At 47.1% G+C, this 57,671-nt stretch carries 53 protein-coding genes (1 of these 53 cut by a window edge); 47 read left to right on the forward strand and 6 right to left on the reverse strand.

Annotated features, from left to right (window positions below; translation table 11 throughout):
* Nucleotides 1-600, forward strand: partial view of a hypothetical protein gene (locus tag MHB85_RS06095; RefSeq protein WP_017690195.1) — the 3' portion only. The gene continues 105 nt to the left of window position 1, outside the view; the window shows 600 of its 705 coding nt (coding positions 106-705); the start codon falls outside the window, past its left edge; it ends in the stop codon at nt 598-600.
* 121 nt (nt 601-721) lie between these two features.
* The gene (locus MHB85_RS06100; RefSeq protein WP_341072615.1) at nt 722-1,723 is read left to right on the forward strand and encodes a helix-turn-helix transcriptional regulator; all 1,002 of its coding nucleotides are present in this window, start codon (nt 722-724) and stop codon (nt 1,721-1,723) included.
* 57 nt (nt 1,724-1,780) lie between these two features.
* Here MHB85_RS06100 and MHB85_RS06105 read toward each other — a convergent pair whose 3' ends face one another.
* A complete protein-coding gene (locus tag MHB85_RS06105; RefSeq protein ID WP_017690193.1) occupies nt 1,781-2,452 on the reverse strand; it encodes a 3'-5' exonuclease in 672 nt (223 codons plus the stop codon).
* 434 nt (nt 2,453-2,886) lie between these two features.
* Here MHB85_RS06105 and MHB85_RS06110 point away from each other — a divergent pair, with 434 nt between their 5' ends.
* On the forward strand, nt 2,887-4,833 hold the full coding sequence (locus tag MHB85_RS06110) for an FAD-dependent oxidoreductase (RefSeq protein WP_244660964.1): 1,947 nt from the start codon (nt 2,887-2,889) through the stop codon (nt 4,831-4,833).
* 367 nt (nt 4,834-5,200) lie between these two features.
* Complete coding sequence (locus MHB85_RS06115; protein WP_192132979.1) at nt 5,201-6,985, forward strand: proline--tRNA ligase; 1,785 nt, start codon at nt 5,201-5,203, stop codon at nt 6,983-6,985.
* 600 nt (nt 6,986-7,585) lie between these two features.
* On the opposite strand, the gene MHB85_RS06120 is transcribed toward MHB85_RS06115, so the two are convergent.
* From MHB85_RS06120 to MHB85_RS06130, 3 genes are all read right to left on the reverse strand, one after another.
* On the reverse strand, nt 7,586-9,385 hold the full coding sequence (locus MHB85_RS06120; RefSeq protein WP_192132981.1) for a 5'-nucleotidase C-terminal domain-containing protein: 1,800 nt from the start codon (nt 9,383-9,385) through the stop codon (nt 7,586-7,588).
* Between the two features lie 171 nt (nt 9,386-9,556).
* Nucleotides 9,557-9,973: an ImmA/IrrE family metallo-endopeptidase gene (locus MHB85_RS06125; protein ID WP_017690190.1), complete on the reverse strand. Its 417-nt coding sequence runs from the start codon at nt 9,971-9,973 to the stop codon at nt 9,557-9,559.
* Between the two features lie 42 nt (nt 9,974-10,015).
* Nucleotides 10,016-10,459, reverse strand: a complete 444-nt coding sequence (locus tag MHB85_RS06130) for a helix-turn-helix domain-containing protein (protein WP_105600746.1) — start codon at nt 10,457-10,459, stop codon at nt 10,016-10,018.
* Nucleotides 10,460-11,347: 888 nt separating this feature from the next.
* Here MHB85_RS06130 and MHB85_RS06135 point away from each other — a divergent pair.
* The 7 genes from MHB85_RS06135 to MHB85_RS06165 all read left to right on the forward strand — a co-directional run bounded on the left by MHB85_RS06135 (nt 11,348) and on the right by MHB85_RS06165 (nt 17,332).
* Nucleotides 11,348-11,830 (forward strand): ArpU family phage packaging/lysis transcriptional regulator, encoded by a 483-nt coding sequence (locus MHB85_RS06135; protein WP_192132983.1) that lies wholly within the window; start codon nt 11,348-11,350, stop codon nt 11,828-11,830.
* Nucleotides 11,831-11,872: 42 nt separating this feature from the next.
* Nucleotides 11,873-13,597 (forward strand): GAF domain-containing sensor histidine kinase, encoded by a 1,725-nt coding sequence (locus MHB85_RS06140; protein WP_341072616.1) that lies wholly within the window; start codon nt 11,873-11,875, stop codon nt 13,595-13,597.
* A gap of 18 nt (nt 13,598-13,615) precedes the next feature.
* Complete coding sequence (locus MHB85_RS06145) at nt 13,616-14,350, forward strand: response regulator transcription factor (RefSeq protein ID WP_341072617.1); 735 nt, start codon at nt 13,616-13,618, stop codon at nt 14,348-14,350.
* A 187-nt stretch (nt 14,351-14,537) separates the two neighbouring features.
* Entirely contained in the window at nt 14,538-15,113 is a 576-nt protein-coding gene (locus MHB85_RS06150) for an NADPH-dependent FMN reductase (protein ID WP_341072618.1), read from the forward strand.
* Nucleotides 15,114-15,160: 47 nt separating this feature from the next.
* Nucleotides 15,161-15,619, forward strand: coding sequence for a VOC family protein (locus MHB85_RS06155; RefSeq protein WP_341072619.1), 459 nt, complete (start codon nt 15,161-15,163; stop codon nt 15,617-15,619).
* Nucleotides 15,616-16,251, forward strand: coding sequence for a VOC family protein (locus MHB85_RS06160; RefSeq protein WP_341072620.1), 636 nt, complete (start codon nt 15,616-15,618; stop codon nt 16,249-16,251). Before MHB85_RS06155 ends, MHB85_RS06160 begins: the two co-directional genes overlap by 4 nt.
* Nucleotides 16,252-16,372: 121 nt before the next feature.
* On the forward strand, nt 16,373-17,332 hold the full coding sequence (locus MHB85_RS06165) for a hypothetical protein (RefSeq protein ID WP_210109545.1): 960 nt from the start codon (nt 16,373-16,375) through the stop codon (nt 17,330-17,332).
* Nucleotides 17,333-17,427: 95 nt separating this feature from the next.
* Here the strand turns inward: MHB85_RS06165 and MHB85_RS06170 are convergent, their stop codons facing one another.
* Nucleotides 17,428-17,910, reverse strand: coding sequence for a hypothetical protein (locus MHB85_RS06170; protein WP_341072621.1), 483 nt, complete (start codon nt 17,908-17,910; stop codon nt 17,428-17,430).
* A 344-nt stretch (nt 17,911-18,254) separates the two neighbouring features.
* Here MHB85_RS06170 and MHB85_RS06175 point away from each other — a divergent pair, with 344 nt between their 5' ends.
* Complete coding sequence (locus tag MHB85_RS06175; RefSeq protein ID WP_341072622.1) at nt 18,255-20,105, forward strand: DUF4127 family protein; 1,851 nt, start codon at nt 18,255-18,257, stop codon at nt 20,103-20,105.
* A gap of 4 nt (nt 20,106-20,109) precedes the next feature.
* On the opposite strand, the gene MHB85_RS06180 is transcribed toward MHB85_RS06175, so the two are convergent.
* Complete coding sequence (locus MHB85_RS06180) at nt 20,110-20,454, reverse strand: YfjL-like protein (RefSeq protein ID WP_192132991.1); 345 nt, start codon at nt 20,452-20,454, stop codon at nt 20,110-20,112.
* Between the two features lie 444 nt (nt 20,455-20,898).
* Between MHB85_RS06180 and MHB85_RS06185 the strand changes: the two genes are divergently transcribed.
* From MHB85_RS06185 to MHB85_RS06355, 35 genes are all read left to right on the forward strand, one after another.
* Complete coding sequence (locus MHB85_RS06185; RefSeq protein ID WP_341072623.1) at nt 20,899-21,816, forward strand: hypothetical protein; 918 nt, start codon at nt 20,899-20,901, stop codon at nt 21,814-21,816.
* 179 nt (nt 21,817-21,995) lie between these two features.
* The gene (locus MHB85_RS06190) at nt 21,996-22,196 is read left to right on the forward strand and encodes a hypothetical protein (protein WP_192132995.1); all 201 of its coding nucleotides are present in this window, start codon (nt 21,996-21,998) and stop codon (nt 22,194-22,196) included.
* Nucleotides 22,196-23,659, forward strand: coding sequence for a phage tail sheath subtilisin-like domain-containing protein (locus tag MHB85_RS06195; RefSeq protein ID WP_192132998.1), 1,464 nt, complete (start codon nt 22,196-22,198; stop codon nt 23,657-23,659). Before MHB85_RS06190 ends, MHB85_RS06195 begins: the two co-directional genes overlap by 1 nt.
* Nucleotides 23,660-23,708: 49 nt before the next feature.
* On the forward strand, nt 23,709-24,116 hold the full coding sequence (locus tag MHB85_RS06200; protein WP_036611426.1) for a phage tail tube protein: 408 nt from the start codon (nt 23,709-23,711) through the stop codon (nt 24,114-24,116).
* 256 nt (nt 24,117-24,372) lie between these two features.
* Nucleotides 24,373-24,807, forward strand: a complete 435-nt coding sequence (locus tag MHB85_RS06205) for a phage tail assembly chaperone (protein WP_192133000.1) — start codon at nt 24,373-24,375, stop codon at nt 24,805-24,807.
* A 182-nt stretch (nt 24,808-24,989) separates the two neighbouring features.
* The gene (locus tag MHB85_RS06210) at nt 24,990-26,663 is read left to right on the forward strand and encodes a hypothetical protein (RefSeq protein ID WP_341072625.1); all 1,674 of its coding nucleotides are present in this window, start codon (nt 24,990-24,992) and stop codon (nt 26,661-26,663) included.
* A gap of 54 nt (nt 26,664-26,717) precedes the next feature.
* Entirely contained in the window at nt 26,718-27,350 is a 633-nt protein-coding gene (locus MHB85_RS06215; protein ID WP_341074202.1) for a LysM peptidoglycan-binding domain-containing protein, read from the forward strand.
* Nucleotides 27,347-28,336: an XkdQ/YqbQ family protein gene (locus tag MHB85_RS06220; protein WP_341072626.1), complete on the forward strand. Its 990-nt coding sequence runs from the start codon at nt 27,347-27,349 to the stop codon at nt 28,334-28,336. The genes MHB85_RS06215 and MHB85_RS06220 overlap by 4 nt, the downstream gene beginning before the upstream one ends.
* Nucleotides 28,329-28,739, forward strand: a complete 411-nt coding sequence (locus MHB85_RS06225) for a hypothetical protein (protein WP_341072628.1) — start codon at nt 28,329-28,331, stop codon at nt 28,737-28,739. The genes MHB85_RS06220 and MHB85_RS06225 overlap by 8 nt, the downstream gene beginning before the upstream one ends.
* Nucleotides 28,732-29,187: a DUF2634 domain-containing protein gene (locus MHB85_RS06230; RefSeq protein WP_341072629.1), complete on the forward strand. Its 456-nt coding sequence runs from the start codon at nt 28,732-28,734 to the stop codon at nt 29,185-29,187. Before MHB85_RS06225 ends, MHB85_RS06230 begins: the two co-directional genes overlap by 8 nt.
* Nucleotides 29,188-29,191: 4 nt before the next feature.
* On the forward strand, nt 29,192-30,331 hold the full coding sequence (locus tag MHB85_RS06235; protein ID WP_341072630.1) for a baseplate J/gp47 family protein: 1,140 nt from the start codon (nt 29,192-29,194) through the stop codon (nt 30,329-30,331).
* Between the two features lie 137 nt (nt 30,332-30,468).
* On the forward strand, nt 30,469-31,059 hold the full coding sequence (locus tag MHB85_RS06240; protein ID WP_192133011.1) for a YmfQ family protein: 591 nt from the start codon (nt 30,469-30,471) through the stop codon (nt 31,057-31,059).
* Nucleotides 31,059-32,120 carry a phage tail protein gene (locus MHB85_RS06245; protein WP_341072632.1) on the forward strand — a complete coding sequence of 354 codons (1,062 nt, stop codon included), beginning with the start codon at nt 31,059-31,061 and terminating at the stop codon, nt 32,118-32,120. The genes MHB85_RS06240 and MHB85_RS06245 overlap by 1 nt, the downstream gene beginning before the upstream one ends.
* A 44-nt stretch (nt 32,121-32,164) precedes the next feature.
* Complete coding sequence (locus tag MHB85_RS06250; RefSeq protein WP_341072633.1) at nt 32,165-32,473, forward strand: hypothetical protein; 309 nt, start codon at nt 32,165-32,167, stop codon at nt 32,471-32,473.
* Nucleotides 32,474-32,568: 95 nt separating this feature from the next.
* Nucleotides 32,569-33,003 carry a phage tail terminator family protein gene (locus tag MHB85_RS06255; RefSeq protein ID WP_341072634.1) on the forward strand — a complete coding sequence of 145 codons (435 nt, stop codon included), beginning with the start codon at nt 32,569-32,571 and terminating at the stop codon, nt 33,001-33,003.
* A gap of 97 nt (nt 33,004-33,100) precedes the next feature.
* The gene (locus MHB85_RS06260; RefSeq protein ID WP_341072635.1) at nt 33,101-33,337 is read left to right on the forward strand and encodes a hypothetical protein; all 237 of its coding nucleotides are present in this window, start codon (nt 33,101-33,103) and stop codon (nt 33,335-33,337) included.
* Nucleotides 33,337-34,653: a phage tail sheath family protein gene (locus MHB85_RS06265; RefSeq protein ID WP_341072636.1), complete on the forward strand. Its 1,317-nt coding sequence runs from the start codon at nt 33,337-33,339 to the stop codon at nt 34,651-34,653. Before MHB85_RS06260 ends, MHB85_RS06265 begins: the two co-directional genes overlap by 1 nt.
* Before the next feature lies 1 nt (nt 34,654).
* The gene (locus tag MHB85_RS06270; RefSeq protein ID WP_017690162.1) at nt 34,655-35,113 is read left to right on the forward strand and encodes a phage tail tube protein; all 459 of its coding nucleotides are present in this window, start codon (nt 34,655-34,657) and stop codon (nt 35,111-35,113) included.
* 171 nt (nt 35,114-35,284) lie between these two features.
* The gene (locus MHB85_RS06275) at nt 35,285-35,707 is read left to right on the forward strand and encodes a phage tail assembly chaperone (protein ID WP_341072638.1); all 423 of its coding nucleotides are present in this window, start codon (nt 35,285-35,287) and stop codon (nt 35,705-35,707) included.
* Between the two features lie 201 nt (nt 35,708-35,908).
* Entirely contained in the window at nt 35,909-37,987 is a 2,079-nt protein-coding gene (locus tag MHB85_RS06280) for a hypothetical protein (protein ID WP_341072640.1), read from the forward strand.
* The gene (locus MHB85_RS06285; RefSeq protein ID WP_341072642.1) at nt 37,988-38,683 is read left to right on the forward strand and encodes a LysM peptidoglycan-binding domain-containing protein; all 696 of its coding nucleotides are present in this window, start codon (nt 37,988-37,990) and stop codon (nt 38,681-38,683) included. It begins immediately after the preceding gene.
* A gap of 13 nt (nt 38,684-38,696) precedes the next feature.
* The gene (locus MHB85_RS06290) at nt 38,697-39,707 is read left to right on the forward strand and encodes an XkdQ/YqbQ family protein (protein WP_341072643.1); all 1,011 of its coding nucleotides are present in this window, start codon (nt 38,697-38,699) and stop codon (nt 39,705-39,707) included.
* 9 nt (nt 39,708-39,716) lie between these two features.
* Nucleotides 39,717-39,971, forward strand: coding sequence for a DUF2577 family protein (locus tag MHB85_RS06295; RefSeq protein WP_091016190.1), 255 nt, complete (start codon nt 39,717-39,719; stop codon nt 39,969-39,971).
* On the forward strand, nt 39,968-40,381 hold the full coding sequence (locus MHB85_RS06300; protein WP_341072645.1) for a DUF2634 domain-containing protein: 414 nt from the start codon (nt 39,968-39,970) through the stop codon (nt 40,379-40,381). The genes MHB85_RS06295 and MHB85_RS06300 overlap by 4 nt, the downstream gene beginning before the upstream one ends.
* On the forward strand, nt 40,374-41,432 hold the full coding sequence (locus MHB85_RS06305) for a baseplate J/gp47 family protein (protein ID WP_341072646.1): 1,059 nt from the start codon (nt 40,374-40,376) through the stop codon (nt 41,430-41,432). The genes MHB85_RS06300 and MHB85_RS06305 overlap by 8 nt, the downstream gene beginning before the upstream one ends.
* Nucleotides 41,429-41,974 carry a putative phage tail protein gene (locus tag MHB85_RS06310; RefSeq protein WP_341072647.1) on the forward strand — a complete coding sequence of 182 codons (546 nt, stop codon included), beginning with the start codon at nt 41,429-41,431 and terminating at the stop codon, nt 41,972-41,974. The genes MHB85_RS06305 and MHB85_RS06310 overlap by 4 nt, the downstream gene beginning before the upstream one ends.
* Nucleotides 41,975-44,980, forward strand: a complete 3,006-nt coding sequence (locus MHB85_RS06315; protein ID WP_192133036.1) for a pyocin knob domain-containing protein — start codon at nt 41,975-41,977, stop codon at nt 44,978-44,980. It abuts the gene before it with no gap.
* Nucleotides 44,981-45,090: 110 nt separating this feature from the next.
* The gene (locus MHB85_RS06320; protein WP_192133038.1) at nt 45,091-45,588 is read left to right on the forward strand and encodes a phage holin family protein; all 498 of its coding nucleotides are present in this window, start codon (nt 45,091-45,093) and stop codon (nt 45,586-45,588) included.
* A gap of 133 nt (nt 45,589-45,721) precedes the next feature.
* The gene (locus tag MHB85_RS06325; protein WP_192133040.1) at nt 45,722-46,669 is read left to right on the forward strand and encodes a glycoside hydrolase family 25 protein; all 948 of its coding nucleotides are present in this window, start codon (nt 45,722-45,724) and stop codon (nt 46,667-46,669) included.
* 940 nt (nt 46,670-47,609) lie between these two features.
* The gene (locus MHB85_RS06330) at nt 47,610-49,259 is read left to right on the forward strand and encodes an ABC transporter substrate-binding protein (protein ID WP_192133042.1); all 1,650 of its coding nucleotides are present in this window, start codon (nt 47,610-47,612) and stop codon (nt 49,257-49,259) included.
* Between the two features lie 174 nt (nt 49,260-49,433).
* Nucleotides 49,434-50,438 carry an ABC transporter permease gene (locus MHB85_RS06335; RefSeq protein ID WP_076209595.1) on the forward strand — a complete coding sequence of 335 codons (1,005 nt, stop codon included), beginning with the start codon at nt 49,434-49,436 and terminating at the stop codon, nt 50,436-50,438.
* 257 nt (nt 50,439-50,695) lie between these two features.
* Nucleotides 50,696-51,595 carry a nickel transporter permease gene (gene nikC / locus MHB85_RS06340; RefSeq protein WP_192133044.1) on the forward strand — a complete coding sequence of 300 codons (900 nt, stop codon included), beginning with the start codon at nt 50,696-50,698 and terminating at the stop codon, nt 51,593-51,595.
* A 723-nt stretch (nt 51,596-52,318) separates the two neighbouring features.
* Nucleotides 52,319-54,199, forward strand: coding sequence for a molecular chaperone HtpG (htpG, locus tag MHB85_RS06345; RefSeq protein ID WP_192133046.1), 1,881 nt, complete (start codon nt 52,319-52,321; stop codon nt 54,197-54,199).
* Between the two features lie 753 nt (nt 54,200-54,952).
* The gene (locus tag MHB85_RS06350; protein WP_076209597.1) at nt 54,953-56,368 is read left to right on the forward strand and encodes a deoxyguanosinetriphosphate triphosphohydrolase family protein; all 1,416 of its coding nucleotides are present in this window, start codon (nt 54,953-54,955) and stop codon (nt 56,366-56,368) included.
* A gap of 21 nt (nt 56,369-56,389) precedes the next feature.
* On the forward strand, nt 56,390-57,415 hold the full coding sequence (locus MHB85_RS06355; RefSeq protein WP_179198478.1) for an MsnO8 family LLM class oxidoreductase: 1,026 nt from the start codon (nt 56,390-56,392) through the stop codon (nt 57,413-57,415).
* Nucleotides 57,416-57,671 lie beyond the last annotated feature (256 nt).

The following is a 57,671-nucleotide window of genomic DNA, read 5'->3' on the forward strand; positions in this document are numbered from 1 at the left end:
GCCAAAAGACTTAGGAAAATAGCACCCAAAATTGTATCAAGAGATTTGGAACTTTTGCTCAAACCGGAATATGGAGTACAGCTAAAAGGCATCTATGGATGTCGTTCCAAGGAAACGGATATTGGCTGGTTATTGAGGCTTGGGGATATGTACAAGGGAGAAAGTAAACAAATTTTGCTTGAATTCGTCATGGGACCCCGTGTATCAGGAAAAGCTGCCGTATGTTCAGCCTACTGGAGCACAAGGAAGTTGAAGCAAAGTCAACGTGTGTTGTTACGAAGAGAACAGTTGTATATTCAGTACACCAGTCATCTGGGCATGTTGCGACAGCCGGAAGATCCCAAGGTGGAGAAGACGATCAAATTAAGTGAAACCGTGCCCCTGATCAAACAAGCCCTGCGCGCCTACGAAAGAGGCCGGGTTCAGGAGGGAAGTAATATGTTGCGTCGCCATGCTGATGCGTTGTTAATTGAAGCTGCGCGGAAGCAAGATTTGGACTATTACGCGGAAGCCGAGATCGTTGAAAAACTACGTTATCACTATGAGATAACGTTTACAACGGGATATCATGATCGTGAAAAAAAGATATTAGGAGAATAGGGTTGATTTCAGATGGTGACGGTATAGAGAGAGTCTACATATTTGAAGGTGAAGTTTAGGAGAAGGTCGAATGTATGTATCAATATCATATTAAACAATGGATGGAGTTGTATCAAATTTATTGAAACAACATCGTGGAGGGTCCGGCAAAATGACAGACCGACTAATCCGATTAATGCGCATTATCACACTGGTGCAGGCCAAGCCGGGTATACTGGCACGTGAGCTCGCCCAGCGATGCGAGACGACGGAAAGGACGATATACCGCGACATGGAGGCCCTCAGTGCAATGCATATCCCGATCGCCAATATGGGACACGGACAAGGGTACATGTTTATCAGCCAATTTGCCATGTATCCGCTAAATTGGTCTGATGAAGAAGCCCAAGCTTTCATGCATCTTGCTGAAGTTATGGAGAATATTCGTCCTTTGCTAAAACCTGCTTTTGAGAGCGCTTATGAGAAAGTGGTTGCTGCGAGTCAGAAAAACAAAACAGAACGAGTGGAATGGTCGGAGCAAATTAGTGGATTGTTCAAAGCGGGATTGCCAGCATGGCAAAATGAAAACAACGATTCGCAGAATCAATCCCTGATTACCCTGCTTCAGTCTGGCATTTCACAGAACACCATTGAAGGGGAGTATCTGTCTCAAGGTAAAAAAGGGATCGTACGCATAGATCCTTACTGTCTTATCCCTCGTGAATACAGATTTGAGCTGTTAGGGTATTGTCACCTGTCGGAGAAACTTCGAATATTTCAGGTGAGCCGGCTGCAAAGGATACGGATATTGCCACGCACGTTTCGCAAAGAGGATTATCTGATGCAATCGCACTTCCGCATTCCTTGGGCATACGAGGGAAGTGCGGAGTGGACTGCGTTCAAAATTCGATTTGCACCCCATGCTGTGGAGCGTGTGATGCAGGAGCAATTTTTTATGCGACCCATCCTAACCATTGAACCGGAAGGTAGCCTGTTATTTGAAGCCATATTAAGTGATGTTGACGAATTTCTCGTATGGATATCTAAATATGGACCTGATGCGGAAATTCTCGAACCTGAGATCTGCCGCATCAAGATGAAAGAACGCCTAAACTATTGGCAACAAATGTACAATAAAAATTGAGATTAGAATGCCACCTATCCTAAGGCAAAACACGATTAAGTACTGTGCTGTAGACGGTTACTCTTTGGTTTTGAAAAGGCTTGCCAGATTGCCAAAAGGGGATTCTTTCTCTTCATCTTCTGTGGAGCTGGAATAGACAACCTTGGATGTAATGCCCTCATCATCGGCTGCACAGTTGTTTTCGAGAGTGAATCGGTCAAATTGATGCATAAACACCTTGGCTGTATTAATGGCATCATCCAAAGCACGGTGCTGGGTACCATCAAATTCAATTCCGCAGATTTCAAGAGCCTGAGCGAGACCGAGTTGACGGAACTTGCCTTCTTTGCGAACGGTACGGGACCATTGCTGCTGAAGATCGTTATGATTGGTGATCCAGGCCACATCAAGTTGATGGGTGCGACAATGAGAGATCAGTTTGCTGCGGTCATCGGGTCCCCAGGAACACATGTAATAGGGGTCACTTCCCATCCAGGCGATGAATTGATTCAGTGCTGCCGGAAAAAGGGGGGCTGCATCAATATCTTTCTGTGTGATACCTGTAAATTGAATTGTGTCAGTGGACAGAACAGACTTATTGGAAGGACGAACATACGTATGGAACGTATCCGTTACAACCAATCCATCCGCACTCTCCGTAACTTTGACGGCACCGATATCAATAATTTCAGAAGAATAGCGAGTATTGCGGCTTACCGTGAATTCAAGATCATATATGATATATGGCATAGGACAAGCTCCTTTATCGATTAATACCTGTGATAGATTTCTATTTCTCTATATTACAGGGAACGTGCTGCCATGTCAGCCATCGCCAGAGAATTCATTGTAGTCAGGATGAAGGAACAGTCTGAGTGTTTAATGATCTTTCTGATGCATTTCCGTTTTTGGTAAGTCTTTACTTCGCAAAAAGTGGTCGTTATAATGAGGAAAGTTAGGGACTTCCCTATATTTTGTTTGTATGTATGGCAACATAAAAGTAGAATTTTCCGTCTTATTATCAAAACTTCCTAACACCGTTTGAAGTGTTGGGGAGTTTTTTATTGTTTATAGCATACTCATGTAGAAAAGGAGAAAAAGTTAGTCGGTTGTTGCTATAACATAGGAAAACTACTCACGAGTTAGTATTATTGAATTTAAAGTACATATGGAGGTTTGTGTCTTTGATTAGTAGAAAATTGAAAATAACAGCAATTACAGCTAGTGTGTTTATTGTTTTAATGAGCGCTGCATATGGTGCATTTTATATTTGGAACAAGAATTATAAATTTAATAATAATTATGTATGGCAGCCTTTGGAGGAAGTGCAATCTACACTAAACCTGAAAGATTCCTATAACGTTATTGTAGCTGGAACGGATCCGGAAGGTATTACTGCAGCCTTATCAGCTGCTCGTAATGGGATGCGTGTATTGCTGGTGGAAGCAAGAGATCGCAACATGTTGGGAGGATTGTTGACCGAGGGAGGCCTTAATACGCTGGATCTAAATTATTCCCCTGAACAACCGCAGTTATTGAGTAGTTTGCGGCAGCCTGACTTTTTGAATAAAGGCATTTTCCAGGAATGGTTTGACCAGATCGAGGGTAGTTCATTTGATACCAATACAGCGGCTAACATTTTCTATCGGATGGTTCGTTCTGAACCTAATATTGACCTGTTGATGAATGCTAAGGAATTAGTTCCCCTTACTGAACCATCTACGGGAGATCACACGACAATAACGGGTATGAGCATTACTAAAGAAGATGGAACAACTGTTCAGGTCTCAACCCGCTCCATCATTGATGCAACGCAAGATGCGGATATTGCAGCCGCTGCAGGAGTTCCATATTCCATAGGTAGACAAGATATTGGAGACGGTAAATCCAAAATGGTCTCTACGCTTGTATTCAAGCTAAGCGGTGTTACTGATGAGGTATGGCAAAAGTTTAGGGAAAGAGAGGGAACCGGGGTTGATAAGATGAGTGCTTGGGGGTACGGTGATGCTAGAAAATATGAATCCTCCAATCCACAACATATTAAGATTCGAAGTCTGAATATCGGAAGACAAAATGATGATACAATCTTGATTAATACGATGCAGATCTTTGGGGTAGATCCGTTAGATCCGATATCTGTGAAAAAAGGTCTGGAAATCGGGCGTAAAGAAGCCCCACTAATTGTTGATTTTCTGAAGAAAAATTATGATGAATTTGCAGGGCTACAATATGCTGGAACAGCAGACGAGCTTTACGTGAGGGAGTCACGTCATATCTATGGCGAGTACCGATTAACATTAGCTGATGTCATGGAAAATCGTGATCATTGGGATGCCATTGGATACGGCTCATACGATATTGATATTCAGAGCACGAGTGTTGGAAATCCCGGCACGATTATGTTGAGTCCGATTCAATATGGTGTACCCTTTCGCTCGCTTGTACCGCTAATGGTTGATGGTTTGCTCGTCGTTGGACGTGCAGCAAGTTTTGATACAATCCCACACGGTAGTGCAAGAGTTGTCCCACTGGGAATGGCAGAGGGAGAAGCAGCAGGAGCGGCGGTCAAGCTGGCATATATCCATAAGGAGTCCTTCCGCGAACTCTCAGCTTCTGAAGAGCGAGCATCTGAACTACGTAAGATGCTGGAGAATCAGGGTATGGATCTGAAAGTTCATCGTTTCGAGCAGCCTGATTATATGGAACATAAGGATTACAAGGGATTGCTGGCTGCAGCGAGTATGTACATGACTTCAGGCAATTATAATAACGATGGTTGGGAACTGGATAAAGGAATGAATCCAGAACGATTTTTAAGTAAATTGAAGAGAATGCAAGCGATGTTTCCAGAAGCCTACACAGGCAGTGCCGACCAAGCTCTAGCAAATATGGAGAATGCCGTGACCCTACCTTTATCGTTGGATCAGGCTGCGTATATGTTATGTCTGGCAATGGGATCTTCAGAAACGGAAACTTCACTTGAACAGGCACTTGCTCAATTACAAACGCAAAACTTTATAAGTGCCGACACGCTTGCTGGCATTGCTGACAAGAACAATCTTACAAATGGGGATGCGTTTATGCTCATTCGTGATGTAGTGGAGTATTATTCTGGAGTTGTATTCGACTAATTGGTTGACAATTACTTGTAAATGAACTAATGTGGTCAAAAATGATAACAGCGTTATAACGAGGACATGATTGTGCAAGCCAGCTTCAACAGAGAGGGAACAGTGTGGTGCAAGGTTCCTGTAGCTGCTTCATAGATTCCTACCTCGCGAGCTGCGGAAGGAATGCCCATACAGGGTTGCAACTTCCGCCGGCAGGGCCCGTTATGCCCCGTAGGACTGCATGTTACAGATCGCATAGGTTGCGAACGGATTAATTTGCAGTTAAATAAGGGTGGTACCACGACACATTCGTCCCTTGACGGATGTGTCTTTTTGCTGTTTATGCGCCGTATTTGATAAGTAAAAGGAAGATTAGGAGTGTGTTATGATGCGTCAAAGTGAAATGCTTGTCCCAACATTACGTGAAGCGCCAGCGGAGGCAGATGCAGCGGGACATCGCTGGTTACTGCGTTCCGGTATGATTCGCCAACTGGCTGCGGGAATTTACAGTTATCTGCCCCTCGGACGGCGTATATTGTTAAATGTTGAACGGATTGTTCGAGAAGAGATGGATCGTGCCGGGTGTCAGGAGGTGTTGCTGCCGATTATGCAGCCTGCGGAGTTGTGGGAAGAATCCGGAAGATACACACAGTATGGTCCCGAATTGATGCGTCTGAAGGATCGTCATGCACGAGAATTTGCTCTTGGACCAACACATGAAGAAGTTGTAACTGCGTTAGCGCGGGATGAGGTGAGTTCGTATCGTAAGCTGCCATTCACGCTGTACCAGATCGGAACCAAGTTCCGGGATGAACGGCGTCCTCGATTTGGATTGCTGCGCGGTCGTGAATTTATCATGAAAGATGCGTACTCTTTTGCTTCCGATTGGGAAGAGCTTGATCGTACCTATCAGGCGATGAACACAGCTTATAGTCGCATTTTGGAGCGTTGTGGTCTGGACTATATCCGTGTTGAGGCGGATGCAGGAACGATTGGCGGTCAAGGGGAAACACACGAGTTCATGGCTCTTGCTGATGTGGGTGAGGACACGATTGTAACTTGCAAACATTGCGGATATGCTGCGAATCTGGAAAAAGCAGATTATCAGACTTCTGGAGATATGGAGAAAAAAGAAGGAAGTTCGGATGTTCCAGCCGACTATGCGAGTGCAGACTCCGCGCTTCAAACGGATGAATATTCAGGAGCGGAAAACATGGTACGTATCTCGACACCTGGCGTTCGTACGATCGCAGAGTTAACCACTTTTGTGGGCAAAGGTGCTGAACATATGATCAAAACGCTGCTTTATGTGGCGGATGGTCAGCTCGTCGCTGCGCTTGTGCGTGGAGATCATGAACTGAATGATATCGCATTGAAGCAGGTGTTGGGGGCAGAGGAACTGATCCTTGCAGACGATGCAACCATTGCGGCACATCCAAATCTGAAGGTAGGATTCCTGGGTCCGATTGGACTAAATCTGCCGATGGTGGTGGACGCTGACGTGGCAGTGATGAAGAGTGCAATTACAGGAGCCAATGAAGTGGATGTGCATGTTTCCGGTGTACGCCCAGGCATTGATTTTGCATTGGAGCGAGTAGAACGAATCCGCTTTGCTGCGGAAGGGGATGCTTGTTCAACATGTGGATCACCACTTGTGTTTACCAAAGGCATCGAGGTTGGCCATATTTTCAAGTTGGGGACGAAATATAGTGATGCCATGGGCGCTTCATTCCTGGATCGTAATGGTCGCCAGTGTGCGCCTGTCATGGGGTGTTACGGCATTGGTGTATCCCGCCTGATGGCCGCTATAGCTGAACAGTATGCAGGAGATGATGGCATAAAATGGCCTGCCGCTGTTGCACCTTATGATGTGCATCTGATTACAGTAAGTTGGAAGGATGAGCAGCAGCGTCATCTCACCCTCGAACTGGAAAAACAATTGATCGATGGCGGATTCACTGTATTGGTTGATGATCGGGATGAACGTCCAGGTGTGAAATTCAAGGATGCGGAGCTGATCGGATTGCCTGTGCAGATCGTTATTGGCCGAGGAGCAGCAGAAGGACAGGTCGAACTGGGATCACATGCACTTGCAGCATCAGGTGAATTGAAACGAATCGGGTTGACTGCACAGGAAGCTGTGCTTTATGTGAAGGAACAGCTCACTTTCTAAATTCAGGGGATTCGTTAATTATATGAGTTCATATAATAGTACCGAATATGATGCGGTAGCTGATTTTGATTGCTGAAATTCCAATATGAGCATGAAAAAGAGGGCTATAGGCATGCAATTTGGTAGGATTTTATGAGTGATATCATACGAAATAACTATATTTGGACATATGTCTTCAGTATACAAGTGATTTTATGATTAAGGATTTGAAGATGATCATACGCAGGTGGATCTATGTGCAAGTATGCAATGTTGAGAAGATAGAGATGTCGAAATAAAAGTACAATAACCGCATGAACACGGTCATTCCGGAGAGTTTTTATATAGTTCGGTGTGGAAGGCACATGATGAAGTTGGTCCGTAAAGGCCGGGCTGGGGTTTATTTTTGCCTCAGATGATTGTCAGGATCAGCAGGATATGTCCACAGTAAATGTTCAATTATCTGATGTGGATTGATGTTTAAGAACGGAGATACAAAAGGGTGTCCCCTCAACCAGTAATCTGGCTTTGGGGACACCCTTTTGGTTATGACAAGATTAATCCGTTATGTTGTTGCACCTTATAAGTGATCATGCCTATATGCACTTTGCTTTGCTGAGCTTAAGAAGCTGCAGGCAATTTCAATTGTTGACCTGGATAAATCCAGTGTGGATTTTTGATATTGTTCAGCTTTTGCAATGCCTGCCAAGTTGTGCCGTATTGTTTGGAGATGGAGTACAGGGAATCTCCGGATTTAACAACATGCAGTTTGGCTGGAGCTGGTTTACTTGGTGTTGGTTTAGACGGTTTTTCCGGTTTAGGTGTTTCTGGTTTTGGCTTAGTTGGAGCCGGTGTTTCTGTTGCCGGAGTTTCCGGCTCTACTGCAGGTTTCTTCGCTTCACTGATCCGACCATCTGTTTTGATGTCTACAGCGCCAAGCTTCTGCATGTAATTAATCAATGCTTCGTCCAGCGCGCCATACATACCCGTAATTGGATATTTGGCAAACATGGTGTATTCGTCACCACCAACAGCTGTGAAATCATTGGTTGCGAGTGTATACGTTGCTTCCGGATCAAGAACTTTATCGCCAACGGTTACGGAATGTACACGGCTACCTTCTGCAGCGGAAGTGTCGATTTTGAACTTGATACCAGATACTTGCGGGAATCCACCGCTTGGTTCCGGGTAGGAAGCTACACCGACTTCAAGGGCTGCCAGAATATCGGACCCTTTCACTTCTAGGGTTACCACTTGATTACCAAAAGGAAGCACTGTGATAACATCACCTTTGGTTACGATCCCTTTTTCGATGGAAGCACGGATACCACCACCGTTAGTCAGGGCGATATCGGCTTTGCTGACATCACGAATGGCATCTGCAAGCAGGTCACCCAGGTTAGTTTCACCTGCACGTACTTGTTCACGTTTACCATCCAGCAGAATAGCTGTATTTGCTACTTCTTCTTTCAAGATAGGTTCTTGTTCTTTTTGGATTGAGTTCACGAGAGTTGTAACTTTCTCATTTGGTTTGATGTCTTTTGCTTCGGTTTCATCAATTAATGTTGCTTGTTTCTTCGTTACTTTACCACTGTCTACCCACAGATCGATGACACCGACGTAGTTAGTGTATTCTCCTGCGCTTGCAATCAATGTTCCGTTATCGGATACAAGGCCATCTTGCAGTACAGTGTGGCTGTGACCATCGATGAATACATCGATGCCAGGGACTTCTTTAACAACTTTAAAGCTAGTATCCGTGCTGGATGCGTCTTGTCCAAGGTGTCCCAGGACAACAACAACATCGACTTTGCTGCGAATTTCGTTTACCAGAACTTTGGCTTCCGCAGATGGATCAGTAATATCAAGACCTTCTACGTTTTTGGGATTCGTTTTGTACAACGTTTCCGGTGTTGTCAAAGCGATGATACCAATTTTCACGCCATCTACTTCTTTAATGAGGTAAGGATCGAAGAGACGTGTTCCGTCTTTTTTCTTCACATTGGCACTCAGCATGGGGAAGTTCATCATGTCTGCCAGTTCGATCAGACGATCCGAACCATAGTTGAATTCGTGGTTACCCGGTACGATGGCTTGGTATCCCATTTCATTCATGACTTTCACGATGCTCTCACCATTCACAAGAGTGGCAAAAGTTGTACCATGTACAGCATCTCCAGCATCAAGCAAGAGTGTGTTCGGGTTTTCGCTACGATATTTGTCAGCGATTCCAGCTACTTTGGCAAAACCCATAGCAGGTGAAGATTCAACTGCACGGGCATGCGTATCATTCGTATGTAGAATGGTAATGTGTTTGCCTGTTCCCGGAGTGGTATCCGTTGCAGCCGCGGCAATACCTACACTGCCAAACAGCAAACAGACCGTTAGCAGAAGTGATACGTAATTCTTCCAGATTTTCATATGAATCCGAAACCTCCCATAATAATAATCTACTTGAGCGTTTACACAGCTCAAATAGTATTTTAACAGACTATTATTAGGAAATCTCGCGAATTACGTAAAAATAAGTAACCTGAAAGTGACATGTAATCTGCTGTTGGAAAATATAATCTTTGGAAAGAACGTATGTTCTTAAAGAGTGTAAAAAAAATGCTGCGCTTCACGCGGCAGTCCGGTACGTAAACAAAATTTCTCCAAAGATTCATCCGGTTCAGGCATCACTCCGGAGGTCAGCAATTGAATGGCAAAACGGTTAGCCTGTCTTTCCAGCTTGCCTGGAGCAAAATAGGAATGTTCCTCCAGAAAGAATCGATTAATCCCTTTATGAAGCCGGTCATGACCAAGCTCATGGGCGCACACGAACCGTTGCCATTCCGGCGGCAAATCATTGTGTATGACGATAAACCTGCGCCGGAGCTTGCGAAAGTACAGTCCCTTAGTGGACTTCCCCAAATTGGTGAAACGAATCTGTATTCCAACCGCGCGGGCAATGCTGAACGGGCAGTTGGTCCGGTGTTTTCGAATCAGCTTTGTTACGATGTCATCCATATGATCTCACCTGCTGCCTCATTAAATTCAGTGGGTCATGCCTCATGGGCGATTGTCCGGTTCGTCTGTCTTTTTGCGTTTGTTCATCTGTTTGGCTTCCCAGAACAGACCTGTCAGTACATCCTTGATTCGTTTCTTGTCCTCTTCATCGAGTGGAATGCCGTCAAACATCAGATCATCATCGTCCTCCAACATCTTTTTGAAATCACGACGGTCTTTGTATGTAGCCCATTCCGGTACGTCCTGAAGTTCAGCAGTACTTCCTGGTTCAATATAACCAGCCTGCTTCATCATCTCTGTATAAGGCACTGAGAGTGCATCTGAAATCTTGCGGATGGTCGCTGGTTTCGGCACACCCCGGACCCCATTTTCAATACGTGAAATCTGTGAGTTGCTTATTCCGGCTGCTTCGGCGAGCTGATTGATGCTGTATCCCTGTTGCTCGCGCAGTTGTTTCATATAAGGACCAAAAGCGTGCTCCACCATGTATGCCAACTCCTTTGATTCGTACAAGTGCTTGAAATTAATATTAAGAAGGAAAGTTGAATGCGACAACCCTAAACCTTTGCGGGTGCGCCGTTCCGGATTCGGATCGTTCTTTTGATCACTGTTATCCCCGGATTTCCTATTTCCCTTTCCTAAAGGGTGAAATCCGTTGATAAAGGCGAACGCTTTGCTTCTTCAGAATCGATTCCGTCTCCTTCACTACGTATGCGCGTGATATGTACCTTAGCGGCATCAAGGAGTTCAAGGGGAGCTTCTTAATATCAAAAATCAAATGACTTATACGGAAGTTCATTAATTAAACAGTACTATAACGTATATATACCATTAGGTAAAGGGATATGAAACAATTATGCCAAAAGGCATAGGAAATGAGAGCGAAGGTTTTATTTTATCGTCAAAACGAACCAAAATGAAGGTTTACTCCGATCTCCAGAAAGTGGTATCCTCAAATAGAAATACGAACACTATACGAACAAAATGTAACGTTTAGATAGGGTAGACTTGTTGGGATGACCTTCTGAATAATGAAATTCCCCGGATTATAGCGGTTTGGAGTTATTCCAAAAGGCAACAGGAGAAATTTAAAAAATGTCGTTATTATTTCAGAGATCTGGATAACTCTAATAAAGATGAGAGCATGAGGGTTTAACTTTTATAGAATGAATTTTAAGGTACGCAAGAACGAAGAGGGCAGAAAAAAGCTGGAGAAGCGAAGTGTTCGCCTTTATCACTGGATTTCCACTTTGGAAAATATAATCAAAGAAATCCGGGGATAACAGCGATCGGAAGGTTATTCTGTCATCAGAGTGAATATGCGAAGCTACTAGACTTTCATTCTATACCTAATGTTAAAGGAGGAAGATAAATATGGAATTGATGCTGCCCGAATTGGACCGACGTAAAACGCAAACAGCTGTTGAGGCTGCGCTGGAAAAATACCGCATTTATAAGACCATTGCATTTGAAGAACGAGAGGTTATGGTGACGGCAAGTTATGCCGAGCGTTTCCACGGTGCAACCAATGTGACGGGGGATTCCACGGCGAGAACGGCAATTCACAATGTGGACGTGCAGCGCGCACGTCAGGCATATTGCGATACGATTGATTTTGTGGTGTCCCGTCTAAGTGAAAAGGAACGTGTTCTCGTCTGTGAACGATATCTGAAAGACGATGATGTGTTTGACTATAAAGTGTATAACCATGTGTTTGATCCGCCTGTCAGCAAGGATACGTATACGAAGATTCGTACACGTGCTTTCTACAAAATGGCGCTAGCTTTGTCAGATCGAGGTCTGATTAATATGGAGCCTTTGTCTGTGTCCCGCAAAGAGCGACAGAAGCTGGGCTGAGTGAGCGATTGAAGAAGTTGATCCTTTAATATCCAAGGTGGATTGGTTACAATAGTTGAACAAACCACAGTTGGCACAGCCAAAGGAGAGAAGTCTGCCATGTCGGAAGAAGTCGGAATGCAGGAAATGGTCACGTTGAAGACAATCGCGGAAACACTCAATACGTCCAATGATCTGAACTTAATGCTGGATACCGTGGTCGGCAAATTACTGGAGTTGACCGGATTAACGGCAGGCTGGATGTTTCTGATTAATGAACGTGGAGACTATGCCTGTGTTTCGGATTACAATCTGCCTCCGGCATTACTGCGTAAAGATAAGGAGCCCATGCGAACGGGTACCTGCTGGTGTGTGAACCGCTTTAAGGACGGTCAACTCAATCATGCGGTCAACATCATTAACTGTAAACGGTTAGAGGATGCGGTGGAATTCCAATGGGGAGATACCCATGATATTACCCACCATGCAACCGTCCCGTTAAGGTCAGGTGAGAAGATGCTCGGCCTGCTCAACGTGGCTGCGCCAGCCAAGGAACATTTCAGCGACAGTGAACTGGCGCTGTTACAGGGCGTGGCGTACCAGATTGGTAGTGCGGTAGAGCGGATGAGATTGTATCGCGCGGAGCAGCGACGAGCTGATCTGTATGCCAAGCTGGGGGAGTTCAGCACAGCTTTGGGTCTTGTAGTGAACGAATGCAGCAATTCGGATGCTTTTTCTTTAAAAGTTGTACAGCTGCTTGGGCAGCATTATGATTGGCCTTTTGCTACTATTATTCAGCAGAAAAACGGAATGTTCGTTTTGCAGGCAGCCTGTGCAGATGATAAGGTTCGAACGTTATCAAGTACTCCGTTATCTTCAGAAGTGACCAGCCACATTAACCATGTAATCAATAGTCACCGTGCTACATCTCTATCTGCAATAGAGATTGCTGAGATATTTACCCTGTGCAAGCCTGACCAGGCTATGAATTCCATTGCCGTGGGAATTGCTGCTCCCCTTCCGTACCATACGCCAGGGGAAACGGGAATTCTGGTGATCGGAATAGGAACAGCAGGTCCTGCGCAGGCAGACCGTGAAGTGCTGGAGGCTTTGGCCGAGCATATTGCTGCCTCATGGGAGAGTCTGAAGCTGGTGGAGAATCGCCGCGAACTGGCACGACTGGAAGAGAGAAACCGGTTGGCTCGCGATCTGCATGATTCGGTTAATCAGATTTTATTTTCACTATCGTTAACGGCTAAAGGCGCGGAAAGTATGTTAACCGGCTCCGAGCAGCTGCACCCGGCAGCGGAAGCGATGAAGGATATTCGGGCTTTGTCTCAGGAGGCTCTCAAGGAAATGCGCGCATTGATTATGCAGCTCCGTCCCGCGGGACTGGAAGCAGGGTTGCTCCATGCGCTACAGGAATACGGCACCAGCCAGGGGCTTCAAGTGGTGATGAATCGGACGGGAATGCGGTCTTTACCGCGTAATATAGAAGAAGCATTGTGGCGAATCGGACAGGAAGCGCTGAATAATGTACGGAAACACGCTGATGTTCCTTCTGCTGAGGTCACCCTCAAGTTAAGTAATCATGAAGTGGTGTTCACCGTCACAGATCAGGGAAAAGGTGGTGCGAACAGGCCAAAAGCGTCGTCTGGAAGCTCCCTGGGCCTGTCCATTATGAAGGAACGGGCTCAATCGCTCGGAGGCAGCTTAGAAATAGTGAGTTCTTCCCGTAAGGGAACAACAGTAACGGCAGTCATTCCACTTCCGTTCGAATCTGTATAAAGTCAGGGGGAAGAAGAGATGCCGATTACGATTTTGCTCGCAGATGATCATGCGATGGTGAGACGAGGTTTGCACGTTTTTTTGACCACACAGCAAGACATGAAGGTTGTGGGCGAAGCATCGAACGGGCAGGAAGCACTATCGCAGGCGGAAGCGTTAAAACCTGACGTGGTATTAATGGATCTGCATATGCCGATTATGGACGGAATCGAAACAGCCAGACGACTGCGCACATTAATGCCAGCAACGCGAATTATTGTACTCACATCGTTTTCCGATCAGGATCATGTGGTTCCTGCTGTGCGTGCAGGGGTGAAGGGGTATCTGCTCAAAGATATTGAACCGGAGGATCTGGCTGTGGCCATTCGCAATGTGCATGCAGGTCAGGTAGAATTGCATCCCGCCGCAGCAGGTCAATTGATGCATGTGATGGCTTCATCCGATTGGTCTATAAATGAACAGCAACCACAGTATATACCGACAGATCGGTCAGCAGATAGTCAATTCCAAGAGCTTAAGCAGACGAAGAATTCCACTGAAGCATCCCTAGGTGGTCTGGATATGCTCACTCGCCGTGAACAAGAGGTTCTGGGGCTGATTGCTCAAGGGCTGAGCAACAAGGAAATTGCGGTTCAATTGGTCATTACCGAAAAAACGGTTAAAACCCATGTTAGTCATCTGCTCGACAAACTGGGTCTGGCGGATCGGACGCAAGCGGCTCTTCACGCCGTAAGAAACGGCTGGGTCGTCTGACCATTTCCGACATATCTTCATACTTAAGTCGTATAAACTCAACCTAAAGGTTGAGTTTTTTGGTATTTCAAGTTAAGTCTATCTGCTGACGATTTGGATGCAAAAGAAAGGTAAGATAAGAGTAGAAATAACAGATCGGTTGAAACATGAGAGTTTGAATTATTAAAAACCAAGGAGAGTGACATGAATGAATATTGTTATTTTGGCAGGAAGCAATCGGAACAATGCAACCAGTACACGTCTGGGAGAGTATGCTGTGGAGATTATTCGAGGTCAGGGACATCAGGCCAGCCTGTTTGATCTGTATCAGACACCACTTCCATTCTACGCGCCAGATGAAAAACAAGCGGATCATGAACATCTGGCAGACCTGAGTACACGTATGCTCGCGGCTGATGCAATCATCTTGTCAACACCAGAGTATCACGGCAGTATTAGCGGTGTGCTCAAAAATGCACTGGATCACCTGAGTCAGGCTCATTTCAGCGGTAAGCCGGTCCTGTCCATCAGCTCCTCTGGTGGAGCGGTGGGGGTAAGTTCCCTTTTACAACTGCAGGCAATTGTTCGCAATCTGCATGGAATTAATGCCCAAGAGTGGATATCCATTGGTGGTGCGCAGCGTAGACGATTCGAAGCGACCTTTGACGGATACGAAGAGTACGAAGGCAGTCAGGATATAGAGGACCGGGTGCAACGGGTCATTGGATCGTTTTTAAATCTGGCCCAGACGTTAACGAATGCGCGGAATTCAACCATGAGTTGAGAACAAACGAAGATGAAAAATCGGAAAAGGAAAAGAGGTTGAGCATTATGATTACAGGCATATTTGAAACACATCTAAACGTGACGGATCTGGAGAGATCCCATCATTTCTATGAAACGGTCCTGGGTTTACCCCATGCCTATGGGCAGAAAGAACGCGGAAACTCCTTCTACTGGATTGGTGGAAAAGGCAACGCCATGCTGGGATTGTGGCAAAAGGATCCTTCCGAGGTGAAACGTCAACACTTTGCTTTTCATGTATCTCTGGAGGATATGAAACATGCGGTGGCTCACTTGGAGAACAAAGGGATCAAGACACAGAACTTCCTGAATGATGATATCGGTGAACTGTACGTCTTCGGCTGGATGCCTGCGGTATCTGTATATTTTAACGATCCGGATGGTCATTTGCTTGAATTCATCGCCATGCTCCCGGATGAAGCGAAGCCTGAACTTGGCATGGTGCCGTGGAGTCAGTGGGAGGAGACGCAGGAGAAGACCGTATGATGATTGAAGAATTAAAGTTATATACAACACGGCTGGAGGACCTCAAGCATTTTTATCGTGATACGTTGGGAATGGAGGTGTCCAATGCGACAGATCAGGCTTTCAACCTGGAGGTTGGAGGGACAAAGATGATTTTCAAATCGTGTGAAACAGATCGTGAGCCCTTTTATCATGTGGCCTGGTCGATTCCGACGAATCGGTTCAAGCAAGCGAAGCAGTGGGCTGCATCACGTGTTGTTTTAAGCAGAGAAGGAGATCGGGAAGAGATGTACTCTACTAACTGGAACTCTCATTCTCTCTATTTCGAAGATCCGGCAGGCAATATTATCGAGCTGATTGCTCATCATCGTACTCAAAACGAGAGTGACCATGACTTCTCGACGCAAGATATATTACAGGTGTGTGAGATTGGCCTAGTGACGGAGGATGTTCTGTCTACGGTGAATGAGCTTCAGCGGATTGGACTCACGCGCTGGGGTGAGGTTAGTGATACCTTTGCTCCTGTAGGAGATGTACATGGTTTATTTATTGTGGTGAAGAAGGATCGGACGTGGTTTTTCTCTACGCAAAAAGCAGAGATTTATCCGCTGGAAGTATCCATCCGTGGGGTGGGCAAGCTTCGAATTGGCTAAACTTTGCATTCCGGGGCAAAACGGGCATATGTGGAGCAATTCCATCATGTTATAGAAGTAAACGCTTTAATTATTCATTCCAGGGTAGTTTCTCTGATGGGTTTACATATGATGAAGGGTGGTGGCAAGCTTGGATCGACGTTTGTTGGAAGATGGACTTGCGATTATCGTTTCCAGTCGGGAACGTACAGGAGATCTGTGGCACGCCCATTATGGGGCGGGTGCAATTGCGGCATATTTTTGGGTACGGGAAAATCGTCTCACTGCCCTTGCCGCCGGCAGTGTTACGGCCGAAGCAAAAGCCATGCTTCGCCAGCATGGAATCAGCCCTGGTCAGACCTCTCCGATTGGTGAGATGATGCCCAGGGAAGATGCCGAGGCGCGTATTACGGACGCATTGGATCGAACGATTGGAGAACTGCACTGGGTTGGACACCAGGCCATCTACGGGGCAATCAGTCTGAAAGCTATTCGCGAACTGGATGGATGGGGCACTGCGGAGGATATTGGTCGGCTGGTTGAACTGATCGATTCATTCGATCGAACCATCCCGGGAAGATCTTGGATGAACACAACGATGAAAGAAATTCGCAGTCTGAAGCCGGAAAAAAGCGATGGTTTCCCTGATATTGAAGATCCAGTTCAGTTGTCACGTCTGATTCTGGATGAGCTTGTTGCTTTCCAGACTATCTATCACGCGGAAGCGCATCATGATCTGATCGGTCATATGCTGACCTATGGACATGCGCTTAACATATTATATGAACTGGGTTATCCGGCATTATTCCACAAAGGCATCCCACCTTTCCTTACCATGGTGAAGGCACTGCGCTTAAGCCGAGATGTGGATATTGAACAGGCGATGCCGACATTGCAATCACCCGTAGATCTGCTGCCATTAGCACGAGCGGAACGATCAGTGGCGCTTCCTCATGAACTGGAATACTGGCTCACCGACAGACGTTCCCGTGACTGGAACGGAGGTCATGTGTTCAAATTCCCGTTCAGCTTCTATCATCATGCCAAGAACGGGGAGCCCGTACCAGAAACATGGGAGAACTTTCGTTATATCATCGCGTGAGATAAAACATACATTTCAGAAGGGGTGTCCGTCATGACGGACACCCCTTCTAGACATTATTCTGGTCTACCGAATTGTGGGCATCCTGTACCTGTTTAACGGGGCCAAATTTCAAGGATAAACAGGATCAGCATGACTCTGGACACCAGCATGTATGGTGATTTTCGTACGGGCTGACGCGCTGCCCATATTCCCCAGGAGCTCATAAGTGCAATACTCCCCCAGAACATCCATAAGGAGATGCCTTCGGGTGTAAATAGAAAGGACAGCTTGGGCAGTCCCCTGTTGCCAGCCCCAAGAAGAACAGTGGTCATATAGACGAGGACAAGGAAAAACAACTCGAAGAGCAGGGTTTGCAGCCAGAAATAATAGATGTTGAACACTCGTAGCACGATGACTGTGATCAGGATAAACAGGATACCAACGGATAAGAATGTTGCCGCGGTCCATCCAATGAGAGATGTTGTTACAACATCTGTTTCCTGATATAAGATGTACATCGCCAACGCATACATAGCGGGGCCCGCCATATAACTGGTGACAGCAATCCAAAGATAGAAGAAATACCTCTTTTTCATGGTCATATCCATCCTTTATAGTTTGTAGAATTTGAAAGCTACTTATGTCATATAAACATCATCAGGATGGGTTTGGTTGGATTATCGATAGGATTTTCTCGCCAGAAATCGGCATTTAACCGCCATAGAGACGACCACATTCATGCGTAATTCATCCCGTTTACCATCAGCGCAAGTGGGCAAAGGAGGTAAAATGGTATTATCGGATCAGCAGCAAGGAAGACACACCGACAGCTCATACGCTAAAGTACAGCCGGCCATGGGGCTGGTTTTTTAATTCGGTGATTGCATCCTTGCCCTGATCGGGTATTAAAGACTAAACAGATAACAGGAGGCTACGTGATATGAAAACAGTATTGTATGTTCCACTGGATGATCGTCCAGCGAATCTGGATGATGTGATTGTGCAAGGGAAAGCAGCCGGTATCCATATCGTTACACCGAACCTGAGTGATATTAAGAATCGTCTGGACTCGGAGAAAACCGTAGATGGCACAACGCTGCTCGGCACCTCCACGCCTGTGTATGGCAAACCGTCTAAAATTCATGACTTTATTCTGAAACATGCTGCCAAGGTCGACGGATTCATTATCTCATCCGATATGCTCGCCTATGGCGGTCTGATTGGCAGTCGTCAGCTTCGCGAAGATGGAGGAGGCACCTATCCAGAATACGATGAAGAGACCACTCGTTTGCTGGATGTGATCCGCGTGATCAAGCAGAAATACCCACGCAAACCCGTATTTGTAATGGATACCATCATGCGTTTGGCTACAACCTCGTTTGCAGATGGCTTGGCGCTCGACGCATATAATGAGTCCCGTGCGTTGATGCAACAGCCACGTCAGACGCACACCGAGTTTGAGGATATTATTCAAGGATATAACCTGTCCCCCGATGGGGTGGAATATGGGACAACGACCTATTTTGATAAAGAACAGTATTACAACACAAGACAGCATAAATTCAAAACAAATCTGTACATTTTGGATCAACTGGCTCGCACAGGTTATATCGATTTCCTTGCAGTTGGTGTTGACGATGCTAACACCCAGGGTGTTCAGATCAATGAAATCAAATATGTAGAAGCGCGGATCAATGAATGGCTGGGTGGAACCAATGGACAAAATCCGGATCGTGCTATCATTTTGCCGGATGCAGATGGTCTGGGGCACGCTTTGGTCGCTCGCATGGCTAACCAGTTGTTCCGAGGTGGGGCGAGGACACGTTACGGCGTGAAATATTTTGGTCCTCACGGCAATACGATCATTAACACGTATGAGTACATGGATGTACACGAGAATGTGGTTCGTCACGTGGATATTGTGGGCGGTGTGCTTGTGGTGGATTCGGCATATCCTGAACCGGAGGTGGTGACGGATCCGATGACTAGTGTGGATAATGAACAGCTGGTGGCTGTATCAGTCGAGCAAGTTGTTCCATTTGATATGGCTTCCGAACTGGATCGTATGACCAAGGGTCACCCGGGTAATTCCGGGGAGAACACAAGCATCGACATTGAGATTATTGCGATTACGGCTCTGGATCAGGTGCAGGCTGCATTGGAGCAGTTGACGCTGAATAGTGAGCAAGGTCTGCCTTCGGTATTGATTGATTTTGTGGGTAAAGGGCCAGCCAACGTTGATGTTGCTGAAGCGTTGCTAAACAGTCCATATACCGGACGGGTTCTGGGTTACAGTGCTTGGAATACACCAGGTAACAAAATCGGTATTGCTGTAGGCATGGGACAGTCGAGGTACGCGTTGATCACAACAGAGAAGCATGACCATAAGTTGCGCGATGCGATGAACGCGCATGGCTCACTGTTATTTAAGCGTTTCCTGAAGGATTATTACTACAAAGCGGTAGCCATTGCAGAGATCCGCACATATTCCCGAGCCCATGCGCTGTATACCAACGTGGCTACCCTTTCGGATCAAAATATGTTGCTGTTTAACTCGGAGGAAGACTATGCCCATCTGCAAACATTGCTCCGTGATTTGATGCAGACGTATACCACGGCGCTTGCGAATAAAACAGCCTTCCAGTCAGGCAATGTGGCGATTAAGCAGATCTGTAATGACGAATTGTCCTATGCCACATATGGCAGTGCGCTGTTGGAATATGCGAATCCCGATTTCATCTGGGGCCGTGCATTTGAGATCACATTGAATCCGAAGGTTACGCTAAACTAAACTGTTATCTCACCATGGGCTCCTCATGTTTGGGATCATCACTGGTATGACTGTACTGCTTAATTTCGCCATTGTTAAAAATGATATATTGATACTTCGCTTTGAGTTCATCCGCGAATGTTACGGAGGCACCGTAAGGTGCTTCAGAACTTTTTGAAGAGTAAGTCCCTTTTACTTCGATAAGCTGTTCGGGGGAGTAACCTTTCTGTTCGATCAGGTAAGTGGTTACCTGTTGTTCAGCATCATTTTTCTTGAGCGGATTACCAAGCAGTCCGAAATAAGCCCAGCAGGATATCCCGAGTATAAATGATAAGACGACAAGTGAAGTGATCTTGAATGTTTTACTCATTGGCATTCCTCTCTGTTTTAAGTAAGTGGCAACGAATTTGATAATGAAATATTAATATATTTGGATAAATTTATCAATTATTTGTTCTTAATTTTAATGCTTACTTAGGTATCCTTTTAAGGATGATTCAAGTATCGTCTTTTTTCCACCCGAACGACTCCCTTAATCGCACCGAAGTCGTACGGAACACCATCCGCGCTAGGGATGAAAGGGTGTAAGATTGTATTATCGGATCAATAACAAGGGACGCACCGAAAGCACATACGCTAATGTACAGACCGGCCAGGTGGCCGGTCTTTTTGATGCGGTGAATGTAGCCCCTGTAATGGTTCGATAGCATACAGACTCTGAGTTAAAAGGGGGAGTCTACTGCTGCTGCACTGTCGCTGCATCGTGTGGGCAGATCTCAAACTTGCAGCCAAAGGGGGCGAAATGAATGTGTCTATGAGAAATGAAATTAGCACTGCCGTGAGTACTAGTAAAGTGAGTACGCTCATTAAAAAAACGCTGAAACAGAAGCTCGCGGTACTTGTTCCAGATTGGGATGGTCGTGTGCTGGATGTACCTGCGTCAGGCGAAGTGTTGGCGGGCCCTTGTGCAGTGGTTGCGTTTGCTGAAGAAGTGCCGAAGTCTACCTGGGCGGGATATCGACGGATCATTAAAATTTCACCATACGTTCGTCCGGAAGATGGCGGCGCTGAACAAGTGGAAGCTTGGTCAGCCCATCTAATCAATGGATTGCACCAGGTAAGACTGATTGACGAAGCAGGTGGAGCCTTCACCTGCATCTATCTGGGTTCTTCAGATAGTGATCGGGTGGATGCAGGGTCTGGTATGCTTACGCGCAGTCTGCGATTCGGAGTGTATGTTCCCGAAGACTCGGGAACTGCTCTCGTTGAAACAGAGGACGCATGTTTAGCTGCGCTTCAAGGCTGGACACAGCAGGAGCTTGGCTCGAACTGGTCGGTATATGGGGATGTATGGCCTGGTGGGTACGAGAAGCCGTCTGTGTTATGGCGATTGGCTGGATGTAGCACGTCTGTGGCGGGGACTTCGGCATTGGAAGTTCGACAACAGTGGATTGGGCATGTGCTCACCGATCATTCGGTGCTAACACGGCAGACCGTTACTCGGTTGGTCCGGCAACTTGCAGTGCAATCTCGTCTTGCCGTCACTGAAACGGGTGGCGAAGAGCAAGAAGGTATCACGCGATATATCACAGTGGATGAAGTCACGGCAGATTTACAGGCAGATGCCTATCTGAATGGTCAGATTCGCCTGACGTTGCAACAGCGAATTCGTCGTCCGGGTACGAATGTACCTTTGATTCGTGAGATTCACCATAGCAAAGGCATGGAGTAAACGTTAGTCGAGAGGAACCCTCTATTAAGAGTGGTTCCAGATTATAGCTTTGAGTAGATTGGTATAGCATCAATAATGTAGCTTCAAATTCATAGGTTCTTAGGATCGAAAATTCATAGGTTAAGCTTAAAGATCAACGATTCACGAAATCAGTAGTCCAACAATGAGGTGAGATGGCCATGGCAAGCTCAGTGAAAAAAAGCAAACAGGCAGCCCCGCGGTATACACGGGCAGAATTGATGAATCATGCAGAAGCCCTCTTTGCCGTTAAGGCAGAGGTGCTGTACGGTGCGCTGTACGAAGCGGCGCAAGAGACGTTTTCCATTGAAGAAACGCAAGAACGAATTAACCAATTTATGAAAGCGAAGGTGAAGGGATAATGGCAGGTGGAACTTGGGAGCAAACAAATCGTCCGGTCCTTCCGGGCTTATATATGAATTTTCAGGCGGCAGCATCCTCGGCCATTCAAGCGGGTACGCGGGGGACGGTCGTTGTGCCAATCAAGGCCAACTGGGGTCCGGTAGGGACTTTTGTTGAGGTAGGAAGCGAAGCGGCGATTGAACGTATTTATGCGGCGAATGTGCTGGATAACGGTACGGCGTATACGTCCTTGAAGCTCGCCCTGTTGGGTGGGCCGAAGAAGTTGCTCGCTTATCGGGTAGCAAGTGCTGCGGCCAAAGCAGCTACGCTATCTTTGAAGGACAGCAGTGATGCCAATGTGCTGCAACTGGATGCGAAGTATCCGGGGGATCGTGCAAATGGATTCTACGTCACCATCCAGCCAGGTGTGATTGATAATACGAAACATGAAGTGCGCCTTTTTGAAGGTAACCGGATGTTGTATGCGCTCCTGACAGCGGATATTACAGCAGCTTCTCTGGCAAAAGAGATTAACGCGGATGAACGAAATGTCTGGGTGACAGCGCAGGCGATTGGCGATGGTGCAGGTGTAGTTGCAACTGTTGCGGGTGCGGCACTCAAAGGCGGCGTAAGTGGTAACGATGACTTGACCAATGCAGAGTACATTGCTGTACAGGGTGAGTTGGAAGGGGAGCAATTCGACGTCTTGGCTTTGGATCAGGCTGCTGATGCACCTCTGCTTGCGAGCTTTGCGGCATGGGTGAAACGTGTGCGTGGTGAAGGCAAGCCGGTGATGGCTGTGTTTGGCGGTTCCGCAGCGGATGATACCTCTGCTACAGCAGCACAAAAAGCAGCAGCACGTTCGCTTGCGCTCAACCATGAAGGTGTAATTAACGTTGGTACAGGCGTGCGTCTTGGAGATGTATTCTACAGCTCGGCGGAAACGTCCGCCTATGTCGCGGGACTGATCGCCGGACAACGTCTGAACCAATCCACCACTTACGCAGCTACACCGTTCGATGATGTGACACGTCGCTGGACGCGTGCAGAACAGGAGCAGGCAGTACAGAATGGTGTATTTATTTTCTTCCATGATGGACGTCAGGTGAAAGCACTTCGCGGTGTAAACACACTAGTAACGCCGGCCGCTGGACAGAATAATGCGTGGAAAAAAATTCGTTCCATTCGTGTGTTGGACGCCATCAACACGGATCTGCAACGCTCCGCGGAAGATACGTATATCGGTAAAGTAAACAATACCGAAGAGGGTCGTCAGGCACTGATTAGTGCCATGAAGGCCTATTTGGCGCTGCTCGCACAGAGCAATGTGATTGAAGCTGACGGTTATGATGTCATTCTCGATCCGGCGTATTATGGCACTGCTCCAGTTCTCAAACCGGAAGCGGATCAGGTATTCCTGCAATGGAATGTGAAGCTGACCGATGTGATGGAGCAGTTGTTTGGTACATTTTACGTGCAATAAGGTTGTGTGGAAGGAAAACGCGATTTTTAAATTTTAAGGAGGAAAAAATATGTTGGATGCATCAAGAGTGATTCTCGGTACCCATGGTCAGCTGCATATCGATGGTGTGTGGCAGACAAACATTAACAAGTTGGAAGCGAGTGTGGAGATTGAAAAGCGTGAGCTGAACCTGGTCGGGAACGACTGGAAGGTGCACAAAAACGGTGCGAAAAAAGGAACAGGCACGATGACGGGCTACAAAGTCACTTCGGATATGATCCAGCGCGGCTTCACCAAATTCGAGATTATTTCCAAGCTGAACGACCCTGAATCGTATGGACATGAGAGTGTATTGCTGAGAGGTTGCATGGTGGACAAAATCCAGCTTGCCAACTGGACAGCGGGTGAGGAAGTACCGGAGGAAACGGGCTTTACGTTCGAAGGATTTGAGTTACTGAATCCAATTGTGGCAAACTAAAAAGGATTTTAATGGAGGCCGAGATGATCTCGGTCTCTTTGTTGTCTACTTAAAGAAAATTTAGTATCTACACGGTAACGGAGAGGACAGAAACAACGTGAAGAAGCGGAGCGTTCGCCTTTATCCCCGGATTTTCCCTTGAAGAGGGGAATCAAAAAAATCTGGGGATAACAGCGATCGGAAGGTTATTCTGTCATCGGAGTGGCTAGTGTAACATTATGATTGCCAAATGTGAACAAGAAGGAGATAACGCCAGATGAGTATGAATGAAAATATGTCCGAAGAACAGATTTTGGATCAGTTGTTTGAAGCAGCAGAACGTTTGCCAGAGGAGAATGTGCGCATTCAGCGTCTGGATCTGCTGTTGACCTTGCGTGGACTGACGTCTTCCAAAGTGGATCACATTCGCGAACGCTGTACCATTCGAAAAACGACCAAAGGCCGCACCGAGGAAAAGGTGGACACCGAAACGTTTAACGCGCTGCTCATTTCTGAAGCAACCGTGAAATTGAAGGTCCGCAGCTTGGAACTGTCTGGCTGGGGAGACACTCGCATTACCGACCGCATGAAGCTGTCTGGTGGCGAACAGGCAGTACGTCGTATGTTGCTGGCTGGTGAATTGGATGCCGTAGGCGATAAAGTGCTGGAGCTGTCCGGCTTTGGTGTGGAGATTGAAGACCTAAAAAACTGATTCACTCCGGCGGGATGACCACGTTCCTGTATCACATGTGGGTGCGTCATCATCTCCGGCCCGGAGAGTTCTGGTCTTTGCCACGCGGGGAGCGCTCGCTGTTAATTGCGTTCTCGGAAGAGGAAATGTCAGCGATAACTTCGCAAATGAATCGATAACGAAATAGGACAGGAGGTGAAAAAATGGCAGAAATGATTGTAGGTTTGTCCAAATCCAACACACAAATGAAGACGACACTTCGTTACCTCGATCAAATCCAGCGATCCACTGACCGATTAAACCGGGTTCGCTATCAGGGACTGATCAAAGTAAACAATGAGCTGAGAATGACTGGGCGCAGACTGGAAAGTATCTATAGTACCGCTGTACGCTTGAGTCGATTGAGAATCACACCAACGATTGGTCTTAATGATCAAGCTACTCCAGTACTCCATGGTTTGATTGGGAAAATGAAACAGATTCGTTCTAAGCTGTTGCACGCTACAGCCAAAGTACAGTTTAAAGTCAGACATCAAATCTCAGGAGTATCCGTTAATGTAAATTCTCAGCCACTGATGGATGCTTTAAATACGAATACGATATCAATTCTTAAGCTTAGTGCCAAACTGGATTCTCTTAATATTGCAGCAGGAGGAAAAGAGGAGAAACCGAAAACTTTTTTGCAGAAGATGAAAGGTATGTTTGATCGTGGGAAATCAATCTCATCTGGTGTGGGGAAAGTCTTTGATGCAAGAAATAGTGGGAAGAAGCTATGGAAAGAAATCACAACACCTGCCACACCGGGGAATAAATTGAAAAAGGCGTTCAAGGTTACAAAACGTGGGGCAAAGTTTGTGAATGATTTCTCGTCCGCAGGGTCCGATTTGATCGGTGGATTCGATGGATTGTGGGGCGATGTAAAAGGTCTCTTTGGTGCAGGTGGAAACGGAAGTGGGGCAGGAGGCAGTGGTGGGTCTGGCATCATAAGCAAGCTTGGTGGCAACCTCGTTAAAGGAGCGGGAAAATTGTTCGCACCACTCCGTATGTATAACAATATTAAAGAACTTGCAAGCGCCCCACCTGAGGATCGTGCTCGTGCGGTGGGTTCGGTTGCTGGTAATGCAGTAGGAACAGCTATTGGTACCGTACTTGGCAGTGTAATTCCAATTCCGGTGGTTGGGAACATGCTGGGCGGTTCAATAGGCGGTTGGCTGGGTGAAAAGGCAGGCGGTTGGCTGGGTGACAAGGTAGGTGGATTCCTAAAAAACAACGCGGAAGACATCTCAAAAGTAGCAAAATTTGCTTCTGAGGGAGCGAGTTACGTGGCGGAGAAAACGACGAATTTGTTCAATGGGGTTGCAGGTTTTTTTGGTTTCGGTTCTAAAAAGGAAGAGCAGACCGCCCCAGCCGCAGCGGTCATAACGTCACCCTCAACACCTGTAGCAACGCAGACACCACCCCCTCCACCGATAGCACCTCAGATGCCGCCTCCATACAGGCCGGCAGTTCTATCGATCACCGGTCCAGAAGCCTACATGAACAATCGATTTGGTTCACCTACGGCTGCGGGTCTTATGGGAACAAGTGTGATGCAATCCCAAGCGGTAGCAATGAATAACGCAGGTCAACCCAATGAGAAAGCTTCGCCGCTCACAGTGCGTATTTCCGAAGATCAGATGAGCAGTCTGTCCGGATACTTGAAGGATTTCAAAACGGAAACGACGAACCAGATTGCTGTGAATATTGCACCGGGTACGGTACAAGTGACCGTTCGGGAGAACGCTATTGATTATGACGCAGTTTCTCACCAGGTGGGGCAACGGATCTCTAACGAGTTCCGCCGTGCGATGCAAAATCGCAAAACGATTATGGCCTAAGCAGAAAGGAGGCCGTGTATGTCTGTACTTAAAGATGAAGTAGGGCCTAACGAAATGTCATTTACGCTGAAGGATGGCGGCACTCCATTTCAATTCCCGGTGAACCCGGAAGAGGTGAGTATCTCCAGGTCCAAAGGGTATGAAACGATTAATATGCTGGAGCATGGCGAGTTTGATTTTGCGCAGGGGGAGAAGGTAAAGGAGATCACCTTCTCTTCTTTTTTTCCAAAACGATATGATCCGTCCTATTGCATGGATGAAAAATATTTTCTGGATCCACGCGTGGCGATGAATGTGTTGAACACTTTTCTCATATCCAAAAAGCCACTGCGTTTCATCATCTCCGAAACCGGAGTAAACGTTCCTGTATTTCTTGTTTCGCTTAATTCGAGCTTTCGCGGCGGGGAGACGGGAGATATTTATTTCGACCTGACCCTGCGAACCTGGCGGGATTCCAAAGTGGAAAAGGTGGGTTCAGGGGCAGCCGCAAGCAAGTCCGGTTCACGTACCGATCTGAAAAAAAGTAGCAAGACGTACACCGTCAAAGCCGGGGATTCTTTGTCCAAAATAGCTAAGCTTGAACTCGGAAATAGTTCCAAATGGAACGAGATTTACAAGCTCAATACGAAAATCATTGGCAGTGATCCAAACCGGATCAAGCCCGGACAAAAGCTGGTGATGCCATGACCTACAAGGTCATTGTCGATGATAAATATGATATTACCAAGTTGGTTGAGACGATTACGCTGAAGGATTCGCTCGACCAGATCGCCTATCAGGCGAACATAAGGCTGGCGGTGTCGGCATCTTCCGGTCTGCCGGCCATTTCACCGGGGATGGCGGTGCGGATCAGTGGGGTTCCTTTTGGCGAAAAGTCGAAGGTACATCTGCTGCATCCAGCGGTCATTTGGGAGGCGGAAAGCTCCAATAGTGGCACCAAGCGTTTGTCCCTCACGGTCTACGACCGCATGATTTATCTTGAAAAATCAGAGGACGAATTCCTGTTTCCCAAGGATCAGACCGCTGTACAGCGGCTTAAAGCGTACGCCAAGGAATGGAAAATTCCTCTGGCTGCTCTGCCGGAGATCAAGACCAAGCTGGGTAAGGCGGTGTATCGGTCGCAGACCATATTTGCGATGATATTTGCCGATCTGAAAGAAACGGCTAAGTCCGGGGGAGATATGTATCATCCGCGGATGACGCCTGGTGGGCTGCAATTGTTTAAGATAGGCAGCAATACAAAGGTACACGCGCTGGATCGGCTAATAGATCTGACGCAGTTGCGGACACTCGAAGGCGCAGTCACGAAAGTAAAGGTGATGGCAGCGTCTGAGTCCAGCGGTAGTGGCAAAGAGGTACCTTCGAAAGTGCTGGCGATTGAGCAGAGTGATACGGAGCAGCTAGGTACGTTGCAAAAACTGATCGAGGATGATCAGGTGAAAACAGCCGCCGCCGCGAAGAAGCTGGCAAAAAGCAAGCTGACGGGGATTCAGGAGACTTTTACGATCTCCGCACCGGATGTAAATACGATTCGCGCCGGGGACGCAGTGCTGTCAAAAGGGCTGAAACTGATCGTCATGTCGGTTAGCCGTGATCTGTCTGCCGGACCTGGAACGATGACGTTGGAACTGGGGACAGCCGAGCTGGTGAAAAGGAGGTATTACCTTGAATAAAGATGATCCATATGGGCATTTTGCTGATGTCATGCGGGGGGCGATGAGTACACATTCTCGTCAGGCTGTAAGCGGGCTGGGCGCGGTACTGGGTACGATGACCTCATCCGGTGTGAAGCTGGATGATTTCAAGCACGAAGTGCAGGATTATCTCGTGGCCGAGTTGCCGGGCACGCTTGGACTGCCGGAGCGCGAGGCTGCTGGCGCGATTTCCGGTATATCTGACGTGGCAAACGGCGGAACGACGGGCACGGGACGGTTTCTTTTGCAAGAAGAGGAAGTGGAAGAAGCGGTGTGGTCTCTTGGTAAAGGATTGAAAGCGGGAGATCGCGTACTGGCGATGCGGGTGAATGGCGGTAACGACATTGTGGTGCTGTGTAAGGTGGTGAGTGCCAATGCCTAGTTTGTTCCCGGAAACGGGTGTGGTCTGGGGAGATGAGGAGGATCTGTCGGGGGCGGCTTCGGAAGAGGTGCGCTTTGGGCGAAGCTGGCGATTCGATTACGATGCAGGAGATTTTGTGCTGACTCCAAGTGGCAAAGTAGCTGCGGCGGGTACACACGAAGCCTGGGTGCAGTGGTGCATTAAGGCCGTAAAAACGCCAAGGTACAGACATGTGATCTATTCCCGGAACTACGGTTCGGAATTGGAGGATCTGGTGGGGCAGGGTGACAGTCGGGGCGTGATGGAAAGTGAGATTACCCGGATGGTGACGGAGACGTTGCTGGCTGATCCACGCACGGATTTGGTAGACCAGTTCACGTTTGATTGGAATAGGGAACAGTGCATGTTCTCCTGCCGGGTGGCGAGTGTGCAGGAAGAGATGTTTATTCTGGAAAGTGAGGTGATCTGACGGGATGGCTGAGATTCCGCGTTATTTGGAGGACCAGACGGAGGAACAGATTATGCAGCGCATGCTGGATCGTCTGCCCGCGGATCTGGATAAGTCGGAAGGGTCGTTTCTGTGGGATGCGGAGGCTCCGGTAGCGTTTATGCTGTCTGAAGCGGCTTTGTGGGCACAGGAATTACTTCGGCGGGGGTTTGCAAGTACGGCTGCGAGCAGTGATCCGAATTTTCGTTCGGAAGAGCTGGATCTGCGGGCGGGAGAGCACGGCATCACACGGCGAGCTGCGGTGGCGGCACAAGGTGCGGTGAGGTTCGTGGGTACTCCGGCTAAAGTGGTGCCTGCGGGTACGGTCGTGGCTACGCTCGCGGATGAAGTGTCTGCTGAAGCTTCGCTCGAATATGAGACAATGGGACGTTTCGAACTGGATTCAGATGGTTCCGGGGTGGTAGGCGTGCGAGCGCTTGTTGCTGGAAAAGAGAGTAATGTGCCTGCGGGCACGGTAACTGTGCTCTCTACACCTGTAAGTGGCGTGACTTCTGTCACGAACGTTGAGGTGATTAAAGGCGGTGCGGATATTGAGGCCGATATGGCACTGCTGGAACGCTTTTATGCCAAAGTCCGCAACCAAGGAACCAGCGGCAACAAGTCGCAATATGTGCAATGGGCCAGTGAAGTACCAAGTGTAGGTGCAACGCGGGTTATTCCGTTATGGCAGGGGCCAGGCACGGTGGGATTGTATCTGTTAGACACAGACAAACGTGCTGCGGGTACCGATCTGGTAGCAGCGGTGCAGAAGTACGTTGACCCAACGCAAGATGGACAGGGTGAAGGCGTGGCACCGGCAGGGCCAGTGGTGTCCGTGATGCCAGCCGAGGAAGTGCCGATGAACATTCATGTGAAGCTAACGCTGGCAAGTGATGCGACGTTGGTCGATGTACGGTCATTGATCGAACGCGGGGTGACCGCGTATTTGAAACAGCTGGCTTTTGCCGATCCACTCGTTCGTTACACTCGCATTGCCGCGATTCTGTTGGATATTCCGCCGATTATTGACTATTCGGAACTGACCGTGAACGGTGTGAGTGACCAGAATATCGAGATGACCGCGAGTCAGGTCGCCGTTCTGGGGGCGGTGGATGTGCATGAGTAGTGTTGGACAGATGGTGGATGAGGAAGTAGTTAGCGAGTGCAGAGACCGAGGAAGATTGGGAGAAATACGCCGATCTGGGTTGGATCTGGTGAGCGAGACGCTCCATGATGATGTGCAAGGAAGGGAGGGGACAGGGCATGAGTGCTCCTTCTATTGTAGATGTTGGACTGACGAGTGAGAAAGGGCGGGAATTGTTCTCGTATTTGCCAAGGTACTATGAGACTTCTCGTGTAATGCAGGCCGATATGCAGGCCAAAGGCACCGAGATGGATCTGTTGTACCAGGCGTTGGATGAGACGCTGGAGCAGTTTTTTGTCCGCACGGCGACGTGGGGGCTGGACTTCTGGGAACAGGAGCTTGGCATTGAGACAGATCGTCTCAAACCTCTGGAGCAGCGGCGTGCGGTGGTGGAGTCGAAGTTGCGCGGGGCAGGAAAGTTTTCGGGCAGGCAGGTTGCGAATGTGGCTGAGGCGTATGCCGGGGGCAAGGTGGATGTAACTTTTCAGCCGGAAGCGTGGAGTTTTACGGTGAGTTTTGTGGATACGATGGGCATCCCGCCCAATATCGATGATCTCAAACGTGCGATTGAAGAATTGAAACCGGCCCATATGTCCGTGGAATATGAGTATCGCTATCTGATCTGGGACGATCTGGACAAGAAGCAGAAAACATGGGATGAACTGGACGCCGCGTCCTTGACGTGGAATGAACTGGAGGTGTGGGCGTAATGCCAAAAGAAACGGATCGACTGAAATTGCCTCTTCCCTTGGGGAACGAGACCGTGACCCGGGAGAGTATAAATGGGATTTTTGAAAAGATTGACGCAGGCGTTGCGGCGCAATCGGATTTGGATACGCTTCGTGAAGCGGTGAGCAAGATGGATATTCCTGATGCGTCGTTGACGCAGAAAGGGAAGGTGCAGTTGTCTGATGCGATTAATAGTACAGTCAAGGACAGGGCAGCAACGCCAAGTGCGGTTAAGTTGGCATACGACGAGGCAACAGCGGCAAAGCAGCTTGGAGTTGAGCAAAAGAATAATGTGGCGGCCACTCTCAACTCCATTGGTGTAACGGCATCCACATCAGAGACATGGACGCAGTTAATTAACAAGATGTCGGGGGTGATCAAAGCTACTGGAAATGCTGTTCCAGCGCAAGTGCTGGCAGGGGCAAGTTTTAGCAATGCCTCCGCCAATGGACGCACTGGTACAATGCCTAATCGTAGCGCTCAGGACCATCATCAACCAGCAGTTAATTCGACTGTTTGGCCTGGAGATCGTATTTTTTTGATGCCTCCTGAGGGGTACTTTTCTGGCGCATCATGGGTATATGTACTGGCTCCTGATTTACGTCCTGAGCATATTTTAAGCGGTAAAAATATATTGGGAATGGTCGGAACTGCCGTGCCGGGAATTCAGCCGGGAGATACATTGAATTTTGGGTGGACAGGGAAGATCATAAAGTGGCCACCAGCCGAAACATGGGTTTCCTATTACCGACTTACTTTTACATATGCTGGACGTTATCGAATCTCGTATATAACTAATCCAGGTGGTGGAATAGCTTCTCACCGCTACAGATGTAATATTTTTTCAGACGGAGTACCAATAGGAACCGAAAGAGAGACTGCTTCTTTTCAAGGAGATATCACGTATACGGAAGAATTAAATATTCGGTCAGGTCAGGTTATCGAGATTAGATCTATTTGTAACTATGATTCCAGACCATTCGAAGTGAAGGGTGTTTATGTTCGGACTGGTGTTGGATTTACAGGTGTGGAATTACAATAGCGAGGAGATACACAAGTGATTAAAGTTCAGTACAAGAACAGGATGTGCGTCTAAGTATTATAGAAAAATACAAAGAAAAGTTTCTGATTGAGGATCAAGTGTTGGCTGAAGGGAATTTCTTAAAATTTTCAGAAACTAAACCAACACTGCCGATTGTTCATATAAGCGTGCCGCAGGAAGAGTATGAAACTTTGAGGCAAGATAACGCATTACTGAAAGCTCAGAGCAAGGTGCTTGCGGAACGAGCTGCATTCACAGATGACGTTATCGCTGAAATAGCAATAGTGTTTATAAGTGATTCAGCGCCTATTGATATGGCTTCTTCTTGGCGTCGTCTTTTATATCGGAAATGAGCCCTGTCCAACATTAAAAATGAGGGATCGAATACTAGTACTGTTAGATAGGAAGACTAACTTATTTCAAATTTCAACCCCAAAGGAGGTGAACCATGACCACAAACCAACTAACCATAGCCATAGCAGCAACACTCTTGAAGCTTTTCCCTAACATCTCGATCCACGCTGGGACTGGCACAACAAGCCCCAACCCAGATACCAAAGGCATCACCTACCGCCTGCTTTCCGCCCAACTCACCAGGGAGCGTAGCGATCGCTTCGTGCAATATCACGCCTTTGAAATTCGCTGGCTAGAAGCAGATAATATCCCAGCCACCCTACCGGACCAGCTGTTCGAAGCATTGGAAACCATCAACGTGGAAGGTACCCCCTATCGCGCAACGGAACTGCGTTGGGAGACGGAGAACGATACTCCGCGAATGCTGGTGTACTACACCATGCGAACCACCAAAGTGTCGGAGTCCGCCGCCGTTACCATGCAACAACTGGAACAGCAACCTACCGTACTTAAAGCTACAAGAGAATAACTATATTAGTTCAACATAACGATGGTTATCCTGTCCTTGAATTGGTCAGTATAGCTATTTTTTTATTGAACTTAACTAACCGAATGAGGGGATCAGTATGAAAGGAATAGGAGGCGCATTGGCGATGTTTACAAAAAAAGAACCAGACCTTAAAAAACCGGAAGTTCAACAGAAAAACAATCAAAAATACAGCAAAGTACAGTTCGCCGAATCGCAGCAATTTAGCCGGATGGAGAAAGATATCTTGGCGGCAGTTCTGCTGGAACAACCAACATACACCTTACAAGAAGCACAGCAGCACATCCAACAATTTATGAATGGGGAGGCACAATAATGGCTGGAGGAACATGGACGACACAAAACAAGGTACGCCCCGGCGTATATATGAATTTTGCATCGGAGGGCTCATTGCCGGGTACGGTAGGGGAACGGGGAACGGTGGCTTTGGCACTTCCATTGTCATGGGGACAAGCTAGCACAATCTTGACGGTACAAGCAGGTGAAGATGTACAGGCCAAATTGGGTTACGACTGGACAGCACCTCAACTGCTGCTCATCCGCGAAGCTTTGAAACGGGCACAGACCTTACTTCTTTATCGACTGAATGCAGGTACCAAAGCCAAGGCAACTTTGGATAAACTGACAGTCACAGCCCAACACGGCGGCGTACATGGTAATGATCTGGCTGTTGTAATCTCCGCAAATATCAATGAACCGGAAAAATTGGATGTCTCGACTTTGCTGGCGGGTAAAGAAGTGGACAAACAAACTTCATCCACCATCGAAGCTCTGGAATCCAACGCATACGTCACATTTACTGGTGAAGGTGCACTTACAGCTACAGCGTCACTTCCACTAACAGGTGGCTTGGATGGTACAGCAACGAACCAGGACCATTCCGATTTCCTAACCAAGCTAGAGGTGCTGGATTTTAATACGGTCGGTCTGATCTCAGACGATGCCACACTCAAGTCAGTCTACACAGCTTACATCAAGCGTTTGCGTGATACCGAGGGCAAGAAGGTGCAACTGGTTCTGTCCGATTATCCGGCAGCAGATCATGAGGGTATTATCAGTGTCAAAAATGGTGTTGTGCTCGCAGACGGTACCGTTCTTACGCCAAAACAAACGGTAGCATGGACTGCCGGTGCAACAGCGGGAGCTAACCTGAATGAATCCCTGACGTTCCGTGCGTATGACGATGCCGTGGATGTGAACGGACGATTGACACACAGCGAGACAGAAGCAGCCATGCGTAATGGTGAGTTTGTGTTTACAGCGAGCAGCAACCGTGCGGTGGTAGAACAGGATGTAAATACATTCCGTTCGGTGACACCGGATAAGGCACGTCATTTTGCCAAAAACCGTGTTGTCCGTGTACTCGATGGTATCGCTAACGACATGAAACGGATCTTCGAGTCCTACTACATCGGCAAAGTGAACAACAACGAAGATGGGCGCAGCCTGTTCCGTTCCCAATGTGTGACTTATCTGAAGCAACTTCAAGATATTGGTGCCATTCAAAATTTTGATTCCAAAACAGATATCACTGTTGCTCCGGGCAATGAAACCGACAGTATTCTGATCGAGATTCAGGTCCAACCTGTGGATTCCGTTGAAAAAGTATATATGAAAGTGAAGGTGGTTTAAGATGGCATTTTTGAAAGCAAGCGACACAATCTCCGGCCAGGAAGGCCGCGCATACGCAACGATTAACGGACAGACGGAAGAAATGTTCTATGTGAAGACACTGGAAGCAACGGTAGAGAAACAAAAAGCAGAGGTCAAAACGTTGGGCCGCCGCGGTGTACAGCACAAAGCAACCGGTTGGTCTGGCTCGGGTTCCATGACGATCTTTTATACCACATCCCGTTTCCGCGAGCTGATGCTCCAGTACATGCAGAATGGTGTGGACACGTACTTCGACATTGAAGTGACCAACGAAGATCCTTCCTCTACGATTGGCAAACAGACCGTGACCCTCAAAGGCGTCAACCTCGACAGTGTGATCATGGCATCTCTGGATACCGAGGCTGAGGCGTTGGAGGAAGAAGTGAGCTTTACTTTTGAAGATGTCGATATGCCTGTATCGTTCAATCTTCCTAAGTAATTTAGCGTGGAAAGCATAGTAATTTAAGATTTATAAACAGTTTAACTTAGCAGCGGGTTTGTAAAAGAAACCTGTTCAACTTGCCTGTGTTACGGGCTATTAGGCGTGTCAACATTCTGCTCTTCGCCGCTTCTTGCGGCGGGGAGCCTAACTTTAGAGGAGGAACAATACATGAGTGGATTGAGTATGTTTTTTTCCCAAAATGCAGCAACGGATACAACGGAGGAGTTTATCGTATCCCCCCGTTTCAAGGATGAGAAAGGCGAGCCGGTTGCCTGGAAACTGCGCAGCATGACCGAGGACGAGAACCAGGAATGCCGCAAGGCGGCTACCCGCAAAATCAAGGGCAAGAACGGTGTCTACACACCCGACATCGATGCGAATGATTACATGGCTCGCCTGATGAGCGCAAGTGTAGTATTTCCCGATTTGAAAAACGCAGAACTCCAGCGTTCATATGGCGTGATGGGGGCGGAATCACTTTTGCGGAAAATGCTGTTGCCTGGGGAATTTGCTTTGCTTGGCGAACAGGTCCAGAAGCTGAACGGCTTCAATCAGGACATGAACGAACTGGTGGATGACGTAAAAAACTAATTAAAGAGGGCGATTCCGAAGCCAATCTGGCTTATTACGCTCTCCATGAATTAAACATTTTGCCGCATGAGCTAATGGCCTTCTCCATGCGAGAACGAGCGGCCATCTATGCAATGATCTCCATCCGGGTGGAGGAAGAGAAGAAAGAACGGTCCAAGAGCCGCGCCCGGAAGAAATAAAAAGGAAAGGAGGGAGAAATGAATGTCCGATACAAGTATCAATGTAATCAATCCTCCGTCCATGAATACCCTGATCAATAATCTAAATCTGGTTCAAGTAAGAACAACCGAGATCCTTAATAATTTCAACCAGATTAATCGAATTAATTTAAACCAATTCAACCAGACGAATATATCCAACCATTTTAATGAAGTAAACCAGCAAATGAATGTAACGATTAATCTGATGGAAAAGTTGGAGGATACGGCTGATGATACAAGCAATGCTTTGGGTGATAATCTGAGCAAACTCTCCAAGTGGATGCAAATGGTAAAGTCCGCTGGAAGTGTTGTGTTAAAAGCTGCTGCTGAACAAGAAGACTTCAAATATCGTTACATGGTTGCCGCAGAAGATCCGGTGCTCGGGGAAAGCATCTATAATAAGTATCGAGATCAAGCCTCCAAGAGCGGTCAGGATGTTAATGATTCGCTTAAATCTTCTCTGGGCTTCTTGCCTTTGGCACAAAATACAGGGCAGGTAGATCAGCTAAATCAACTAACTGAACGCTTGAGTATGTTGTCACCGGATGGACAAAGTCTGTCAGATGCGTCTGGTGCCATTGTTAGTGCCATGAATGGCGATAACGGAGATTTGGCTAGTCAGTTTAACATCCCAGAAAGTGCATTGACCGGGGCTGGATTAGGCGAATTTATTCAGACTAAAGACCTTGACGGTTTTATACAAGGATTGCAGACGGTTCTTGAAATGCAAGGTTACACACAAGAAGCCTTTGATACAATGCTGGATTCTCCATTGCAAAAATGGACGGCTCTCGTGAATCAGTTCAATGGAATACTATCTGAAATCGGCACAAGAGCTTTGGAAGTTTTATCTCCTGTGCTTGACCGATTAAACGAAGCCATAAGCTCAGGTCAGTTCAGTGCTTTCATCGAATGGATTGGTGGGGCCTTCGCAATTATTGCTCAAGTGGTGGCATTTATCGTGGATGGGTTCATCAATTTTGCTACAGTTGTGCAAGAAAATTGGGCTATCATAGCACCTATTTTGACTGCTATTGCTATGGTGCTGCTTTACAACATGATTATCTCACTTGGCATTGTGATCGCTGAAGTGTTTTTGCTTGCTGTAGCATGGTTGGCTGTAAACTGGCCTATATTGCTGATCATCGCAGCAATTGCTGCAATGATTATGATTTTCCAAATGTTCGGAGCAACCGGTACCGATATTCTCGGGGCTATTATTGGTACATTTATGATGCTTGGCGAGATCATCAGAGTGGTAATTGCTACCGTGTGGAACATATTTGCTTCATTGGCAGATTTTTTGATTAACCTTTTTATTGATCCTGTCTATGCAATCCAAAAGTTGTTCTATGATTTAGGCATGTTTGTTTTACAAACTCTTTACAATGTTATGGTAGGTATCGAGGATTTTCTTAAAAGAGCTGTAGGGGCCATTAGCGATGTTGCTTCATTTATCAATGATACCTTTGGTACGAACCTGAGTGTGATGTCCGAATCGGATATTAACATTGGCAGCAAGAACATTAAGAGTTGGATGGACACTCTGAAGTCTATGGAGCCACAGAGCGACAAAAATGTATTTGAGTCTATACGAATGGACGGAGAATATAATCCCAGTGTATATGGGGAGGGTCAGATAAAGGCTGAGGAGTGGGTTTCTAAGTTCTCTTCCAACCCGAAGGACGATTCCAAGGATAAAGGTCTACCGGGTAATTTTGGCAAAGACTTCACACCCGAAATACCAAAAACACCTCCTATGCCATCGATGCCAACTGCACCTACTTCCACCGTTGTTCCCAACAGCAACATGAGTAACATCAATAAAATCAACAATATCGGACAGGTGGACAAGATCGGTGACGTGGATGGCACAGTGGATGTAACGAGTGAGGATCTGAAACTGATGCGTGAGCTTGCCGAGATGCAGGCGATTCAGCGATTTGTCAGCCTTACGCCAACTGTTCAGGTTACTACGGGTGATATCAACAGCGGACATGATGTGGACAGCATCATCAGCAAAATCACCGATGGACTGAACAGTCAGATCGTCTCCAGTGCCCAGGGGGTGTATGGATAAGTGGAATATTATATTCAACTCAGCTACAATAACCGCTCCGAATACATGTTTTTCCCGGTGACACCAGAGAGCATTGAGTTTTCGGATTCGGGAGACGGCAGTTCGTTTAACGTGAGCGCTTTGGGTGAAATTAACGTGATCAAGTCGCCGAAGCTGCGAGAAGTCAGTTTCAGCGGAATCTTTCCGGCAGACTACAGTCCGTATCATCTGAACTACGATGCAAGACATCCGGCAATTCAGAAACAGTTTTACCGTGATCCCTATGAATATGTGAAAAAGATCATCCGCTGGATGCAGACGGGCAGACCCGTCAGGCTGTTCTTTTCCAGTGCGAGGTATACCATTAATATGGCGGTTTCCATCGAGAGCTTCGACTGGAAGGAGACTGCGGGTAAGGTGGGGGATATCCAGTATGATATCAAGCTGAAGCAGTTCATTTTCTATGCCGCCAAAAAAGTAGTGCCGCTCAAGGACAGCAAGGATAATGCTGCTTCGAAAACAAAAACCAAAGCTTCCCGGCCCAATGAAAAAATCCAGCCCAAGACCGTCACACTCAAAGCTGGAGACTCCTTGTGGTCTGTAGCCAAAGCCCATCTGGGGGATGGATCTCGCTGGAAAGAGCTGCAGAAGCTGAATGGCATCAAAGATGCACAACTGAAGAAGCTGCCGATTGGACTTGTGATCAAGCTTCCGTGAAAGGAGAGGGAATATGCAAGAGCAGATCAGGTTGGATGATAAGCTGGTCAACATGAAGGAGCGGTTATTGCTGGATGACAAACTGGGCAACATCTGGGACATTAGCGAAATTGCTGGTGACATTACATACAAAACCTCCCGCATCGGCAAGCCTTCCTCTCTGGAATTCACGTTGATCAAGGGCAGTCTGTACCAAAATAAGAAATTCACCTATGAGAATGGATATGTTGTGAAATATCTCAGCAACGAGGTAGGCATATTTTACGGGTATATCTTCTCGGTGGATAGCGGCAAGGACGAAAGTGTCAAAATCAAAGCCTACGACCAGACTCGTTATCTAACCGCGAATCAGACGTACAAGTTCGTTAACGCAACGGCTACGGATGTGATCAAACGAATTGCCAAAGACTTTCTGTTGAAAACAGGTGATCTGATCCAGCCAAAATACGTTATTCCGCGCATGGTATTTGATAACAAAAAGCTGATCGACATGATCTGTGAGGCGCTCGACCGAACGCTGATCTATGGTGGTAAAAACTATATCTTCTACGATGATTTCGGCAAGCTTGTGCTTCGGGATGTGGAAGAGATGCCTTACGGCTTTGTTATTGGGGATAACAGTCTGCTCACGGATTACAGCTATACGCGATCGATTGACGACCAGACGTATAACAAGATCAAGCTGTATCGGGATAACAAGGATACGGGAAAAAGAGAAACCTATGTTCATCAGGATTCAGGCAGCATCCGTCAATGGGGGCTGCTTTTTTTGTACCAAAAAGCGGATGATGGCCTGAACGAAGGTCAGATTGATGAAATGCTCAAGACCCTGATGACCCTCCGCAATCGCGAGACACAGACACTGAAAGTGGATGCGCTCGGCGATTTCAAGGTGAGGGCAGGCAGTTTTGTCAACATCCAGATCGATAAACTGAAGATTAATCAATATTTTCTGGTAGACGAATGTACGCATAAGGTACAAGGCGGCGTGCACACGATGTCACTGGATTTGAAGGTGGTGTAACGATAAATGATGCTGGACGTGATTAAAAAGGCGGCGTTGGCCGCTGTAGATGCCAAGTCTCCCGTTCAGGTAATGTACGGAAGCGTGACAAACACACAGCCTCTGGAGATCACCGTTGAACAACGGTTGGCATTGGCTGAGCCTTTTCTGGTACTGCCAGAATCCGTAGTGAACAAAGCTTGGACCGTGGGTGACCATGTCTTGTTGTTACGTGTTCAAGGCGGAGACAGCTTTGTTGTGTTGGATCGGCTGGTGAATCCATGATTCCACAGGGTGCGCAGATTAGTGCAGAAGATCAGGAAGAAGCTGCTGTACTTCCAAGTCTGACGTATGTACTTCAAACTTCGGGACAGCGAATTGGAAGGCTGCAGCTGGATGGAAAAGATGCGGTAAAACAGGCGGTGTACAAAGCGTTGTCCACACGCCGCTACGAACATCTAATCTATTCCGCGGATTACGGCATGGAATGGTCCTGGGAAGGAATGGCTGGGAGATCCATGGTTGAATCGGAACTGGAACGATGGATCCGCGAAGCGTTGCTTCCGGATGATCGCATTTCGGATGTAACCGAGTTTGAGTTTGTCCACGAGGCTGACGGGGTACGTGTTTCTTTTACCGTGGAAACGGATTTTGGCAGCTTCAGGGAAGAGACGGAGGTGAACATGGATGTATGAAGAGCAGACGTTTGAAGTTATTTTAAACCGAATGCTGGATAGGGTACCAGATGGTGTGGATAAACGTGAAGGCAGCATTATCTATGATGCGCTTGCGCCTGCGGCTGTGGAAATGGCTCAGATGTATATCGAGCTGGATGTGAACGCCAATCTGAAGTTTGCAGATACAGCATCTGGAGAGTATCTGGATCGCGCGGTGGCTTGGTCTGGCATTAGTCGAAAAGCGGCCACGAAGGCACGTTGGGCTGGAAGTTTTCGGGATAACGAAGGTAAGCCTGTTGAGGTTCCTTTGGAGAGTCGTTTTTCCACGGGGGATCGGGTGTATGTTGTTGTGGAGCGCGTCGCGGCAGGGCGATATGTGTTGGAGTGTGAAGTCGCGGGAGCGGAAGGTAATGAATATACGGGAGCACTGCTACCCATCGATTATATTGCTGGCCTGACGACAGCTGAATTGACAAATTTGCTGGTTCCTGGAGAAGACGAAGAAACGGATCAGGCTTTGTATGACCGCTATCAGGACAAAGTTTCCCGTCCGGTTACGAGTGCCAACAAATATCAGTATGAGTTATGGGCACGGGAGAACTCTGGTGTTGGCAAAGCCAAAGCTTTTCCACTATGGGATGGTCCGGGTACAGTCAAATTGGCATTGCTGAATAACGAAATGCAAACACCGGCTGAGGCGGTTATCGAGGCAGTGCAGGAATATATCGATCCAACCCAGGATGGAATGGGCGAAGGTGCTGCTCCAATCGGACCTGTGGTCACAGTAGTGGGAGCGGAAGAGATACCTATTGATGTGGAGGTACAAGTCACGCTTTCTTCCGGTTCAACGTACGAGGGCGTGAAGACACTGATTGAAACGGGAGTTACGGCGTATTTGAAAGAACTGGCTTTTGCCGATCCGTTAGTTCGTTGGACACGTATTGCCAATGTCATTCTGGATATCCCGCCTGTGATCGATTATAGCGATCTGTTGGTGAATGGTGGTATGTCCAATCTGGAGATCGCCCCCGGCGCAGTAGCCGTTCTTGGGACGGTGAAGGTGACATGAGTAAAGCAGAGGTATTAATGACTCTTTTGCCCCCGTTGTATGAAAATGTGCTGGAGATGCAGCTTCTTACAGAGACCGAAGGTGTTGAGCTGGACAAGCTTACGGTGGGTTTGGAAAGTGTGCTGGACCAATTCTACCCGGAGTCTGCGACCTGGGCATTGGAACGTTATGAGCGGGATTTGCAGATTCCGACGAATCAAGCCAAGCCGGATGATCAGCGGAGATCCGTAATCATTTCCAAAATGCGCGGCAGCGGCAAAGTCTCTGGCTCCATGCTCAAGAACGTGGCGCAGGCCTACGAAAGCGGCGGGATTGATATATCCGTATCGCCAGAGGAGTACTTGATCCGAATCCGATTCATCGACACATGGGGCTTGCCGCCCAATCTGGACGATCTGAAGGCAGCGATTGAAGATATCAAACCGGCACATATGACCGTGGAGTACCGTCTGCGGTATTTGACGATTGCGGAGGTTGAAAGCATGACGCTGGAGGAGATCGAACAGACCCGACAGGATAAATTTGCAGGAGGTGGAGCTTAAATGAATGAACCGAAAACACCGAATCTTGGTTTGAATAAGATTGACCGTTCCTCGCCATCTACGACCTATTTTGATCTGGATAAGTATTTGGATCAGAACTGGGAGAAGGTTGATGAAGGTGTAGGGCAAGTGGAAGAAAAGGCTGAGGAAACCGCAGCACAGGTGAGTAGTATTCAGGAGCGGTTGGATACCGAGAAGCGTAGATCGGTGACGTTGGAGCCTGGATTGCAGATCATTAATGCGGAGCGTGCCTCGGCGTTTAAGTTGGAAGGGTTGAAGGGCCGAACGCTTGTGAATTTGTTGGGGCGTGATGGTGGGTGTGAAAGTACCGTTCGGTGGCTGTTGTTTCAAGGCGCAGCCTCAATAGATCAAGCAAACAAGACCGAAGGCTCCAACGGAATTAAGTTAACGGTTACCTCGGGTGCTTTTGCTACGGCGACAGCTGTAAGTAAGATCAATGCCAAAGCAAATAAGTTCTATATTGCTGTAGTATACACCAAAAACGGCAATGCGACGAACGCATCCTTTTATGCCAGTGGCTTAACGGCAACTAAAGGCGTCAATTCCACTGCCAATGCTACTAAATTCGTCCCTTTGTGGAGGGCATATGCGCCTACATCGGATGTCGTTGCATCAGTTATTGTACAAACCAATGGCAGTGCTACAGGTCAATACGCTTATTTTGATGGTGTGAGATTTTATGAAATCACCGCAACTGAGTACGCTGCACTGGACAGCATGACGCCGGAACAGGTAGGTGCAAAGTACCCATATGTCGATAGCGTTCAGCCAGTTCGAAATCCTTACGCGATTCGTTACGGCGAGAATTTGCTGCCACCGTTTTATGAGGCTACTTATAGGACTAAAGAATCCAATATTATCGGTCCTTATACGTATGAACAAACGGCAGAGTCGACAGACGGGTGGACGCGTCTGTCGGTTACTGTCCTCCCACAAACGGACTATTGCCTGTCATTTTCAGGCTTGAATGGTAAGGGGAAGTTAGCCGTTTTTTCGGCTGACGAACAGACTCTGCTCCTTAGTTACGGACAGGGAGAAAGAACGTTCAATAGCGGTAAGCTAACGCAAATTGTTGTGTACATTAACGGGACAATCGACGGCGCCGATACAATCCTTAACCCGATGCTCAATATCGGCAAAACAGCCAAACCGTTCAAACCACGTGAGGACGTCATGTTCGCGTTGCAAACTGATCTATTCGCCGATCCAGTAACAGGGGCGAATGCTGACGAAGTATTCGAGAAGGACGGGCAGTATTTCAAACTGGCGAAATGGAGGCGGGTTGTATTAGACAGCACACTCTCTTGGAAACCGGGGCAGTTAATGACCGGGTATAAAAAGGTTTATATCACTCCGTATGACGTAACAAACACATTACTAGTAAGCAAATTCGATGGTAGTTTGTTAGGTAATGCTGCTGGTAGTGAAATTGACTACGGCGGCGATAGGTTCTTTGTTAACCTTGCGACTAAAGTATTTGAGGTTTCAATACTCAACGCAGATAGTGGATGGGGGAACGACTATCTCCCGACAGCCGACGAGGTTAAAGCGTATTTCATGGGTTGGAGGATGTTTCCTTACGAACAAGGAGGTAGCGTTCCAATTCCTCCGTACAATGGAACTGGAACGAAGGCGTGGGTACAATTAGATCCAACTTCTTCAACAGGAGTTCAATCTGGGGCGTGGACTATGACATTACCTCAATCTCTTACAACAAACGTGGCATGGAGTCCATATCAACTCGTCTATCAACTTGCAACGCCGATTGTCGAGCCGATCATGTCAGAGGGACAATTGACGTTTATTGAGGGCAATAATCAGATTGAGGTCGGAACGGGGAATGTGTTGCGTGAAGCAACAAAGCCTGCATTATCGACTCAATGGAGCACTTACGAAATAAACTCATTGAATGCGGGCGGAGGAGTTGCGTCAAACCCACTAAAATACAAAGCTAAAAAGGTTATGACGATTTATAAAAATGGTCTGTCGGACAAGTGGGAAAGGTCTAAGGATGCGAACAGTTACGGACTTGAACGTGCATATCAATCAGTTCCATTGTTCGATTCGTTAGCAGCCTATAGAGTTACATACCTGATGATGGACACATCTCCGGTAGCGTCATTTGTCGGCTCAGTCGCAGACAACGAAAAGGCGTTGCTTATGAATCTGACTGATACCGTGCAGCAGAATGTGGCAGCCCTATCCATGTTAAAAATTGCTATTCCAAATGGAGATACGCTTAAAAACTACGTAGACAATAAGCCATGGCAGAAGTACAAAATTACACAGGATAACGGTAGCGTTATTCAACTCGCCCACAGTTCTGACTTAAATAATATCAAGACTGGTGGACAGTACGATTGTTTCAACGCTATAAATGGACCAGGTGGTGTGGCTAACGCTTGGTTTTACGTCGAAGTCCTTGTGCATTCAAACGCACCAACTCATGTAATTCAACGTGCATCGAGATTGGATACGCATAATACACCAACGTTATACATGCGAACATGTATGGATAATATATGGAGCGCATGGAGTCCTGATGTTTTTCAATCTGGCGTTAATGCTAAAAATGGGATCGTGGATGCCGTTAACGCCATGGGAGGTAGTGCATCCATAAATGACACATGGTCAACATTAGCAAACAAGATAAAGCAAATTAAAACTGGTAAGCAATTTGCGACAGGACAATTTGTTATAGGCTCGAATGGAACTGGTTCAGTGAATGGATTGGCATTTAAGCCGCGCCATATAACATTTGCAAATGCTACTAATACTCCAAACTATATTTATTATGGTATCTACAGTGAAGAATCACCAAGGAATAACTATAGTACTGGTGATACACGTGTTCTTAACAGAGTGGTTGGTTTAGATAACGGCTTGTCTGTTGATGATAAAATCATACCCACTGTAAATGGTTTTAATGTGAGTGGCACAGGAATAACAGATCAAAGGACATACAACTATTTTGCAACAGAGTAGCGGTCTCCCAATAGTTTTATAGTTCGGCATATGAAGAATTTGCCAAAAGAAATTAAAGTCTTAGCTTTATAAGTTCACCGACTAGAATTACAATCAAAGGAGGTGAAACCATGGAACGATGGGATATCCTATGGAAATGGGGAATTGCACTCATGAGTAGCTCGGTAACCTACTTCTTCGGAGGTTGGTCAGGCGTACTCGGCGTATTGCTCGTATTCGTCATCCTCGACTACCTAACCGGCATCGCGGCAGCGGGTATGAGTGGCAAGTTAGAGAGTAATGTTGGCATGTTCGGCATCGCACGAAAGGTATTTATATTTGCAATGGTATCGGTGGCTCATCTGGTGGACGGTGTTCTGGGAGACGGACATTTGTTCAGGGATGCGGTCGCCTTTTTTTATATCGCAAATGAGTTGTTGTCCATTATCGAAAACGGGGGCAAGTTGGGCGCTCCCATTCCGCCAGTGATCCGACAGGCCATTGAAGTGCTTAAGGGAAAAGGGGGAACCGGGGAACTCCCCGGTAACTTCTCCCCCAGTGCCAAGGACTCTTTTTCACAGGCTGATCCGGACGACATAGATTCACAGGCTGGAGATAGTAAGAAGTAATGCGACTATAGCAAGCTAGCACGTGAAACTACACATAACTCAACACATCAGGGACACGCACACAAGCAACCCCTGATCCCTCCGCATTAACTATATACAAACGGCAATTTGCCGCATAAAGGGTGTGAGAAACATGCAAACGAGAAGTTCGAGCAACACACAGGGCATTGACGTCTCCCGATACCAGGGCAGTATTGACTGGGCGAAGGTGAAGGCAAGTGGCATGACATTTGTATTCATCAAGGCAACCGAGGGGCAGACATATACCGATCCGAATTACCAGAAAAATGTAACGGGTGCACTGGCGGCGGGCATGCTGGTCGGAACGTATCACTTCTTCCGCGCGACATCTACCGATGGTGCCAAAGCAGAAGCAGCACATTACGCCAATACACTTAACAAAGTTGGAGGAGCCAAGGCTTTACAACTTCCACCTGTTATGGACTACGAGAACAACCCAGGCAACCTGAGCAAAGCGCAGATGAATACGGTTGCCAAAGCTTTTTTAACCGAATTACAACGTCTGACAGGTGTAAAACCGATCATATACACGGGCAATTCATTTGCCGGGAATTTTGACACATCACTAAGCTCATACGATCTGTGGATCGCGCGTTACAGCAACACCCGTGTACCGGAAGACCAACCGGCATGGAAGCGTTGGACGTTCTGGCAGTATACGGATTCAGGCAAGGTGAATGGCATTAGTGGCAACGTGGATATGAATGAATTCGAGGGAACAGCGGCACAGCTCAGAGCAAGATACGCAGCAGCCACTCCGAACCCCCCGGAGCCATCCAATCCGACGAATCCAAGTCATCCGAATCCACCAACCGAACCACCGAAAGGGGGCGAACCGATGACAGCCGAAGAGAAAGCAGCGTTTGATGCGCTCAAATCCCAGGTCGACAAACTGCAGGCGCGTCAGCAAATGGAAGTTCCAGTATGGGCGAAAGCTGCTGTGGATGCAGCACTGGCATATGACACCAAAAATCCATTGTTCAGCATCGATAATGGGGCGAGTTATGATTTTTACCGTTTTATTACCGTGATGCATCGCAGAGGTTTGTTTAAAAAGTGAGCTGATTCTTAGCAAATTAAAATTTTTATTTTATATAAATGTGGATTGAGTGGAGAAGGAACACGAGACGCTTTTTGTCGAACTGTGTTCCTTTTTTGTGCTTTGTGTAAGTAATATTGACGCATATAATAAAGTTGAAGACTTATGTCTGTAAATCTCTTGTCTAATTGATTAATGTGATGTAAAGTAAGTTACACGAAATTGTTTTTCACCACAGTTTATTTACACAATCCTCCTCATCATGACAAAACCATAACATATGAAGTTATTGTAATGTCTCTCTGTTGTACAATCCAACATCTCAAGATCTCGTTCATACGTTATACACATCCAATCTGCAAGAGATAACCACCCTAATAAACAACTCACACATCAAAACTACCTAGCCTATGTAGAGTTTCTTTCGTCCGTATTGCAAACGATACCTAGTCCAGCTCCCACACTGCATACTCAAAACGACCCGCACCCGCTCAAGGGATAGGTTTGATTGCAGAGCTAGCAGCGTAGTATCTATATGCCCATCTGTAATTTTAATCTACTGATTTGATCTGTCTAACAGTCCGTAACCGTTTGCTATTACTTATTGACCTAAGTTCAAATAAATCGCAACAAACTCATTTCATTACATTACATAGAGTCATCTCACAAGGCAATTTGTTCGTTGCACGTCTTCTTTTTCTATAAAAGTAATCGTCCATATCCGTAATCCATGTGCAGGATGATCTGGCTTTTACTTATATCCATTATTCATCTTTCTCCCATACGTTTTTTACGTTTCATATACATGCCTTATTTTTCCCGGAACTTTAATTCAGGTATCACAGGCACCTAAAGCCTTTCATTGATACAAGCAAGCACCGAACCAATGGCTATCATTGAAGTTTTTTCATGCCAGCATCACACACATTATGAGACAGGGAAGGGTGTTGTACGTATGCGAATGAGAAAGAAATGGATGTCCGGTTTTTTGACTCTGGCTTTGAGCACCGTCTTGGTGTTGTCAGGCTGTTCGAGCAATGAGGGGGCTGGGAATTCGCCTGCTCCGGCGGAAGGCAGCGAGCCACCAGCCGAAGTGACAGAAGCGCAAGATACGATGATCATGGGCCGCGGGGGGGATTCGGTGGCATTGGACCCGGCAATTGTGACCGATGGAGAGTCACTGAAGATTGGACATCAGGTATTTGATTCATTGCTGGACTACAAGGAAGGCGGAACAGAGGTCGTTCCTGGACTGGCAGAGAGCTGGGAGATTTCGGCGGATGGACTCAAGTATGTGTTTAAGCTGAAGTCCGGTGTGAAATTCCATGATGGAACTGATTTTAATGCTGAGGCTGTTGTGTTCAACTTCAACCGCTGGGGTGATCCGGCGAGTGAATATAAATTCGAGGGAGATTCCTTCGATTATTACGACTCCATGTTTGGTCCAGAGGACGGACGTGTGATTAAGGAAGTGAAGGCAACGGACGAGACTACGGTGGAGTTCACATTGAACCAGCCACAAGCGCCTTTCCTGCAAAATATTGCGATGACGCCATTTGGCATTGCCAGCCCAAAAGCGATTCAGGAGAAAAAAGAAAACTTCAAGAGCGAGCCTGTGGGCACCGGCCCATTTGTATTCAAAGAGTGGAAACGTAACGACTCCATCACCCTGGAGAAAAACGTGGATTATTGGAAAGAAGGACTACCGAAGCTGAACAAAGTAATCGTGCGTTCGATTCCGGATAATACCGCTCGCTTCAATGCCCTGCAAAACGGCGAGATTGATGTCATGGAGGACCTGAACCCGGACGATCTGTCCATCCTTGAAGGCAATAGCGAGTTGCAGAAGATTGAGCGTCCACCGTTCAACGTGGCGTATATCGGCTTTAACTTCAAGAAGAAACCATTTGATAATGTCAAAGTCAGACAAGCCCTCAACCATGCGGTAAACAAGCAGGCGATTATTGATGCGTTCTTTGCTGGACAAGCTGAGCCTGCTGTCAACCCGATGCCGCCAACGCTGTGGGGATACAACGATACCATTGAGGATTACCCATATGATCTGGAAAAAGCAAAAGCTCTACTCGCCGAAGCTGGCTTCCCTGACGGTTTGCCTGATCCGGTAACCTTCTATGCCATGCCGGTATCCCGCCCGTATATGCCTGATGGCAAGAAGGTTGCGGAAGCGATCCAGGCTGATTTTGAGAAAATCGGCGTGACCACGAACATCGAATCCCCAGAATGGGCGACGTATCTGGATGATGCCAAAGCCGGAGAGAAAGACGATATCTACATGCTTGGCTGGACGGGTGACAACGGGGACCCGGATAACTTCCTGTACACTTTGCTCGACAAAGACGCCATTCCGGGCAACAACCGCAGCTTCTATGTCAACGAAGAGTTGCATGTGTTGCTGACCGATGCGCAGAAAGAAACAGATCAGGAGAAACGTGCCGAGCTGTACAAACAAGCGCAGGCAATTATCAAGGAAGACGCACCGTGGATTCCACTTGTGCACACGACGCCAATTCTGGCGGGTAAATCGAACCTGAAAGGTTTTGTACCATCTCCGCTGGGCAGTGAATCCTATGCTAGTGCCTACTTCGAATAGAGTAGAGGTAAGTTGAATCTGAATATGCATCTAACGCAATAACCATTCTTTCTATTAAAGCGCTGGTGAGACGCAATGCTTGGCAGAACCCACATCCGGACGTAACTATCCAAAGCATACGTGTCTGCCAGCGCTTTTTATTTTGCACGATATGTCGAAGGCAGGTGAACAGGATTGAACAGCTATATTGTCAAACGTGTGCTTGTGTTGCTGCCCGTACTGCTGGGCATGACCCTGATTGTCTTTTCCATCATCCACGCGATTCCGGGTGACCCGGCCGAGACCATACTTGGGCAAAAGGCAACCGAACAATCCAAGCAGGCCCTTCGTGACCAGCTCGGTCTGGATAAACCTTGGTTCCAGCAATATTTCGCTTACTTGGGCGATTTGCTCAAAGGTGACCTTGGAACGTCCATCCGCACCAAGGTGCCTATTGCCCAGGAAATTGTGCCTTATCTGACAGCTACCCTTGAATTAACGATGGCAAGTATGTTGTTTGCTGTCATTATTGGGGTGAATGCCGGGATTGTCAGTGCATGGAAGCACAACTCCTGGTTTGATTATTGCTGTATGGTCATTGCTCTAGTGGGTGTATCCATGCCAATCTTCTGGCTCGGCCTGATGGAACAATGGCTGTTTGCGAACAAGTTGCAGTGGCTGCCGTCGATTGGACGCATGAATGCACGTGATCCGGTGGAAGCCATTACGGGCTTGTATGTGTTGGATACGATGATCGCTGGACAATGGAATCAGTTGTGGACCGTAACGAAACATTTGTTGCTCCCAAGTATTGCGCTTGGTACGATCCCGATGGCCGTTATTGCAAGGATGACCCGTTCCAGCATGCTGGAAGTCATGAGTTCCGATTACATTCGTACAGCAAAGGCGAAGGGACTGGGTCCGTTTTTTGTCGTATATGGACATGCACTCAAAAATGCGTTTATCCCTGTGCTCACGGTTATCGGCATCCAGACCGGATCGTTGCTCGGGGGTGCGGTGTTGACCGAAACGATCTTTGCCTGGCCGGGCGTGGGACGTTATATATATGAAGCGATTAGTTCGCGGGACTATCCAGTGATCCAGAGTGGCATTCTGATCGTGGCCTTCTTTTTCGTGGTAATCAATCTGATTGTGGACTTGCTCTACGCCGTGTTCGACCCTCGTATCAGTTATAAATAGGCAATTCATCATTTGGGTTCACACGACACGAAGAGTGCAGAACCAATTTGTAGAAGCGAAGCTAAAAACTTTCTGAAAGAAAGCTACATCGGAAGCAAAGGCTGCGCATTTATCACCGGATTTTCACCTTTAAATAGGTGGACCAATATAATCTGGGGATAATAGCGATCAGAAGATGGTAATGCAATCGTAGTGCTTGAGTGTAATAGAACGCGTTGATCTTTTGTTATATTCATATCCAAGAAAGGAGACACTGCATGGCCAAATTATCGACCAATACCGGACCATCCATTGACGCTGCGTCGGCGAGCACATCCGGTCCATGGCGGGAAGCATGGAGAACGTTTCGGAAAAATCGGCTTGCGTTTGCAGGTCTGATTATTATCGTATTTTTTATACTGTTGGCCTTCCTCGCGCCATACATTGCACCTTACGATTACAAGGAACAGGTGCTAGTGGATCGGCTTCAGGCCCCTTCGGCAGAGCATTGGTTTGGTACGGATGATCTGGGGCGTGACGTGTTTTCCAGAGTGCTGCATGGGGCGCGTATTTCCTTGTGGGTGGGGTTCTTCTCCGTCATTGGTTCCATTATCGCGGGTACGCTACTGGGGCTGATTGCCGGATTTTATGGAAAATGGGCGGACATGCTTATCTCGCGTCTATTTGATATCTTGCTCGCCTTTCCGGGGATATTACTGGCCATCGCCATTGTGGCGATATTGGGCCCGTCGTTGCAAAATGCACTGCTCGCCATCGCCATCGTGAACATCCCGACCTACGGAAGATTGGTGCGTTCACGGGTACTCAGCTTGAGACAGGAGGAATTCATTACGTCGGCACGGACACTTGGAGCGGGCAACGGTCGAATCTTGTTTCGCCACATCTTGCCCAACAGCCTTACTCCTCTGATCGTGCAAGGTACACTCGGAATTGGGACGGCGATCATCGAAGCTGCTGCACTCGGATTTCTAGGCATGGGTGCACAACCACCCGACCCGGAGTGGGGTAAAATGCTGTCGGACTCCCGTCAGTTTATACAAAAAGCACCGTGGACACTGATCTTCCCCGGCGTTTCCATCATGTTGACCGTTCTCGGCTTCAACCTAATGGGTGATGGACTACGCGATACCCTTGATCCGAAAATGGCCAAAAAGTAGAAGTTTCTAATTCTAACCGTAATTGTTTCTTCTATGCCGGTTCGAACTTTGGTTCGAGGCGGCTTTTGTTTTACCCGCGGGATTACGTTAGAATGATTGGTGATGTGTCAAAGTTGAAGGGGTATTCGATCTTTTTGTTAAAATAACCGCCTGCGTATTGACACCCAATTTTCCCATATGTTATATAAAAGGAAGGGTTTAGCACTCCGATCATTAGAGTGCTAACAAATGATGTTTTTACTATACGCCTACATATGGAATGATTCTGTTTTTGATAAGTAGGTAAAGTTCACCTTGGGATATGACATGCGTGTGAAGTGGCTAGAAAAGTTTTTTTGAAATCGAAATGCGTCCCTGACGTTTTTCCATTTGTAAATGTCTCGCATCATTAAGTTGTTTGTCGGAACACCTCGGTAGTGAAGGGGACGGAATCGATTCTGAAGAAGCGAAGCGTTCGCCTTTATTCCCGAATTTCTACCTTTTTAAAGGGAATCAAAGAAATTTGGGAATAACAGCGATCAAAAGAACGATCCGTAACCGGAACGGCCATTAGATAGCAAAAATAACTGAGGTGCTGAGTTCTGAAATGGGGATCTAAAAATGATGGGAACAATTTGATTGGGATATTTTCTAGCGTAACATTTTGCATGTGAGTTCAGAGGTTTGCTTCCTATTGTTTAACTGAATCATTCGATATCCAATTTGAAAGGAGTCCAACCACTCATGGCTAAAAAAGAATTCCAGGCAGAATCCAAACGTTTGCTGGATATGATGATCAACTCCATTTACACCCAAAGAGAAATCTTTTTGAGAGAATTGATCTCCAACTCCAGTGACGCCATTGATAAAATTTACTACAGAGCACTGACAGACGATACGCTTGTTTTCAACAAAGAGGACTACTTCATCAAGCTTACGATCGACAAAGAAAATCGCACGCTCACACTGACGGATACCGGTATCGGGATGACGCAGGAAGAGCTGGAGAACAATCTGGGCGTTATCGCGAAGAGTGGCTCCCTGGCGTTCAAGAAGGAAAATGAAGCCAAAGACGGCCATAACATCATCGGACAATTCGGGGTTGGTTTCTACTCGGCATTTATGGTGGCGGACAAGCTAACAGTAACGAGTAAAACGCTGGGCAGCGACGAGGCGTGGAAATGGGAGTCCGAAGGCGCGGATGGTTACACGATCACACCAGCTGAGAAAGATTCCGTAGGTACAGAGATTGTGCTGACGATCAAAGAAAATACCGAAGAAGATTCGTATGACGAGTTTTTGGAAGAGTACCGCCTGAGATCCATCATCAAGAAATACTCCGACTTCATTCGCTACCCGATCAAGATGGATGTGACGGGTCAACGTCCGAAAGAGGGCACAGAGAACGAGTTCGAAGAGTACCAAGAAGAACAAACCGTGAACAGCATGGTGCCGATCTGGCGTAAAAATAAAAGCGAACTGACCGAAGAAGACTACAATAACTTCTATATGGAAAAACGCTACGGTTTTGACAAACCGCTCAAACACCTGCACATCAGCGCAGATGGCGCAGTGGTATACAATGCAATCCTGTTCATTCCGGAGAACACGCCGTTTGACTACTATACTAAAGAGTATGAAAAAGGCCTTGAACTCTACTCCAACGGTGTATTGATCATGGATAAATGCGGGGATCTGTTGCCAGATTACTTTGGATTTGTCAAAGGTATGGTGGATTCGGAAGACCTGTCCCTGAACATCTCCCGTGAGATGTTGCAACATGACCGTCAGCTTAGCCTGATCGCGAAGAACATTAAGAACAAAATCAAGAGTCAACTGCAAAGCCTGCTGAAGGACGAGCGTGAGAACTACGAGAAGTTCTACCAAGCGTTTGGTCGTCAATTGAAATACGGTGTATACAGCGACTATGGTGTGAATAAGGATACATTGCAGGATCTGCTGTTGTTCACGTCTTCCAAAGAGAGCAAACTCGTGAGCTTGGACGAATACGTCTCCAGAATGCCGGAAGATCAGAAGTACATCTACTATGCATCTGGTGAGTCCATTAGCCGTATTGAGAAGCTGCCACAGATCGAGGGTGTTCTTGAGAAAGGGTACGAAGTATTGTACTTTACCGATGACATCGACGAGTTTGCAATCAAGATGATCACGAACTACAATGAGAAAGAATTCAAATCCATCTCCAGTGGTGACCTGGGCATCGAAGATAGCGCGGACAAAGAAGAAACGGACGCACAGGACAACGACAACAAAGAGTTGTTTGAAGCGATGAAAGCTCAATTGGCGGGTAAAGTCAAAGCCGTTAAAGCTTCCAAACGTCTCAGAAGCCACCCGGTATGTTTGTCTACTGAAGGTGAGCTGACGATTGAAATGGAGAAAATCCTGAAAGCTATGCCGAACAGTGAAAACGTACAAGCCGACAAAGTACTTGAAATCAACGTGAATCACGATGTTTTCAAATCGTTGAAAGACGCTTTCGCGCAGGATCAGGAAAAACTGAACCTCTACACAAGCTTGCTGTACCATCAAGCATTGTTAATTGAGGGATTGCCAATTCAAGATCCAGTAGAGTTCACAAACGATATTTGTAAAGTTATGGTGTAAACTTCTGCAATATCGCATTGATGTAATAACGGTGTACTGAATCAAAAGTAATGGAATGTTCCATGCAGTTTCCGGGTGAAAGGCTCAGAGCTTATATAGCATGGAAACTACAAGATATCTTTGAATTCACCATCTCCACCCCGACAGGGCGTTTCAGTCCTGTCGGTTTTTTTGTTTTTACCCACAACGGGTAGGAGCGGGGGAGGCAGACCATCATTGCAGCGATGGATGAAAATCGTAATGAAATTCTTTAGCTTTTCAAAGTTTTGAAGAATTCCCCCTTATAGAGAATATGATGTCATTTAGATTTGGTGTGAAAACAGCAAAAGTAGTGAAGGGGACGGAATCGATTCTGAAGAAGCGAAGCGGTCGCCTGAAAGCTTTCTGCAAGAAAGCTGCATCGGAAGCATACGCTCTTCCCGAATTTCTCCCTTTATAAAGGGAATCAAAGAAATTTGGGAATAACAGCGATCATAAGAACGATCCGTAACCGGAACGGCCACCTGCTGGCACCGTGAATACTTAGGGTTGTTCTGCCATGTGAGCAAGCATATGTGAATAATGAGTTCAATATGAATCATTATCATTTAGATGCACGGATGATAGTCTGGCAGGGTATAATAAGAGAAGAGGACTGTTTATTACAAGTTGATGTAAGAAGAGATGACAATCGCAGACAGGTTTTACTTTTCGAAACCACAGATGTTGTGTATAATCACTCAAAATAGAGACAGTCGGCTAGGAGTGATCCCCATGCAATGGAACGATCTGAGAGAACATAGACAATATCCTGAATTAACCAAATTGGATGGATCTCGTGCAGCGTATGAACGGGACTATTCGAGACTCATTCATTCACCGACCTTCCGTCGGTTACAGGGCAAATCGCAGGTGTTTGGTGCAGGAACGGGTGATTATTATCGTACTCGTTTGACCCATTCCCTGGAGGTGGCGCAGATTGCACGAGAGGCTGCCCGCAGCCTGATTCGTCGTTTTCCCGAGGTGGACTGGGACCGTGCGGATAACCCCGGCCTTATTATTGATTCAGAAGTGGTGGAGTGTGCTGCAATCGCACATGATTTCGGTCACCCGCCGTTTGGACATAAAGGTGAAGAAGTATTGGATGGTATTCTGGATGACCTCATCAACACCGAAGCTAAGAAAATCATGAAAAAAAGCCGCAGCGCCAAAGTTCCCAAGGTCGAGTCTGAAGTCCGTGCCGAGTTAAAACGGAAATATGAGCATTTTGAAGGCAATGCGCACAACTTCCGTCTCATTATGCACTTGGAGAAACGTGAAGATATCGACGGACTGAACCTGTCTGATGCGGTATTGCTTGGAATCAACAAGTATCCGTACCCCGGGACAGAGAGCAAGAAAGGCATGTATCATCATGAGTGGCAATATATTCGGGAGATCCGTGATCGCTGGAACGTGCCGGCAGGCAAGAAGACGCTGGAAGCACAGCTGATGGATCTCTGCGACGATATTGCGTACTCCTCACATGACCTGGAGGATGGCATCAAAGCAGGCAAAATTGAAGTACATGAGCATTTCCTGCAAGATCCGCATGTGAATCGACTGATTGTGGATAAGATTACAACGCTGGAGGATCTGTTCTGGAACGGATGGACCCGAGAAGCGATTGGGCAAAAGGTAGAAGAGGTCCTCGCTTCGTTCCTGCGCATCTGGAATGAGAAGATGCCGTTCTGCGAGCATGATTACTCGCGTACCCGTCGTGAAGTGAAAGCGTATTGGGTGAGCTTTTTTGTAGGTAGCCTGGGCGTTATTGACGACGGCGACTGGAAGAAGGTAACTTTTGTCCGTGAAGGGGCTGAAGACCTCGATATGTTGCGTACGGTGAGTGTGCTCAAGAGTTTTGCCTGGGTAACCATGATTCGTGACCTGCGTGTGCAGCGGCTACAGAAGCGAAGTGAGTGGATGATTAAGCGATTATGGGATGCATTTCTTGATCCAGAAACGTCCAAATCCATTATTCCATCTGACTGGCTGCAGCGTTATGAGAAGGATCAGGCAAAAGCCCAGCCGATCTGGACTTGGGAACACATGGTGATCGATTATATCGCAGGAATGACGGATGCATTTGCCGAGAAAATATATAATGAACTCTACGGTCTGAAGGTGGGTTCGATCTACGATCTGGATTAAAATGAACCGATATAAAGGGAGATGAGACGCGTGGCTAAGCGAATGAGTGAGACGTTCAGTCTGGGCGTACTTGACCTTGTTCCAAGGTTAAACGATGCCACAGCGGAACAGGCACTTCAACAATCGGTTACACTTGCGCAACATGCCGAGTCTTGGGGATACGCCCGATACTGGACATCAGAGCATCATGATATGGCTGAATTGGCATCGGCCTCTCCCGAAGTACTGTTATCCCACATCGGAGCAAGGACGACAACGATCCAACTTGGCTCTGGTGCGGTCTTGTTGCCGCATTATAGCCCACTCAAGGTTGCGGAGTCGTTCCGCCTGCTGGCTGCGCTCTATCCGGGGCGCATTGAGCTTGGGCTCGGACGTGCTCCTGGCGGTGGACCTCATGCCACGATGGCACTCAGTGGCAATTACTTGCAGCATGTGTCCAAGCTGCCCGAATCACTTGCAGCACTCACAGAATTGCTCGAAGACCGCTACATGTACGAGGATCATCCCGTGACAGCTCGTCCGATTCCCAAGCTTCCGTTATCACTCTGGATGTTGGGAACTAACGTGAAGAGTGCAGAATTTGCGGCACGGTTTGGCATGGGATATGTATTTGGTCAATTCATGAGTGATGCCGATGGTACAGAGGCTGTAAAGCGATACCGGGAAGGATTTATTCCTAGTGCAACGATGAAGGAGCCTGAGGTTATGGTGGCAGTCAGCGTATTGTGTGCCGAGTCGGAGACGGATGCTATGGCCTGGAGTCGTGACATGATGGAGAGACGCGAGGCAAATGGGAAAGAACGTTCAACTGAGCCGAATTCAAGTGGTATCACGGTCTCTAACACGAATGATGCAGCCGTTATTGATCATAAAGAATCGGTGCGGCACTATGCAGGTACAGCTGAGCAGGTATGGGCGCGATTGCAACAGGTGAGTAGCAGGTTGGATACGGAGAGGTTGCTTCTGGTTACGGCAGGACCAGATTATAAGCGCAGGTTGGATTCATATCGATTGCTGGCTGAGCATAAGACAGCAATACTGAACTAGGCTGATCGCTTTATGATGTTAGCCGTTGAAATCCGAACAAACCGAAGAGCTGCAGATCGGGACTTTACCGTATGCTGCAGCTCTTCGGTTTGAACTTTGTCAAGATTCAACAATCTTTTACAAAACCAAGCATCTTAATGACAAAATAATGTTATAATACTTTACGTCTATTTTCCTATCGATATAATATAGATAAGTTCTTTTGACAAGAGGTCAAAAGAAGGGGAAAACAATGACAAACGCACCTGCATTCGGG

The sequence above is a fragment of the Paenibacillus sp. FSL K6-4396 genome, from assembly GCF_038002525.1.
GTDB classification, from domain to species: Bacteria; Bacillota; Bacilli; order Paenibacillales; family Paenibacillaceae; genus Paenibacillus; species Paenibacillus amylolyticus_B.

Coding starts and splice junctions, on each gene's coding strand:
- MHB85_RS06170 (WP_341072621.1), bottom strand. CDS start 17,910: ATGAAAAAGAGGTATTTCTTCTATCTTTGGATTGCTGTCACCAGTTAT.
- MHB85_RS06105 (WP_017690193.1), bottom strand. CDS start 2,452: ATGCCATATATCATATATGATCTTGAATTCACGGTAAGCCGCAATACT.
- MHB85_RS06300 (WP_341072645.1), top strand. CDS start 39,968: ATGATTCCACAGGGTGCGCAGATTAGTGCAGAAGATCAGGAAGAAGCT.
- MHB85_RS06280 (WP_341072640.1), top strand. CDS start 35,909: ATGTCCGATACAAGTATCAATGTAATCAATCCTCCGTCCATGAATACC.
- MHB85_RS06220 (WP_341072626.1), top strand. CDS start 27,347: ATGACCTACAAGGTCATTGTCGATGATAAATATGATATTACCAAGTTG.
- MHB85_RS06265 (WP_341072636.1), top strand. CDS start 33,337: ATGGCTGGAGGAACATGGACGACACAAAACAAGGTACGCCCCGGCGTA.
- MHB85_RS06260 (WP_341072635.1), top strand. CDS start 33,101: ATGAAAGGAATAGGAGGCGCATTGGCGATGTTTACAAAAAAAGAACCA.
- MHB85_RS06210 (WP_341072625.1), top strand. CDS start 24,990: ATGGCAGAAATGATTGTAGGTTTGTCCAAATCCAACACACAAATGAAG.
- htpG (WP_192133046.1), top strand. CDS start 52,319: ATGGCTAAAAAAGAATTCCAGGCAGAATCCAAACGTTTGCTGGATATG.
- MHB85_RS06125 (WP_017690190.1), bottom strand. CDS start 9,973: ATGGATGACATCGTAACAAAGCTGATTCGAAAACACCGGACCAACTGC.
- MHB85_RS06310 (WP_341072647.1), top strand. CDS start 41,429: ATGAGTAAAGCAGAGGTATTAATGACTCTTTTGCCCCCGTTGTATGAA.
- MHB85_RS06120 (WP_192132981.1), bottom strand. CDS start 9,385: ATGAAAATCTGGAAGAATTACGTATCACTTCTGCTAACGGTCTGTTTG.
- MHB85_RS06150 (WP_341072618.1), top strand. CDS start 14,538: ATGAATATTGTTATTTTGGCAGGAAGCAATCGGAACAATGCAACCAGT.
- MHB85_RS06290 (WP_341072643.1), top strand. CDS start 38,697: ATGCAAGAGCAGATCAGGTTGGATGATAAGCTGGTCAACATGAAGGAG.
- MHB85_RS06350 (WP_076209597.1), top strand. CDS start 54,953: ATGCAATGGAACGATCTGAGAGAACATAGACAATATCCTGAATTAACC.
- MHB85_RS06115 (WP_192132979.1), top strand. CDS start 5,201: ATGCGTCAAAGTGAAATGCTTGTCCCAACATTACGTGAAGCGCCAGCG.
- MHB85_RS06295 (WP_091016190.1), top strand. CDS start 39,717: ATGCTGGACGTGATTAAAAAGGCGGCGTTGGCCGCTGTAGATGCCAAG.
- MHB85_RS06205 (WP_192133000.1), top strand. CDS start 24,373: ATGAGTATGAATGAAAATATGTCCGAAGAACAGATTTTGGATCAGTTG.
- MHB85_RS06215 (WP_341074202.1), top strand. CDS start 26,718: ATGTCATTTACGCTGAAGGATGGCGGCACTCCATTTCAATTCCCGGTG.
- MHB85_RS06180 (WP_192132991.1), bottom strand. CDS start 20,454: ATGAGTAAAACATTCAAGATCACTTCACTTGTCGTCTTATCATTTATA.
- MHB85_RS06275 (WP_341072638.1), top strand. CDS start 35,285: ATGAGTGGATTGAGTATGTTTTTTTCCCAAAATGCAGCAACGGATACA.
- MHB85_RS06135 (WP_192132983.1), top strand. CDS start 11,348: ATGGAATTGATGCTGCCCGAATTGGACCGACGTAAAACGCAAACAGCT.
- nikC (WP_192133044.1), top strand. CDS start 50,696: ATGGCCAAATTATCGACCAATACCGGACCATCCATTGACGCTGCGTCG.
- MHB85_RS06355 (WP_179198478.1), top strand. CDS start 56,390: ATGAGACGCGTGGCTAAGCGAATGAGTGAGACGTTCAGTCTGGGCGTA.
- MHB85_RS06255 (WP_341072634.1), top strand. CDS start 32,569: ATGACCACAAACCAACTAACCATAGCCATAGCAGCAACACTCTTGAAG.
- MHB85_RS06230 (WP_341072629.1), top strand. CDS start 28,732: ATGCCTAGTTTGTTCCCGGAAACGGGTGTGGTCTGGGGAGATGAGGAG.
- MHB85_RS06175 (WP_341072622.1), top strand. CDS start 18,255: ATGAAAACAGTATTGTATGTTCCACTGGATGATCGTCCAGCGAATCTG.
- MHB85_RS06155 (WP_341072619.1), top strand. CDS start 15,161: ATGATTACAGGCATATTTGAAACACATCTAAACGTGACGGATCTGGAG.
- MHB85_RS06315 (WP_192133036.1), top strand. CDS start 41,975: ATGAATGAACCGAAAACACCGAATCTTGGTTTGAATAAGATTGACCGT.
- MHB85_RS06195 (WP_192132998.1), top strand. CDS start 22,196: ATGGCAGGTGGAACTTGGGAGCAAACAAATCGTCCGGTCCTTCCGGGC.
- MHB85_RS06325 (WP_192133040.1), top strand. CDS start 45,722: ATGCAAACGAGAAGTTCGAGCAACACACAGGGCATTGACGTCTCCCGA.
- MHB85_RS06200 (WP_036611426.1), top strand. CDS start 23,709: ATGTTGGATGCATCAAGAGTGATTCTCGGTACCCATGGTCAGCTGCAT.
- MHB85_RS06270 (WP_017690162.1), top strand. CDS start 34,655: ATGGCATTTTTGAAAGCAAGCGACACAATCTCCGGCCAGGAAGGCCGC.
- MHB85_RS06305 (WP_341072646.1), top strand. CDS start 40,374: ATGTATGAAGAGCAGACGTTTGAAGTTATTTTAAACCGAATGCTGGAT.
- MHB85_RS06330 (WP_192133042.1), top strand. CDS start 47,610: ATGAGAAAGAAATGGATGTCCGGTTTTTTGACTCTGGCTTTGAGCACC.
- MHB85_RS06240 (WP_192133011.1), top strand. CDS start 30,469: ATGAGTGCTCCTTCTATTGTAGATGTTGGACTGACGAGTGAGAAAGGG.
- MHB85_RS06190 (WP_192132995.1), top strand. CDS start 21,996: ATGGCAAGCTCAGTGAAAAAAAGCAAACAGGCAGCCCCGCGGTATACA.
- MHB85_RS06160 (WP_341072620.1), top strand. CDS start 15,616: ATGATGATTGAAGAATTAAAGTTATATACAACACGGCTGGAGGACCTC.
- MHB85_RS06185 (WP_341072623.1), top strand. CDS start 20,899: ATGAGAAATGAAATTAGCACTGCCGTGAGTACTAGTAAAGTGAGTACG.
- MHB85_RS06245 (WP_341072632.1), top strand. CDS start 31,059: ATGCCAAAAGAAACGGATCGACTGAAATTGCCTCTTCCCTTGGGGAAC.
- MHB85_RS06130 (WP_105600746.1), bottom strand. CDS start 10,459: ATGGTGGAGCACGCTTTTGGTCCTTATATGAAACAACTGCGCGAGCAA.
- MHB85_RS06320 (WP_192133038.1), top strand. CDS start 45,091: ATGGAACGATGGGATATCCTATGGAAATGGGGAATTGCACTCATGAGT.
- MHB85_RS06145 (WP_341072617.1), top strand. CDS start 13,616: ATGCCGATTACGATTTTGCTCGCAGATGATCATGCGATGGTGAGACGA.
- MHB85_RS06235 (WP_341072630.1), top strand. CDS start 29,192: ATGGCTGAGATTCCGCGTTATTTGGAGGACCAGACGGAGGAACAGATT.